This window comes from Sandarakinorhabdus sp. AAP62, assembly GCF_000331225.1.
GTDB lineage: Bacteria > Pseudomonadota > Alphaproteobacteria > Sphingomonadales > Sphingomonadaceae > Sandarakinorhabdus.
Window position 1 is genome coordinate 113,375 of record NZ_ANFY01000010.1, and the last position, 47,583, is coordinate 160,957.

Consider the following 47,583-nt stretch of genomic DNA (forward strand, 5'->3'; position numbering starts at 1 on the left):
TGGACCTTGGGCGCGCGGGCGGCGACGAGCTTTTCCAGCGCCGGCCCCAGCGTCTTGCACGGGCCGCACCATTCTGCCCAGAAATCGACGAGCACAAGCGCCGTCTTCGACGCGTCGATCACGTCGCGGCGGAAGGCTTCGATACTGGCCTTTTCGGCGGCCGGGTTGGGAATGCTGGCCAAGGGTGATGCTCCGGACTTTCTGGCTTTTGACCATATGGGGTGTGGAGGGCCGGTTTGCCAAGACGGCGGTTGCGCACAGGCTTCGATAGACCTTGCGGGAAAAAAGGGGCTTGCGCCGGCAAAGCGGCCGGTGCTAGACGCGCCCTCCTCAACGACCGGCGAGCGGGTGTAGCTCAGGGGTAGAGCGCAACCTTGCCAAGGTTGAAGTCGAGAGTTCGAATCTCTTCACCCGCTCCAGTCGTTGCCTGAAAAGGCGGTCCGCCCGGGCCGCCTTTTTCATTGCGGTGCCTCGCCGCGCGACCCATAAAGCCGCCATGCACAGCCACGCCCACAGCCATCCGCTGGGCGGCCATGATCATCATGGCCACGGCCATGCCCACGCGCCGCCGGATTTCGGCCGCGCCTTTGCCATCGGGGTGGTGCTCAATCTGGCCTATGTCGCCATCGAGACGCTGGCCGGGCTCTGGTATGATTCGATGGCGCTGCTGGCCGATGCCGGGCACAATCTGTCGGATGTTGCCGGCCTGCTGATTGCCTGGGGTGGCCTCACCCTGGCCCGCCGCGCGCCGAGCGCGCGCTACACCTGGGGGCTGCAGCGCTCCCCCATATTGGCGGCGCTGGCCAATGCGCTGATCCTGGTGGCGGCCTGCGGCGGCATCATCTTCGAATCAGTGCACCGATTGCTCGCTCCACTGCCGGTTTCGGGTGATGTGGTGATGCTGGTCGCGGCGGTTGGCGTTCTCGTGAACACCGGCACGGCGCTGCTGTTCATGCGCGGCCGAAAGGGGGATGTGAACGTGCGCGGCGCTTACTTGCACATGCTGGCCGATGCCGGGGTGTCGGCCGCAGTGGTGCTCGGCGGGCTGGTGATCCGCCAGACCGGCTGGGCCTGGGTCGATCCGCTGCTGGGCCTGGCCGTGGCGGCCGTGATCCTGCGCGGCACCTGGGGGCTACTTTCCGAATCGCTGGCGCTGGCGCTGGATGCGGTGCCGCCGGGCATCGAGCCGGCCGCAGTGAACGATTGGCTCAAGGGGCTGGACGGCGTGGCGGCGGTGCACGATCTCCACATCTGGCCGCAGGGTACCACCGGTGCCGTGCTCACCGCCCATCTGGTGATGCCGGCCGGCCACCCGGGTGACGAGGCGCTGGCCAATATCGCCCACGCCCTGCATCACCGGTTCCACATCGGCCACGCCACGTTGCAGGTTGAAACCGGCGCCGATCATTGCCGGCAGGCGCTCCCCGAAGGTTGCGGCGGCGGCCATCGGCACTGATGCAAAGGTGGGTGGCAGCAGCCGGCCGGCCGGAGTAGGAAATCCGTCATGCGCATCATCGACCATCACATCGCCGGATCGCCCGTGGCCGCCGGCAGCCGCACCAGCCCGGTGTATGATCCCAATTCAGGCCAGGTGCAGGCGGAAGTCCGCCTTGCCGGGGCCGGCCTGCTGGAACAGGCCGTCGCCGCCGCCCGCGCCGCGCAGCCGGCCTGGGCGGCCACCAACCCGCAGCGCCGCGCCCGGGTGATGTTCAACTTCAAGGAACTGGTCGAAGCCCGCATGGATGAACTGGCCCGCGTGCTCAGTTCCGAACATGGCAAGGTGCTGGCTGACAGTCGCGGTGACATCCAGCGCGGGCTGGAAGTGATCGAGTTCTGCTGTGGCATCCCGCATGTGCTGAAAGGCGAATATAGCCATGGCGCCGGCCCCGGCATCGACATCTGGGCTTTCCGCCAGCCGATCGGCATCGGTGCCGGCATCACCCCGTTCAATTTCCCGGCGATGATCCCGATGTGGATGGCCGGCGTTGCCATCGCCACCGGCAACGCCTTCATCCTGAAGCCATCTGAACGAGATCCCACCCTGCCGCACCTGCTGGGTGATATCTTCCGCGATGCTGGCCTGCCCGATGGCATCTTCAGCGTCGTCAATGGCGACAAGGAGATGGTGGACGCCATCATCGCGCACCCCGATATCGCGGCGATCAGCTTTGTCGGCTCATCGGACGTGGCCGAATATATCCACAGCCAAGGCTGCGCGCGCGGCAAGCGGGTGCAGGCCATGGGCGGGGCGAAGAACCACGCCATCGTGATGCCCGATGCCGATCTCGATCAGGTGGTGCGCGATCTGGCCGGCGCGGCCTTCGGTAGTGCCGGCGAACGCTGCATGGCGCTGCCCGTGGTGGTGCCGGTGGGTGAAGACACCGCCAACGCCTTGCGCGCCAAACTGTTGCCGGCCATCAGCAAGCTGCGCATCGGCATCAGCACGGACCCCGACGCCGATTATGGCCCGGTGGTGACGGCGGCCCACAAGGCGCGCATCGAAAGCTACATCCAGATGGGTGTCGATGAAGGCGCCGAACTGGTCGTCGATGGTCGCGGTTTCACGCTGCAGGGCCATGAAGGCGGCTTCTTCGTCGGGCCGACCCTGTTCGATCATGTGAAGCCGCACATGAAATCCTATCAGGACGAGATTTTCGGGCCCGTCTTGCAGATCATGCGTGCGCCGGATTTCGAAAGTGCGCTCGCCCTCCCCAGCCAGCATCAATATGGTAACGGCGTTGCCATCTTCACCCGCAACGGCCACGCTGCGCGGGAATTTGTGACGCGGGTGAATGTCGGCATGGTTGGCGTCAACGTGCCGATCCCGGTACCGGTGGCCTATCACAGCTTTGGCGGCTGGAAGCGTTCGGCCTTCGGCGACATCGGCCAACACGGCATGGAAGGCGTGCAGTTCTGGACCAAGCGCAAGACGGTCACCGGTCGCTGGCCGGATGGCGGCATGGATGGCGGCAGCGCCTTCGTCATCCCGACCATGGGGTGAAACATGGACACCGATGTCATCCTGAAACGCTTTGAGCAGCCCGATGAAGTGCGTGAATTCGCCAAGGGCCGCTTCGAGATCGTGCGGTTGGGCGGCATGACCATCGGTCGTGCCACCTATCAGCCGGGCTGGTGCTGGAAGGATGACGTGGGCGTGGCCACCGGTGCCACCTCCTGCCATGTCGAACATGTCGGCATGGTGATTTCCGGCTGCGCCACCGCCGCCATGGACGACGGCCGAATCGTCGAGATGAAGGCCGGCGACATCTTCCATGTGCCGCCTGGCCACGACAGTTGGGTGGTGGGCGACGAACCCTATGTCTCGCTGCACTTCCTTGGTGCCGATGATTATGCTGCCGCAAAGGACGCGACATGAGCTTTGAAACCATCCTTGTCGAACAACGCGGTGCTGTCACGCTGGTGCGGCTCAATCGCCCGCAGGCGCTGAATGCGCTGAACTCCCAGGTGCTGGCCGATCTGATCGCCGCCTTTGCCGCCTATGATGCCGATGCCTCGCAGCGCTGCCTGGTCATCACCGGCAGCGAAAAGGCCTTTGCGGCGGGTGCCGACATCAAGGAAATGAGCGGGCAGAGCTTTGCCGAGATGTATGGCGGCAATTTCTTCGCCGGCTACGATCATGTCACCGCCACCCGCAAGCCGTGGATCGCGGCGGTGTCGGGCTTTGCGCTCGGCGGCGGCTGCGAACTGGCAATGATGGCCGACATCATCATTGCAACGGAAAATGCGAAGTTCGGCCAGCCGGAAATCAAGCTGGGTGTGACGCCCGGAATGGGCGGATCGCAGCGCCTCGTGCGCGCCATCGGCAAGGCCAAGGCGATGGAAATGTGCCTGACCGGACGCATGATGGACGCGGCCGAAGCCGAACGTTCCGGCCTGGTGGCGCGCGTTGTGCCGACGGAAACGCTGCTCGATGAAGCGCTGAAGCTCGCCGAGACGATTGCGGGCATGGCCCCGCTGGCCAGCATCGCGGTGAAGGAAGAGATCGACGCCGCGTTCGAGATGAGCCTGAAGGAAGGCGTGCGTTTCGAGCGGAGGCTGTTCCACGGCCTGTTCGGCAGCGCCGATCAGAAGGAAGGCATGGCGGCGTTTGTCGAAAAGCGGCCCGGCAACTGGACGGGGCAATAGGCGTCTCCCCTCCCTGCAAGGGAGGGGCCGGGGGAGGGTTCTCCCCACATGCACCAATCGCAGGACCAGGCGGCACGGAGTTACCCTCCCCCAGCCCCTCCCTGCAAGCAGGGAGGGGAGCACAATGGCGATCATCGCCTTCATCGGGGTCGGCAACATGGGGGGCGGCATGGCCCTCAATCTGCTCAGGGCCGGCCATGAAATCTGGGCGTTCGACCTGTCGGCGCAAGCCCTCGCACGCGTCACGGCGGGCGGCGCGACGGCGGCCAGCAGCGCTGCCGATGCTGCAGCGGGTGCCGACGTCATCATTACCATGCTGCCGGCGGGCAGCCATGTCCGCGCTGCCTATGAAGGCGAATTGTTCGCCGCCGCCCAGCCGCATGCCGTGCTGATCGATTGTTCCACCATCGATGTCGCCACCGCCAAGGCCATGGGCGAAGCGGCTGCCCACAAGGGCCTGGCGATGGTGGATGCGCCGGTGTCGGGCGGCACGGCGGCGGCTGATGGCGGCACGCTCACCTTCATGGTCGGTGGGCCGGATGCGGCCTTTGCGCTGGCGCAGCCGGTATTGGAAAAAATGGGCAAGGCCGTGATCCACGCCGGCGGGCCGGGCATGGGCCAGGCCGCCAAGATCTGCAACAACATGATCCTGGGGGCCACCATGATCGCCACCGCCGAAGCCTTCGTGCTGGCCGAGAAGCTGGGGCTGGAGGCGCAGACCTTCTTCGATATCTCGTCCAAGGCCAGCGGCCAGTCGTGGAGCATGACCAGCTATTGCCCCGTCCCCGGCCCTGTCCCCACCTCGCCGGCCAACCGCGATTACCAGGGGGGCTTTGCCGCCGCCCTGATGCTCAAGGACCTGAAACTGGCGATGGAGGCCGCACAGGGCGCCGGTGCCAGTGTCCCGATGGGCGCCAGCGCCGAAAGCCTCTACCAGTTGCTGGTCAACAACGGCAGCGGCGGCGCCGATTTTTCGTCCATCATCAGGCTGCTGCGCGGCTGATCTGCCGCGTTGGCATTTCACCGCCATCCGCGCTATGCCGCGCCGCATCATGACGACGCCGCTGATCATCGCCCTGCCCAAGGGCCGCATCCTGAAAGAAGCGCTGCCGCTGCTGGCGCATATCGGTATCGTGCCGGAAGCGGATTTTTCGGACGAGAACAGCCGCAAGCTGACCTTTGCCACCAGCCGCGATGATGTGCGGGTGATCCGGGTGCGCAGTTTCGATGTGGCGACGTTCGTGGCCTTTGGCGCGGCGCAGCTTGGCATTGCCGGCAACGATGTGCTGATGGAGTTCGACTTCTCCGAAATCTATGCCCCCGTCGATCTCGGCATCGGCCACTGCCGCCTGTCTGTCGCGCAGCCGGCCGCGCTCGATCCCGATCTGTCGCGGCTGAGCCATGTGCGGGTGGCAACCAAATATCCCGGCCTCACCCGGCGGCACTTTGCGGCGCGCGGGCTGCAGGCCGAGGTGATCAAGCTGAATGGTGCGATGGAACTGGCGCCGCTGGTTGGTCTGTCCAGCCGCATCGTCGATCTGGTGTCCACCGGCAAGACGCTGGCCGAAAATGGCCTGGTGGAAGTGGAAGTGATCGCCAACATCACCAGCCGGCTGATCGCCAACCGCGCTGCCTTCAAGACGGACAGCCGGGTCGTCGCCATCATCGATGCCATGCGGGACCTCACGGAAAAGTCCGATGCCGCAGCGGCTTGATGCGAGCGATGACGGCTTTGCCGCGGCCTTTGTGGCGCTGGTCGATGCCAAGCGCGACGATGCCGCCGATGTGTCGGCCACAGTCTCTGCCATCATCGCGGCGGTGAAGGCGCGCGGCGATGCCGCCGTGGCCGAACTCACCGCCAAGTTTGATCGCGTCGATCTGGATGCGGCCGGCTGGGAGATTCCCGCCGCCGATCTTGATGCGGCGCTGGCGGGCCTCGCGCCCGAACTGCGCGCCGCTCTCGATCTCGCCGCCGCCCGCATCCGCGCCTTCCACGAACGGCAGAAGCCGCAAGGCAACGATGCGGTGGACGATGCCGGTGTGCGCACCGGTGTGCGCTGGTCGCCGGTCGATGCGGCGGGCCTTTATGTGCCGGGTGGGCGGGCCGCCTATCCCTCGTCGGTGTTGATGAACGCCATTCCCGCCGTGGTGGCTGGCGTGCGCGATCTGATCATGGTGACGCCTACCCCCGATGGCATCGTCAATCCGCTGGTGCTGGCCGCGGCGCGCGTGGCCGGCGTTTCCCGCGTGTTCCGCATCGGCGGCGCACAGGCGGTGGCGGCACTGGCGTTCGGCACGGCGCACATCCCCAGGGTCGATGTCATAACCGGCCCCGGCAACGCCTTCGTCGCCGAAGCCAAGCGCCAGCTTTATGGCGTGGTCGGCATCGACATGGTGGCCGGGCCGTCGGAAGTCGTCATCGTCTCCGACGGCCAGTCCAACCCCGACTGGATCGCCGCCGATCTGCTGGCCCAGGCCGAACATGATCCGGTGGCGCAATCCATCCTGATCACCACGTCGACCGCCGAAGCCGAGGCGGTGGAAGCCGCTGTTGCCCGTCAGCTGGAAACCCTGTCCACCGCCGCCGTGGCCGGGGCCTCATGGCGCGATTTCGGTGCCATCATCACCGTGCCCGATCTCGATGCCGCCCTGCCCTTGCTTGACCGCCTGGCTGCCGAACATGCCGAACTGATGGTCGATGATCCCGATGCGCTGTTCGACCGGATGCGCCACGCCGGATCGGTGTTCCTTGGCCGCCACACGCCGGAAGCGGCGGGCGACTATCTCGCCGGCCCCAATCACGTGCTGCCCACCGGGCGCCGGGCACGCTTTGCCTCTGGCCTGTCGGTGGTGGATTTCATGAAGCGCACGACCTTCCTCGATTGCGGCCCGCAGGGGCTGGCGGCCATTGGCCCCGCCGGTGCGGCGATTGCCGATGTCGAAGGCCTGGCCGCCCACGCCGCCTCGATCCGGCTGCGCCTGATCTAGCGCCCGTACACCGCCCGTTCGAAGGCGCGCAGCACTTCCAGCGTTGCCGGTTCGCCAAACGGCAGATGCTGCATGCACAGGATGGCGGCAATGTCGGATTCGGGGTCGATCCAGTAATAGCTGTTGGCAACGCCGGCCCAGGCCAGGCTGCCGGCGGCGCGGCCATCGGGGCCGGGCTCCGGGTTGATCAGGAAGCCAAGGCCCCAGCCGCAATCCATCATCGGGAACAGATCGAAATCGGTCGAGAATCCGGGCTGGTTGGTCGGCATGCGGCCGGCCGCCATGGTCACCTGGTTGCTGGCCATGTCGGTGACGGTTTCGGGGCGCAGGATGCGCGCGCCGTTCAGCTGGCCGCGATTGAGGATCATGCGGCAGAAGAGCAGATAATCGCGCGCCGAGGCGACCAGCCCGCCACCGGCGCCCTGATATTCGGCCTTGTCGCCGCCGCCGAAATGGATGGGGAAGGGCATCAGGCCGCCATCGGGCGTGCGCACGTGCAGCGGGACAAGCCGCGCCTTCACCGCATCATCGAAGCCAAATGTCGTATCCTTCATGCCCAGCGGCCCGGTGACATGGCGCGTCAGCCAGTCGCCCAGTTTCATGCCCGACGCGGCTTCCACCGCCAGCCCCACCCAATCGGTGGAGATGCCATAAATCCAGCGGGTGCCGGGATCGGCGAGCAACGGCGCCTTCAGGCTGGCCAGGCTGCCCGGCATGGCCGGATTGTGCAGGCGATATTGCGTCAGCTCGGCCGACATGAATTCATAGCCAAAGCCCGAGGTGTGGGTCAGCAACTGCCGGAGCGTGATCGGCCCGGCGGCCGGGCGGGTGACCGGCTTGCCCGCGTCGTCAAAGCCTTCCAGCACGTCCGGGTTGGCAAGTTGGGGGAGCAGCGTGCCGATATCATCATCAAGGTTGAGCCGGCCCTGTTCCACCAATTGCATGGCGGCGATACTGGCGATGGCCTTGGTCATCGAGGCGATCTGGAACAGATTGTCCTGGCTCAGCGGCGGGCCACCGGGGCCCTTGGTGCCGACGGCCACTTCGGCGAGCGTGCCGCTGCTGTTGCCCACCACGGCCACCGCGCCGGGAATGTTGGCGGCGGCCAGTGTGGTTTCGAGTGCAGTCTTGATCCGTTCGAGCATGGCAGCCTCTCCTTTACGGCCAAGCTTAGGGAAGATGCCCACCCCCGGCCCCTTCCGCTTTTGACAGATTTTCCGCATTTCGAGGGATGTCAGTGCGCCCTTTCGTCCATGCTCGGTGCGCACCCACAGCCCGTCGCGTTGCCATGATGACAGGCATTGCCCGTGTAGGACAGGCTCTGCAGCAGCGGGTCTGGTCTTGTTTTGCCGGGGCTCAATGCCGGAAATGGCGCATCCCGGTGAACACCATCGCCAGCCCGCGTTCGTCGGCGGCCGCGATCACGTCCTTGTCGCGGATGGAGCCGCCGGGCTGGATGATGGCGGTGGCGCCGGCCTCGGCCGCAGCGATCAGGCCATCGGCGAAGGGGAAGAAGGCATCGGAAGCGACGCAGGAACCGATGGTGCGCGGCTGGGCCCAGCCGGCGGCTTCGGCGGCGTCGATGGCCTTGCGCGCGGCGATGCGGGTGGAATCGAGCCGGCTCATCTGGCCGGCACCAACGCCCGCCGTCGCGCCGCCATTGGCATAAACGATGGCGTTGGATTTCACGTGCCGCGCCACGGTCCAGGCAAACATCAGGTCGGCCCATTCGGCTTCGGTCGGCGCGCGCTGGGTCACGACCTGGCAGCCGGCGCGCAGCACCGCGCCATTGTCGCGGCTCTGCACCAGCATGCCGCCCGAAATCGGTTTCAGCATCAGGCCAGGCCGGCGCGGATCGGGCAGTTCGGCGAGCAGCAGGCGCAGATTCTTCTTGGCGGCGAAGATCTTCAGCGCGTCATCATCGGCGCCCGGCGCGATCACCACTTCGGTGAAGATGCCGGTGATGGCCTCCGCCGTCGGGCCGTCGAGGGGCTGGTTGACCGCGATGATGCCGCCAAAGGCCGAGACCGGGTCACACTGGAACGCCTTTTCATAGGCATCGGCCAGCGTGCTGCCGGTGGCGACGCCGCAGGGATTGGCGTGCTTGATGATGGCGCAGGCCGGCCCGGCGTCGCGCCATTCGGCGATCAGATCGAGCGCGCCATCGGCATCGTTGAGATTATTGTAGCTCAGTTCCTTGCCCTGCACCTGGCGCGCGGCGGCGAGGCCATAGCTGCGGCCCTGCGGCAGGTAGAGCGCGGCCTGCTGGTGCGGGTTCTCGCCGTAACGCAGCGTTTCCTTCCGCGTCAGCGCCACCGGCAGCACGGCCGGGAACATTTCCTGCCTGTCGGCAAAGGCGAACCAGCTGGCGACGGCGGCATCATAGGCGGCCGTGTGGGCAAAGGCGGCGGCAGCGAGGCGGCGGCGCAGCGCCAGCGGGGTGGCGCCAGCGTTCGCATCCAGCGCGGCGATGAAGTCGTCATACTGATCGGGGCTGGTCAGGATGGCGACGAAATCATGGTTCTTGGCCGAAGATCGCACCATCGCCGGGCCACCGATGTCGATATTCTCGATGATCTCGTCCCGTGGCGCGCCCTTGGCGACGGTGGCGGCGAACGGATAGAGGTTGATCACCGCCAGATCGATGGCGCCGATGCCATTGTCCGCCATCGCCTGCACATGGTCTTCATTGTCGCGCAGCGCCAAGAGGCCGCCGTGCACGCGCGGATGCAGCGTCTTCACCCGGCCGTCCATCATCTCCGGGCTGCCGGTGAGCTCGGCGACATCCTTCACCGCGTGACCCAGCGCGCGCAGCGCCGTCGCCGTGCCACCGGTGGAGACCAGCTCCACGCCGCGCGCCACCAGCGCGGCAGCCAGCGGCTCCAGCCCGGCCTTGTCGGACACCGAAAGCAGGGCGCGGCGGATGGGGACGAGATCGGTCATGGCGAGCGGCTTTCCGGAACGGTGGACGATTGCGCGCCCGCCTAGCGCCTCAAGCCGCTATTTGCCAGCCCGCTTCAGGCTCCAGTGCACATCGGCGGCCATTTTCTGGGTGCCGCCGGAAACCACCAGTTGCTGGGTGCGCTGGATGGTGCCGGCGCCATCCACCCACACCGATGGTTCGATGGCCAGCCGGCCGGCACCGCCTTCCAGCCGCACCTTGAACGCCCAGATTCGGCCCGACGCGGTTTTCAGCAAGGCGCCCATGCCATCGGCGGTGGGGGTGGCCGAAACGCCGGGGCCAAGGTGAAAGCGCACATCGAAACTGCGTTCGGCGCGGCGGCGCAGCAGGCCGGCCGGCGCCGCCTCGATCAGATCCTCGCCAGCCAGTTCATTGCCATCGGCAGTGAGGAACAGGCGGCGGCGTACCAGCATGCCGAAGCGCCTGGCATAGCCATTGTGGCTGGTCTCGATCAGATGGCCTTCCACGCTGCTGCGCAGGGCCAGCGTCACTTCCTCCACCCCGGCGGCCAGCGTGCCATCATCGCGGATGCGGGTGCTGTTGGTGTCGGCAATTACCAGCGTCGAATGGGCCGCCGTGGTCGACAGGCCCGATGCCAGCGCCGGCGCCAGCGGCGCTTCCAGGCCGCGCACGCCGCCGCAATTGGTGATCAGCCGGTCGGGCCCGTCGCTCATTTCAAAGGCCAATGTGCCGGCATGGCCGCTGCTCGACAGGCGGGCCGATGGCGGCGGGCCGGCATCGATCACCACGACACTGCGCCCGGCCGAAAGGCGGTGATAGCCGCTCCAGCGCCCGCCGCGGCGGATTTCGGTGCCGGTCGCCGTCTTGCGCGACAGCCGCTCCAGCGCTTCGGGCGCGATCACCGCGCCGCCGTGCCAGGCGCCGATCTGGCCATCGCCCAGCATCAGCCCACGCAGGGCCGGGGCCAGCCGGGCCAGCGTGTCGGCAAACACCGGTGGCGCACGATTGCCCAGCGCCTCCGGCGCATTGGCGGTGAAGATCAGCAGATCGGCCAGCGCCAGCGCATCGACCGGCGCGCGGCTGGCGATGCCGCCATCGGGCAGCACCAGCACCGGCAGCAACTGGTTCAGACCGGCCAGCGCCGCACTGGCACGCACCTCGCCGCCGGGGATGAGCGTGCCGGCGGCATAAAGCCCGCACAGCGCCCGGGCCTGCGCCAGGCCCTCGGTGCCGCGCCGGGCGGCGCGATCAAGGTGGCGGGCCCAGGTCGCCATCGCCGACAGCACGGCCGAACGATAGATCTGGTTGGAGGAGGACAGGATCAGCGGCGCATGGCCCAGCGCCATCAGCAGCCGTGTGCCGGCGAGATCGGCGCGCCAGCCCAGCGCATCATATTCGCCAAAACTGGCCAGCCAGCGTTCGACCAGATTCTCCGCGGCGCGCTTCGCCGCCTCGCGGTCGGGCAGGATGGCCAGATCGCGCAGCCATTCCCAGCCATGCGCCCATTCCAGCCACTCCGGCGGCGGACCGGCTTCGCGGAACGTGATGTCCCGCGTCATCTGCGTGTGGCCGGCGTGGATCAGGCGGCCAGCGACAATGCGTTCGCCAATATGGGGATCGCCCGGCACCGGATCGGCGGGAGCCGCCAGCAGTTTCAGCGGGAACCGGCCGCGCAGGCGAAAGCGGTGCAGCGGCGTCGCATAGAGCCGACTGGTCAGCCCCTGGGCCAGTTTTTCCGTCAGCGACAGTCCGCGATCGCCGCCACCACGGCGCAGGCTGCCGTCCTCATCTTCCAGTTCAGGTTGCGGGGGCGGCTTTGCCATCAATGCCCCTTCAGGGCCGCGATATTGGCGGCATAATGCGCCGCGCCGCCCTTGAAGCTGGCGGTGCCGGCAACCAGCACATCGGCCCCGGCGGCCACCACGGTGGCGGCATTGCCGGCATCCACGCCGCCATCCACTTCCAGGTGAATGCTGCGCCCGCTGTCGTCGATCATGCGCCGCAGGCGTTCGATCTTCTTCAGCTGGCTGGTGATGAAGCTCTGCCCGCCGAAACCGGGGTTGACGCTCATCACCAGGATGAGGTCGATATCACCCAGCACTTCGGCGACAAGTTCGACCGGGCTGGCGGGATTGAGCGACACGCCGGCCTTCTTCCCCAATGCCTTGATGCGCTGGACGGTGCGGTGCAGGTGCGGGCCTGCTTCGGGGTGGACGGTCAATAGGTCGGCGCCGGCTTCGGCAAAGGCTTCCAGATACAGATCAACCGGGCTGATCATCAGATGCACGTCGAACGGCAGGCTGCTGTGCGGGCGCAGCGCCTTCACCACGGCGGGGCCAATGGTGATGTTGGGCACGAAATGCCCATCCATCACGTCGACATGGATCCAGTCTGCCCCGGCGGCGCTGATGGCGCGCACTTCTTCGCCCAAACGCGCGAAATCAGCCGAAAGGATCGACGGGGCAATGCGGACAGGCGGGCTCATGCCCCGTGCTTAGCAGGGCCGGCGCACCCGTGGTAGGGGGCGCACCGGCGCATCACCGCAGGCTTCTGTGGATTGATCGCGGCTCAGGCTTTGGCGCGCAGCAGCTTCGTCACCGTCTCGTCGAATTCGCGCTTCACCTTCTCGCTCAGCGCGCCCGTCGCCGGCCCGGCCCAGCCCACATGCACTTCCTTCACCCGGCCATCGCGGCCGATGAAGATGGTGCTCGGCCACACTTTCACCGGGGCCAGATCGCCCAGCACCTTCTTGGTGTCCTCGGCGTTGGGCTGGCCGCCATAGACCATGGGATAGGGCAGCTTGTACCGCGTCCGGAAGCTGGTGATCTGGCGCATGGCACGGGCCTGATCGGTGCCATATTCGAACTGCAGACCAATGAATTCCAGCCCTTCTTTCTGCCGCCGCGCGGCATAGGGGCCAAGGAAAATGGCTTCGTCGTGGCAATTGGGGCACCAGGCACCGCCCAGCGTGATCACCACCACCTTGCCCTTGTAGCGGGCGTCATTCAGGCTGATCATCTGGCCTTCGGGCGTGGGCAGACGGAACGAGAGCTTCTCGCCGCCGGGCGCTTCGACCAGCACGGCGTTCATCGTCGCCTGCTTTTCCTTCCTGGCTTCCCACGGATTGCCGGTGGGCCGGCTGGTGGCTGCGAACGACGCGCCCTTCAGCGTGTCGCCGGCCAGCGTGCCCTGCCACAGGCTGGTGAAGCTGCCATCGAAGGTGGAAAGCTTGAGCTGATTGCCGTTCAGTTCGCCCGACAGATAGCGCATGTCGCCGGTGGGCAGCTGCACCGTGCCCGATACCTGGGAACCCACCTGCTTCAGCAGCACCAGCCCCTTCACCTTGTTGTCGCCATAGGTGAGGTTCCAGCGGCCGGTCACATTGCCGGCTGGCTTCACCGCGCCGGGGCTGAAGCGCCAGGCACCGCGCTGGGCGCGGGCCGGCAGGGTCACGGTGCCGGTGGCGCGCAACACGGTGGCGGTGCCGGAAAGCGTGTCGTTGCCGGCGGCCTTCAGCTCCAGCCGGCTGTTGTAACTGGGGAAGATCAGCGTGATGCTGTCCGCGCTCACCTGCACCTGTTCGACCTTCAGCCGTTCCGGCGCGTTGACCAGCCACGCTTGTGGCCCGGTCTTGCCTTCGCGCACGTCCAGCGTGAACGGCAGCGGCCCGCCGGGGTGGCCATCAAAGCTGACGCGCCATTGGCCATAAAGGCCGGCGGCAAGCGCTTGCGAAGCGGTGAGGCCGGCGATCAGGCCGGCGGCGAACAGGGTGCGAAATTTTGCCATCATGATCCCCCTCAAACTATTTTGGCCGGTTTTGCTCAACCCCGGCTTTTCTTGTCCTTGCCAAAGTTGGGCTTTCTAACGTGCATCGCGTTCGGCTGCCTGCGCGCGCGCCACATCGGCGGCCTGCAGCACCGCCCAGGCTGCCTGCACGGCGCGGAATCGCTCCGCGGCTTCCGGGCTGGTGCCGGCCACATCGGGGTGGCTGGCCTTGGCCGCCGTGCGCCACGCCGCCTTGATCACCTCGGCGCTGGCGTCGGCGTCCAGCCCCAGCACTTTCAACGCATCCAGTTCGGCGCGGCTGCGGCTGCCATCGCCTTCGCCGCCCCATTCCCAGTGGCTGGCGCGGCGATAGTTGCGCTGCCGGTCTTCGGATGCGGCGCGGGCGGCAGCTTCTTCCGGCGTCAGCCCGCGGAAATAATCCCAGCCGGCATTATATTCGGCGGCATGCGCCTGGCAGAACATCCAGCGTTCCGGGCTGTTGGGGGCCTTTGGGGCAGGGCGATCGCCCACGTTGGTGCAGCCATCGCGGTCGCACAGGCGCACGGTGGTGGCGGCGCGTTCAGCGCCATAATCCCGCCAGCGCGGGAACCCCCAATCATCGTTGCGCCGCTGTTTTGGCACCGGGTCGCTGCTCCTCAAACCTTGCTTCTATGCCATCCCGGCCCGGCTTGCGAGTCTGGACGGCGTGTCGGCAAATGGGCAATGCATGTGGCAGATGCTCGATCTGTTGACCACGCGGCGCTTTGGCCCCCTGTTTGCCACGCAGTTTCTGGGCGCGTTCAACGACAATCTGTTCCGCACGGCGTTGGTGTTCATCGTGGCCTATGATGTGGCGGCGGCCGATCCGAAACGGGCGGCGCTGCTGGCTTCGGCGGCGGCCGGCCTGTTCATCCTGCCCTATTTCCTGTTCTCCGGCGTCGCCGGTTCGCTGTCCGACGCGCGCGACAAGGCGGCGATCTGCCGGCTGGTGAAACTGTCCGAAATCGCCTTCATGGCGCTGGGCTGGGCGGCGCTGTGGCTGGGATCACTGCCGCTGGCGCTCGCTGTGGTGTTCCTGATGGGCTGCCATTCCACGCTGTTCGGGCCGGTGAAATATGCCATCCTGCCCCAGCATCTGAAAGCCGAAGAGCTGCTCGCCGGCACCGGCATGGTGGAGGCGGCAACCTTCGTGGCCATCCTGCTCGGCCAGGTTGCCGGTGGCCTGTTGGCAACACGGGCGGTGGGCCCGGTGGCGCTGGCCATTGCCGCCCTGGGCTGGCTTGCATCGCGCTCCATCCCGCCGGCGCCGCCCGAGCCTGATCGCCTGATCAACTGGAACCCGATTTCCAGCAGCCGTGCGGCCCTGGGCCATGCCTTTGCCAATCGCCGGCTGCTGATCGCCACGCTGGCGATCTCGTGGTTCTGGGCGCTGGGCGCGGTCTACACCAGCCAGTTCGTGCCGCTGGCCAGGAACGACATGGGCGCAACCGAGGAAGTTGCCACGATTTTCCTGGCGGCTTTTTCGGTGGGAATCGCGGCAGGGTCGGTGGCTGTCGGTCGCTGGCTCAAGGGCCGCATCTCCACGCGGCTGTGCGCCGCCGCCGGGCTGGCGATGGCGCTGGCGGGCCTTGATCTGTGGTTTGCCATCCCGGCCGCAGGCGCTGCCCCCAAGGATGTCGCCAGCTTCTTTGCCGCTGCCGCCGGCTGGCGCGTGCTGGCCGATCTCACGGCGCTGGCGCTGGCGGGCGGGGTGTTCTCGGTGCCGCTCTATGCCGTGCTGCAAACCGCTGGTGAAGCAGGCGCACGGGCCAGCGCCATCGCGGCCAACAACATCATCAACAGCCTGTTCCAGGTATCGGCCGTGCTGGCGGCAGGCGCGGCGGTGGGGGCCGGGCTGGGCGTACCGCTGGTGCTGATGCTGTCCGGGCTTACGGTGCTGCTGCTGCTGCCGGCGCTGCACCGGCTGGACCGGGCATAGCAGCGATCCACTTGCGGATCAGGTCCACGCCTTCATCATGGGCCAGCGCCCGGCCAAATTGCGGCATCATGATGCCAGGTTCCGAGGCGGTCATGCGGTGCAGCAGGATGGATTTTTCGGGCTGGCCGGGCAGGATAGAAAATTCATGCCCGCCCGAACCGCGACCGGCGGCGACTGGCCGTTTCAGCACGCCCAGATGCGCCGGCATGGTTTCTTCGGGGACAAGATAAAGGCCGGAGTTGGAGGCAAAGCCGCCTCGACTGTGGCAGTGGCCGCAGTTGACGGCGAGATAGGCGCGGGCGCGGGCGTCGATCGGTTCGGCTGCATCATCCCACTTGGCCAGCCTTGGCCAGCCGGCGGCGGGCAGCCCGGTCAGCCGGCCCGATGCGGCCCAGGTCATCAGCTGGTTGGTGCCATGGCCGCCATTCAGATTGCCCGCTGTCGGTCCGATCGGCGTGATCGCCTCGCCGTCCTGGTGGCAGGTCTTGCACTGGTTCTGGTTGGGCACGGCATAATCAATGGCCTGGGCGCGGCCCGCCTTGTTGATGAACTGCACCGGCACCTTCACGCCAGCGCGCTTCAGCACCGCGCCGCCGTCCTGCTCGACATAGCTCAAGGCCACCCAGCCGGCCGGACGGTGGATCAACAGGCGCGTCTCGATGGCGCGCAGGTTCTTGGTGGGCTGGCGCAAATCAGCCGGGAAGGCGAAGCGCTTGACCAGCACGGTCCCGACCGGGAAGGCCAGCGCGCCCGACGCGCGATATTCGGCCCTGGTGCCCGGCGGCAGCCAGGCAAAGCGGAATTTTTCCGCGTGATCCGAAAACAGCGGCGTGTTGAGCGTATAAGGCTGCACTCCCGGCGCGGGCCGACCGGCGGCATCGAACAGGCCATAATCAGCCAGCTTCGGGGCGTCTGTCGCCATCAGCAGATCGCTGCGCACGCCGGGCGCAGGCGCTGCCCCCAGCAACAGCAGCGCCGCCCAGATTCGTCTCACTTGGCGCGCGCCTCCAGGGCGGCCGGCAGCACGATCGCCGCGCGATCGGCGGTCAGCCTGGTCGCTGCCAGCGGCGCCGGCCTGGCCTGGGCCGCCGGCGTGCCTTGCAGGCCAAGGTTCAGGGTGATGCCCGGCGCGTCGCTGGCGATGCCGCCGTCGGCGGATTTCTCGCCGCCGCCCGGCACATTATAGCGGGTGACGCCATCCCACATCACCGGCGGCAGCGTGCCGCCCACCGCTGCGGCGATCTCCTTGCCGCCAGCAAAGCTGGGGGATTTGCCATTGTTCATGAAGTGATTGCCGGCAATGGCAACGGCCCGTGGCAGCGGATTGTAGGCCTTGTCGGTGAAGGCCTGGGTATAGGCGACGACCATCACGGCGCTGCCGTTGTTGCCCATGACATGATTGCCCGTCACCATCACGTTGGCGTTGGCCATTACCATGATGCCGGTGCCCGATGGCACGCCCGCCACGATATTGCCGGGCGCGGCAAAATTGACATGATTGTTGTCGATCACCTGGTTGTTCACCAGCTTCACGTTGCGACCGCCCTGTTGCGGCAGATCGGGCAGATCGAACACCAGGATGCCGCCGGCATTGTTGGTGGCGGTGTTGCCCACCACATCGGCATCATAGCTGTTCTCGATCTCGATGCCGGCAACGTTCATTTCAGCGCGGCTGTTCCGCACGATGATGTTCTGCGACTGGCCAACATAGATGCCGGCGTCGGACGCGCCCTTCACCACCGAGCGGTCGATCAGCACGTTCTTCGAGGAAACCGGATACAGGCCATAGGCGCCGTTGGTGGATTTCGGCCCGCCGGTCCATTCCACCCGCAGGTTGACCAGCGCGATACCGTCGCTGCCCTTGGATTTCACCCCGTTGCCGGCGGCGTTTTCGATGCCCAGATCGCGCACCACCACATTGTCCGACGTGATCAACAGGCCCTCACCGGCGACTTTCTGGGCGGTGAAATCCAATATGGTCTTGTCTGGCCCGTCGCCCTTCACGGTCACGCCATCGACATCCAGTGACAGGCCATCGGCGAGCGCATAGCGCCCGGCGGCGATATGCACCGTGTCACCCGGCTGCGCTTCGATCAGCGCCGTCTGCAACTTTTCCTGCGCGTTGCCGCCCGGCCCGACATGGATCATCTTGGCCTGCGCCAGGCTGGAGCCGCCCAGCAATGCTGCAATCAGAAGCGCCGTGCGCATGTGAAGATCCTTCCCCGGTCTTGTCGTTGTGCCTGACTTTCCGCCCTTCTGCCTTGCCACTCAACCCCTGAATTCGTCCGGTTAACGCCCATTTATCGCATTGGTCGCGGGGCTTTGGTATCGATGCAACCATGCACGCACCGATTCCCGCCTTGCAGATCCATGGCCTTGCCAAGGCCTTCGAAGGCTTTCAGGCGGTCAATGGCCTCGATCTCGTGGTGCCGGCTGGCCAGATCTATGCCTTGCTTGGCCCCAATGGCGCCGGCAAGACGACGACGCTGCGCATGGTCACCGGGCTGGCCCGGCCCGACGCCGGGGAGATCAGCGTGTTCGGGGTGGATGCGCTGGCCGATCCGATCGCCGCGAAGCGCCTGATTGCCTGGCTTCCCGACGAGCCGTTGCTGTACGACAAGCTGACGCCGATCGAATATCTCGCCTTCATTGCCGGCCTGTGGAACGTGCCGGCCGCCGAGGCGGAACCGCGCGCCGAAGCCTTGCTGCAGCGCCTGACCCTGTGGGACAAGCGCGACATCCGCTGCGAAGGCTTCTCGCGCGGCATGAAGCAGAAACTGGCGCTGGCCGGCGCGTTGATCCACGAACCGCGCCTGCTCATCCTCGATGAACCGTTGACCGGGCTTGATGCCGCAGCCGCCCGTTCGGTGAAGGATATCCTGCTGGAACAGGTCGCGGCCGGCGGCACGGTGATCCTGACGACGCACATCCTGGAAGTGGCCGAACGGATTGCCCAGCGCATCGGCATCATCCGCGCTGGCCGGATGGTGGCCGAAGGCAGCATGGCGGAGCTGTCCGCAGGCCGGGCCGAGGGCACCACACTCGAACAATTGTTCCTGGAACTGGCGGAGGCGCCAGTCGCCGCATGACCGCGTTGGCCCAAGTGTTATCTGCGCCGGGCAGCCTGCCTTGGCTGGTGCTGCACGATGTGCGCGTGAAGGCGCGTGGCCGGCAGGGCCGTTGGGGCCGCATGATCGCCATCGCGCTGCTGGCCGCGCTGCCGGTTCTGGGTGGCGCGGTCCTGGCGTGGCGGGTGCGCGGCGGGGCCGATCTGCCGCAGGCTGCACTGGGCCTGGTCGGCGCCGTGCTGCTGGGCATGATGCTGGTGATGATCAGTTCGGCCTATGCGCATGTGCTGCGGCTGGGGCGTGATCGCGGCGAGCTGGAGTTGCTGCTCACTGCCCCGCTGCCGGTCACACGGGTGGTCGCAGCCCGGGTCGCGGGCGTGCAGGCGGTGGTGGCGCTGCCCTTCCTGATTCTCACCGGGCCGTTCTTCCTGTTTTCCGCGCTGTTCGGCCATGTCGGTTGGCTGGCCGGGCCGCTGGTGGTGATCGCCAATGCGCTGGTGGCCACGGCGCTGGCGCTCAGCATCGCCACCTTGCTCGACCGCCTGCTGGGCCAGGCGCGGGCGAAGCTGGTGGCGCAGGCCATGGGCGTGTGCCTGGCTGGCGGCGTGTTTGCCCTGGGCCAGGCGCCGAACTTCGCCCCCAGATGGTTCGATGCGCAACTGGCCTTCTTTTCGCAGCGTCCGCCGGCCCCGCTCGATTGGCCGGCGCAGGCGGTGTTTGGCCAGCCCCTGCAACTGATCGCCGTGCTGGCCCTGGCGCTGGCGGCGACACAATGTTCGGCCTGGCTGGCCGCCGGCCGGATGGAAGCGGCGCCGGTCGATCCCATGGCGGCCAATGCCCCGGCCGCCCCCCGCCGCCGCGGCGCGGTGCGCTTTGGCGGCAGCGCCTTTGCCGCCCTGTTCGGCAAGGAATTGAAACTGCTGGGCCGTGATCCCGAGCTCATCTCGCAGATCGGCCAGCAACTGGTGTTCATGGTGCCGATCCTGGCGCTGATCTTCACCGATGGCCAGGTCACGCCGGCGCGGCTGGCGGCCGCAGGCGTATTCCTGGCCGGGGCCTTGTCGTCGTCGCTGGCGTGGCTGGTGCTGTGCGCGGAAGACGCACCCGATCTGATCGCGGCCGCGCCGCTGCGCCCCGGCATGGCGATCCGGGCCAAGCTGGCCGCTGCCCTCACCCCGCCGCTGCTGATGGTGTCGGCACTGGCGTTGCTGGTGCTTCCGAAATCGCCGCTCGCCGTGGCGGTGATGCTGCCGATGGCGCTGGTCGCCGGGTTGGCCAGTGCGGCCATGCAGGCCTGGACCCAGCCGCCGGCGCGCCGCAGCGCCTTTCGCAAGCGCTATCGCAGTTCGCTGCTGATGGCCGTCGGCGAGTTCGTGCTGCTCGGCAGCCTGGCCGGCGCCACCCGTCTGCTGCTGGCGGGCAGCTGGTGGACGTTGGCCGCGCTGGCGGTGCCTGCAGTGATGCTGGCCGGGGTGTGGTGGTTCAGGTTGAAGCCGGCTGAATAGGTTTTCAGCGCGGCAGCGCGGCGGCGGCCCGTGCCCGCGCTTCGATCGCGGCCCAATCGGTTTCACCGCGTCCCGCGATCCAGCTGCCACCCACGCAGACCACGCTGGGTTCCGCCAGCCACTGGCCGGCGGTTTCGGGCGTGATGCCCCCGGTGGGGCAGAAACGGACATGGCCAAAGGGCGCCGCCAGCGCGCGCAGCAGCGGCAGGCCACCCGATGCCACCGCCGGGAAGAATTTCAGCCGGTTGAAGCCCATTTCCTGGGCACGGATGATATCGCTGGCGCTGGCCACGCCGGGCAGGAACGGCACACCGCTGGTGCGCGCCGCCGATCCCAGCGCCGCCGTGATGCCGGGTGACACGACGAAACGGGCGCCTGCCACCAGCGCAGCCGAAAGGTCTCCGGCCGATATCACCGTGCCGGCGCCCACGATGGCGCCCGGCACCTTGGCCATTTCGGTGATCACGTCCAGCGCCACCGGGGTGCGCAGCGTCACTTCCAGGATCGGCAGGCCGCCAGCCACCAGCGCTTCGGCCAGCGGCCGGGCGTGGGCAACATCGTCCACCACCAGCACCGGGATCACCGGTGCCATGGTCATGATGCTGTCGAGATCCATCATCGCTGTTTCCTGCCAAACGCGGCAGCAGCACCGAACAGGCCGGGCTGCGGGTGGGTGATCAGCTTGACAGGCAAGTTGCGCATCAGCGTCTCGAACCGGCCTTTTGCCGCAAAGCGGCCGGCAAAGCCAGAGCGGGGCAGATGATCGGCCAGTCGGGCCCCCAGGCCGCCGCCGATCACCACGCCGCCGGCCCCGTGGGCCAGTGCGATGTTGCCGGCGAATGTGCCCAGCGCCAGGCAGAAGCGATCGAGCGCGGCCGCCGCCAGACTGTCTTCACCGCTCATTGCCAGTGTCCACAGCGTCTTGTCGTCCATCGGCTGGATGGCGCGGTCTTCCAGAGCGGCCAGCGCGGCGTAAATGTCGGCAAGGCCGGGCCCCGAGATCACCCGTTCCGCCGATACCCGGACAAAGCGCTTGCGGAAATGCGCCAGGATCGCGTCTTCCAGGCTGTCCACCGGGGAAAAGTCGCCGTGGCTGCCTTCGGTGGGCAGCACCTGCCAATCCGGCCCGCCCCGCTTGACCAGCAGGCCGACGCCAAGCCCGGTGCCGGGGCCGAGCACGGAGATGGTGCCCACGTCGGGCAACGGCACATCGGGCCCGCAGACATGCTGGAACTGATCGGCCCCGCAGGTGCCCACGGCATAGGCCACGGCTTCGAAATCATTGACCAGCACATGGGCATCAACGCCCAGCTTCTCGTTGATCAGCGCCGGGCGGATGATCCAGGGATTGTTGGTCAGCTTCAGTTCCTCGCCCACCACCGGGCCGGCCACGGCCAGCGCGGCGGCGCGGGGCAGGGGCCGGCCGATTGTGGCGCCGAAATTTTCCCACGCCATCTGCAGCGAGGCATGTTCGGCGCAGCGCATCACCACCGGTTCATCCAGCGCCACCACATTGCCGGCCCCATCCAGCCGGGCCAGCGCGAAACGGGCGTGGGTGCCGCCGATATCGGCTGCGACAAGCTCAGTCATGCCAGCTCCTTGCATCACGTTCGATCAGCGCGATGGCGGCAGCCGGCCCCCAGTTGCCGGCGGAATAGGGCTTCACCGCCATGCCGGTCTCCTGCCAGCCGGCGCGGATCGCGTCGATCCAGGTCCATTGCGCCTCCACCTCGTCGCGGCGCACGAACAGGGTCTGCCGGCCTTCCACCAGGTCCAGCATCAGCCGTTCATAGGCGATGCGGCGGCGCACATCGGCAAAGGCGTTGGTCATGCCGATATCCAGCGGTACGGCGCGCAGTTTCAGCCCATCACGGTCCAGCCCCGGCACCTTGGCCATCATCGTCAGGCCCACATTCTCATCGGGCTGGATCGAGATGATCAGCTTGTTGGCCTGCAGCGCGGCATCGCCGAACATCGAATGCGGCACGCCACGGAACTGCACGATAATCTCGCTCAGCCGCTGCGGCATGCGTTTGCCGGTGCGCAGATAGAAAGGCACGCCCTTCCAGCGCCAATTGTCGACATGGGCCTTCAGCGCCACAAAAGTCTCGGTGTCGGACGGGCGGCCCAGTTCATCCAGATAGGCCGGCACCGGCTGACCCAGGATGGCGCCGGCGCCATATTGGCCGCGCACGCTGTGGCTTTCGACATCACGGGCAGTGATCGGCCGCAATGATCGCAGCACCTTCACCTTTTCATCGCGCACGGCCGCCGGATCGAGCCGGGCCGGCGGTTCCATGGCAACCAGTGCCAGCAACTGCAGCATGTGGTTCTGCACCATGTCGCGCAGCGCGCCCATGCCGTCATAATAATCGGCGCGGCCTTCCAGCCCGACGGTTTCGCCCACGCTGATCTGCACATGATCGATGCCGGCGGCATTCCACAGCGGTTCGAGCAGCACATTGCCAAAGCGCAGCGCCAGCAGATTCTGGACGGTTTCCTTGCCCAGATAATGATCGATGCGGAAAATCTGGCTTTCCGGGTAAGCCGCTGCCACGGCGTCGTTGATCGCCCGGCTGCTGGCCAGATCATGGCCAAGAGGCTTTTCCAGCGCCAGCCGCGCGCCGTCGCAGGCCAAACCGGCACCGGCCAGGCCAGCAATGGTCGATCCGAACAGGCTGGGCGCGGTCGACAGGAAGATCGCCAGCCGGCAGGGGTCGCCGACTTCGGCAGCCAGCGCGGCAAAGCCATCGGCCCTGGTGGCGTCCAGCGGCACATAGGCCAGCCGATCGAGGAAGCTGGCAACGGCGGCGGCGGGACGGCGGTCCGGCTCGATGAACTGTTCCAGGGCCTTGGCGGCCATCTCGCGGAACGCGCCACTGTCCAGCGCCGAACGCGCCGTTCCAATGATGCGCAGATCAGGGTGGAGCAGGCCATCGCCGTGCAGCCCGAACAGCGACGGAATCAGCATGCGCCGCGACAGATCGCCCGTTGCACCAAACAGAAGCAGGGAAGTCGCGGCGGTCATCGGCATTACTCAAACAGGAATGTGAACGTTAACGCAAGTCTGGCGGCCCAGCTGGCCTCATTGTGGCCGGTGCCGGGGAAATAACGGCTAACGAAATCCGTGTCGCGGCGCCAGCCTGCGTTCACGACGGCCGAATCGGCCACGGTCTGGAATGTGGCATAATGCTGATCCAGCCCCTGATCGCCATGATCGAACCAGAGGCGGCGGCCGGCCGGAGGCCCCAGTCGCGCGCCGATCCAGTCAGCGATGGCGGTCTGGATGGCAGGCACTTCGCCGGCCTGCGGCTCCGGCTGCGGGGCGAGGACGGGCCAATGGGTGGACAGGCAACCGGCGGCACGAAACAGATCCGGCCGCTGCATCAGTGCGTTCAGCGAGGCAAGGCCGCCCATGGAGGAGCCAGCGATCACCGCCTTGCCCGGCGCCACCCCGTGCTGCGCGCGCAGCAGCGGCAGCACCGTATCGGCGAGCAGCGCCACATAGGCATCTGATCGCGACGGCCCGCCACCAGCAAGGTTGAAGCGCGCCGCCAACGGCCCCGGCAGCCGCGCCATCAGATCGGCCGGGACATAATCGCCCCAGCGTTGCGCGCCCGTGTTCCACACGCCGGCCACGATCATTGGCGGCAGCGTGCCGGCAGCCATGCCGGCCATGATGGTTTCCGCCACGCCCCAGGTGACGCCGCCATAGGCGGAGGCGGGCGCGAACAGATTCTGGCCGTCGTGCATCAGCAGCAGCGGCAGTGGCCTGGCCCCACGGACATTGGCTTCCGCATCGGGCGGCACCCACACATCGACATGGCGCGGCTGCAATCCCGGCCCGGCCACATTGGCATGCCGGGTGAACTGGATGGATTCCCGGGCCAATGTCGGCGCGGCCAGCAATGTTGTGCTGCCGGCGATCAGGGCGCGCCGGTTGATCACCTGATCGGTTCGAACCGCGCCGCCGCGCCGCCACCGCCGGCTGCCAGCCGCACGCTCAGCCGATCATTGCTGGTGACGATCCGCGTTTCCACCGCCAGATCATGCGGGTTGGCATCGGCGCCATCGCCGTCCCGCCACAGGGTGAGGCGATAACGCTGGCCGGGGGTGAGGAAGGACAGCGCCACATCAACGGGCACGGCCTGCTTGCCGCCGGCCGCACCCAGCCACCAATCCTGGCCACTGCGGCGCTGGCGGGCGGTGACGACATGGCTGCCGGGTTCACCGGCCAGCGTGATCGATTCCTGCCAGTCCACCGGCACGGCGCGGATGAAATCCATCGCCGCCCCGGGCGCCTTGGCATAGTTTTCCGGCAGATCGGCGACCATCTGCAGCGGCGAGTAGATGGTGACATAAAGCGCCAGCTGCTTGGCCAGCGTCGAGGGGATTTTCTGCCCGCGCCCCTGCAGCGACACGATGCCTGGCGTATAATCCATCGGTCCGGCCAGCAGCCGGGTGAAGGCCAAAGTCGCCTCATGCTCCGGACCATTGTCGGGATTGCCCCAGGCGTTGAACTCCATCCCGCGCGCGCCTTCGCGGCTCACCCAATTGGGCCAGGTGCGGCGCAGGCCGGTGTCCTTGATCGGCTCGTGGGAATTGATGCTGATGCGGTGCGCGGCAGCGGCCTCCAGCACCTTCACATGGTGGCGGGCGCTGGCCTGGCCTTCGTGCCATTCATAGGTCAGGGCGCGCGGCTGGCCGTTCATGTCGGTGCCGGGGGTATTGGCCGCCACCTGCAGCCCGCCGGCATCGGCGACATAGCCGGTCTTCACCATCGTCACGCCATTCTGCTGGTAATAGGCCATGCCCGCGCCCAGCTGCGCCTCGTAATTGGCGAGATTGCCGCTGGTTTCGTGGTGGCCAATCAGGCCGACGCGCTTCTTCTTCGCGTGGGCCGCGATGGCGACCATATCGAAATCGGGCGTGGGTTCGGCAAACCGGAAATCCCAGCCATTGGCAAACCAATCGCCATCCCAGCCCTTGTTCCAGCCTTCGATCAGCAGGCCGCACAGGCCGTTGGCCGCCGCCCAGTCGATCATCTTCAGCGCATTGGCCGTCGTTGCGCCGTGCTTCGCACCCGTCGCCCAGCTTTCGGTATCGAGGTGCATCGACCACCAGATGCCGGCATATTTGCAAGGGCGAACCCACGACACATCACCCAGCTTGTTGGGCGCGTTCAAATTCAGGATCAGGCTGCTGTTCGCCAGCGCCGGTGCGCTGTCACCGATCATCACCACCCGCCATGGCGTTGCGAACGGCGCGGCCACCACCACCGCCGGGCCACTGGCCGACGGGGTGAGCGCGGCGCGGAACATGCCGCCCCCCGCCGGCTGCAGGTTCATGCCGGCATAATCAATGAGGGCAGCTTCGTGGATGGACAGCCAGGTGCCGCCGGCGGTCTTCATGGTCATCGGAGTCTGGGCGAGGCCGACTTCGGTGATGCCGGTGGCGCGATAGAGATATTCCTCGCGATTCCATTCCAGCGCCGGAATCCACCAGGCACGGCCACCGGTTGCGCCGGCAATGCGGAATTCGGTCAGCTCGGCAACGATGCGCACGTTTTTCAGATTCGGCTGTTCGGGGAAAGCGTAGCGCAGGGCGATGCCGTCATCCGAAACGCGCAGCACCAGATCGAAGCGGCGTTTCAGCACGCTGGTCTCGGCGATGTGCAGTATCAGCTGGTTGTGCCGGTCCCGCACCTTCGCCCGCTCACCCCAGGGCTGATCCCAGGTCGTGTCGGCGCTGCTGTGGGCTTCGCCGGTGATCGCCAGCTTGCGGTCCAGCTTGGGTGCATCAGCCAGGATGAAGCCCAGCGGCGACGGCGCGATCAGCGGCTGGCCATCGCGACTGGCCTGCCAGTAAAGCCGGCCATCGCCATCACCGCTGACACTCACGCGGGTGCGGCCATCAGGCGATTGCACGATGGGCTCGGCCAGCACGGGGAGCGCCAGCAGCAGGGCCAGCAGGGACAGGATCAGGCGCATCGGGCGATCAGTCCGGAATAGGCCGGCAGCAGGCTCGGCGTCGCGCCGCCATGCTGGGCAAGGATGGTGCAGGCTGGCAGGTCGACGGCACAGGGCTCGGCTCCCAGGTTGAAGGCGCACACCAGCCGCTGTCCGGCCCAGCTGCGGCACAGCACCAGCGTATTGCCTTGCGCCACCGCCACTTCGACATTGCCATGGCGCAGCGCTGGCTGGCTGCGGCGCAGTGCCATCAGCATCTGCGTCCAGTGCAGCATCGAGCCCGGATCGTCGCGCTGCACATCCACAGCGCGGGCCGCGTGATCGGCGCCCAGCGGCAGCCAGGGCTTGCCAGTGGAGAAACCGGCGCCTGGCGCGGCGGCCACCCACGGCATTGGCGTGCGGGCGCCGTCGCGGCCCAGCGTCAGCGGCCAGTTGGCGATGGCTTCCGGGTCCTGCAGATCGTCAAAGCCGATCTCGGCCTGGGTCAGCCCCAGTTCCTCGCCATAATAGAGGAAGATATTGCCGCGCAGCGCGACCAGCAGCAGCATGATCAGCCGGGCATAATCATCATGGTCGTGGCCGCCGTGCCAGCGACTGGCGGCGCGTGGTGCGTCGTGGTTGGAAAAGGCCCAGCTCGGCCAGCCCGTGCCCGGCGTATCCGGCCATTCGGCCAGCGCATCGGCAACGGTGCGCGCATCCAGCTGTTCGGCATAGAGGAAGTTGAAGCCGTAGGCGCTGTTCAGACGGCGGTTGCCGGCGGTGAACTCGTGCATTTCGGCAATGGCATTGTCGCCGCCCACCTCGGCCACGGTGAAGCGATCGGGATAGAGGTTCATCACGCCCGCCACCCGTTCCAGGAACAGCGGAATATCGGGATGGGACATGTTGTGGATGCGGTTCTGGAAATCGAAGGGCCGCGTGCGCTTGTGGTTGCCGCTGGCCGGCGGATTGTCGCGCAATTGCGGATCATGCATGGCGAAATTGATGGCATCGATGCGGAAGCCATCAACCCCGCGCTCCAGCCAGAACCGCGCCACGCCCAATATGGCTTCCTGCACTGCGGGGTTGTGCAGGTTGAGATCGGGCTGGCTGGTCAGGAAATTGTGCAGATAATATTGCTGGCGGCGGGCATCCCAGGTCCAGGCCGGGCCGCCGAACACCGATTGCCAGTTGGAAGGCGGGGTGCCGTCGGGCTTGGGATCGGCCCAAACATACCAATCGGCCTTGTCATTGCGGCGGTTCTGGCGGCTTTCCCCGAACCAGGCGTGCTGATCCGAGGTATGGCTCCACACCTGGTCGATGATGATCCTGAGCCCCAGCGCATGGGCGCGTGCCACCAATGCATCGAAATCATCAAGCGTGCCAAAGATCGGATCGACGCCGCGATAATCGGACACGTCATAGCCGAAATCCTGCATCGGCGAGGTGAAGAAGGGCGACAGCCAGATCGCATCGACATTCAGCGCCGCGACATGATCCAGCCGCTGGGTGATGCCCTTCAGGTCGCCGATCCCGTCGCCATTGCTGTCGAGGAAACTGCGCGGGTAAATCTGGTAGATGCTGGCGCCATGCCACCAAGGCAGGGCGGCGACGCTATCGGCTTGGGTCGACGGCTGGACGGCATCAGGCATCATTGCGGGCCTTCTTCGGTGCTGCACACGGCCACGCCGAGTGGGGGCAGGGTGATCGCCAGCGTGCCGGGGGCGGCGGCGCTGGCCGGGCAGCTGCCGTAACGGCTGGCCCAGCGGCTGGCGGCGGGATCGATCATCACGTTGGCCGCCAAGGGTGCGGCGCTGGTGTTCATCACCACCAGCGTCTCGCCGGGCTGGCCGGGGATGCGGCGGGCAAAGGCGAACAGGCCGGGCGCGTCACCGGCGGCGCGGACTTCGGTCAGGCCGTGGCGCAGCCGTGGATCGCCGCGGCGCACCGCGATCATCGCCTTCAGCGCGCGATAGAAGGGGTGGGCGGGATCATAGCTGTCCACATCATGGCCGGCGCTGGTGCCCAGCCGCATCATGGCGCGATAGTCCGGCACCTGGCTGGCAAACAGGGGCTGGCGGGCGAGCTGATCATTGCCGGTGCCGACAAAGCCCTGCTCATCGCCGGCATACAGCGTCGGCACCCCGCGCGCGAACAGCAGCAGCGCATGGGCGAGCAGGGTGCGCTGGCCCAGTTCGGCCGTGCTGATCTGCGGGTTGGCGCGGCGCACGAACCAGGCAAAACGGCCGCCATCATGATTGCTGATGAAGCTGGCGTTGCGGCCGGCGGTGGCCGCGCCGCCGGGATAGAGCACATCATCGGCAAACAGCCGTGCCAGCACCGAGGTGGGCGCCTGCCCGGCGATGGCCTCCATCGCGGCATTCTTCAGGGCGAAATCCAGCACATTGTCCATGCCGGTGTTGATGCTGTTGCGCGCCAGCCGGCCGACATCCACCTCGTCGATCGATACTTCGCCGAAAATGTGGAAATTCGGGATGCCCGCCGCCCTGGCGCGCGCCATGATCCCCGGCACGAAGCGTTGCCAGAATTCCGGGTTCACATGCTGGGCAGTGTCGACGCGATAGCCGTCGATGCCGAGCCGGTCGATCCAGTCGCCATAGATCTGGATCATGCCGTCCAACACGCGCGGATGTTCGGTCGCCAGATCATCCAGGCTGACGAAATCGCCGGACTGGCTGGATTCGCCCCGGTAAACCGTCTCGCCGCGATTATGGTAATGGATCGGATCATTGAGCCAGGCCGGCGTCTTGCTGCGCTCCTCGCCGGCCGGGATGAACGGCGTGTAGGCGAAATCCGGCCGGGTCAGCTTCGCCCAATTCTCTGCAGTCGTGTCCTTTTCGCCGGCAAAGCCCGCGTTGATCGGGGTACCATTCACGCCGCCCTTGCGGCTGAACGGATAGTCGGCGCGGCTGCGGTAGGGGCAGGGCTGGCCCACGCATTCGCGATACTGAATCACGTCGGCAGTGTGGTTGGTAACGATGTCGAGATAGACTTTCAGCCCCCGCGCATGGGCCGCATCAACCAGCCGTTTCAGATCGTCATTGCTGCCCAGATGCGGATCGACGCTGGTGAAATCGGTGATCCAGTACCCATGATAGCCCGCCGATTCCTGGCCCGGCCCGCCCTGCACCGGCTTGTTCCGGAACACCGGCGCCAGCCAGATCGCAGTGGCGCCCAGGCCCTGGATATAGTCCAGCTTCTGCAGCACCCCGGCCAGATCGCCGCCGTTGAAGAAGGCCTTTGACGTGGGATCAAACCCGGTCTGCAGGCGGCCGCCCACCAGCCCGCCGCGATCATTCTTCACGTCACCATTGGCGAAACGGTCGGGCAGCAGGAAATAGATCACCTCGTCCTGCGGCGGCCGCGCGCGCACGGCAGCCAGCGTCGCGGGATCTGCGACGGGCGCCGGTGCCGCCGCCAGGGATGTGGCGGCCAGCAGGCCAAACAGGGCAGCAGCAACACGCATCAGGCGGCCTTTCGCGGGGCGGGGCAGTGGCGGGCAAGGAAATCGGCGTGGCCGGGCAGCGCCGTCACGGCGCCGCTGATGGCACGATCAATGAGGCCCAGGAAGCCGCCAAGATCGCCCGCCGACAATCCGTCAGCCAACGGATGGTGTGTGGCCGGCGTCAGGCCCTGGCCGATCATCACCTGGCTCCAGGCGAGGTCGGTGAACAATTCGTCGTGATCGCGGCGGATGCGCCCGGTGGCGGCAAACAGCGCCATGCGCTCCGCCAGTTCCGGCGGAACGGCCATGGCAGCGGCGGCGCGCCAGAACGGATCGGGGCGCTGGTTGGCCTTGTAGTGCAGGATGATGAAATCGCGGATCCATTCCATCTCGCGCGCCGCCTCGCGATTGGCTTCGGCGGCCAGCACCGCCATGCCGGCAGGTTCGCCGGGCAACAGGCCCAGCAGCCGGGCGATGCCGGACTGGATGAGGTGGATGGAGGTTGATTCCAGCGGCTCCAGAAAGCCCGCCGCCAGCCCGAGCGCATAGCAGTTGCCGATCCACACCCTGTCCCGCCGGCCCGCCTGGAATGCCAGGGTGCGCGGTTCCGCCAGCGGCTCGCCATCCAGATTGCGCATCAGGATGGCGGTGGCCTCGTCCTCGCTCATGTGCGCGCTGGAAAACACATGGCCGTTGCCGATGCGGTGCTGCAGCGGGATGCGCCACTGCCAGCCGGCCGGCCGCGCCGTGGCGCGTGTGTAGGGCGTGAAATCGCCACCATTGGCGCACGGCACCGCCACCGCCCGGTCACACGGCAGCCAGTGCGACCAGTCGTGCCAGCCACTGCCCAGCGCCTCGCCGATCAGCAGGCTGCGAAACCCGCTGCAATCGACGAACAGATCGCCAGCGATCCGGCGGCCATCGTCCAGCACAAGGGTGGTGATCGTCTCGCCTTCCCGCTCCACCCGGGCGATGCGGCCTTCCACCCGCACCACCCCGCGCGCTTCGGCACGGCGGCGCAGATAGGCGGCATAAAGCCCGGCATCGAAATGATAGGCCCACACCAGCGGCGGCAAGGTGGCATCGCCAGCAAGGCGGTCGAATCGATGGGCGCGCGCGGCGCGTTCGTTCAGGCTGTAATGGCCAAAGTCCCGGGCTTGTCCCTCGGCACGGGCACGCGCCCACCAATGGTGAAATGGCACCAGGCCCAGTGCGCGGCCAACTTCACCGAAATTGTGCATGTAACGCTGGCCGGGCTGCCACCAATCGACAAACTCGATGCCCAGCTTGAAGCTGCCCTGGGTCGCAGCCAGGAACTCATTCTCGTCGATCCCCAGCCCGGCATTGAACAGCCGGATCTGCGGGATGGTCGCCTCGCCCACGCCCACCGTGCCGATGGCATCGGATTCCACCAGCGTGATCTGCCAGCCGCGTTCGAGAAAGCGCGTGGCCGCGGCTGCCGTCATCCAGCCGGCGGTGCCGCCACCGGCGATGACAAGCTGGCGAAGAGGGGCAGGTGACATGAAATTTGCTCCGCCAGAAGGTGGCTGGCGGCAGGATGGTCCCGCCGCCAGCCGCGTTCAAGCCGGATCAGTACCGCCAGTTGAAACCGAGCAGGAAGCGCCGACCGAAATTCTGATAGTCGATGATTTCCTGCGGACGACCGGGGTTGAACGTGACGAACGGCTCGTTGGTCAGGTTCTGGGCCTGGGCCAGCAGGGTCAGCCCCTTCAGGCTGCCGCCCTGGATTTCATAGCTGATCTGGGTATCGAGGATCAGCTCGCCATCAGCCCGGCGGCGCTGGTTGCCGCCGCCAAAGCCGCGCAGTTCGCCCAGGAACGAAGACCGGGTGCGCATCGAGGCACGCGCCGAGAAGCCGCCCTTTTCATAATAGCCGGTCAGGTTGGTGACCCAACGCGAATAGCCGGGCAGATCATCCGGGCTGGCCCCCGGCGACGGTGCGACCTTGCTCTTGGTCCAGGCCGCCGAGCCGTTGATGCCAAAGCCATCGAGTGCCGGCGTCAGCACGCTGAACGGCAGCTGGCCCGACAGTTCGGCACCATAAAGCTGCCCGCCGTTGCCGTTGATCCACTGGGTGACAAAGCCCTGACGGGTCAGCGGTTCGGGCACCCCGGCCGGCAGCGGGAAGCCAGCGAAGTTGAACGGCTGCGCCACTTCGAAGATGTAGCTCTTCAGATCCTTGTAGTAGCCGGCCAGCGCGATGTAGCCCTTGCCGCCGAAGTATTTTTCCACCGAAAGGTCGATGGCATTGGCGCGCCACGGCCGCAGCTGCGCGTTGCCGCCGCTGCCGCCCCACGGGGTCACGCCCGGGGTCTGGCCCAGCTGCGGATTGAAGTTGAAGTTCACGGCGGCGCGCATGTCGTCGAGCCGCGGACGGGCGAGCTGGCGGGCCACGCCAAGGCGCACCACCCAGTCTTCGGGCAGACGCAGCGACAGGTTGGCCGAAGGCAGCACGTCCGTATATTTGGCGCCATCGGTTCGCAGCGAGGAAATCACGCTGGTGCCATTGCCGCTGGAGACCAGCGCGGTCGAGCTTTGATCGACATGCACGACCTGCAGGCCGATGTTGCCGGTCAATTTGGCATCACCGATGTCGGCGTTGATCTTGCCCATCACCCAGCCGGTGTAGACCTTCTCGCGCACCGTCCAGCCCTTGGTGTTCACATCGGCATTGGGGTTGCGCACGAGATTGTAGATGCCGCTGTTGAGCAGGGCCAACGGATCATAGCTGATCATCGGGCCAAGGCCGAGGAAGGTCAGGTTGGTCGGGGCCAGCCGCAGATCGGTTGGCACGGCGACGCTGGTCAGGCCGTCCGTGTTGCCCTTCAGGCCCAGGAAGAATTCGTCGGGCGTCAGCTGCTTTTCACGGTTGGTGAAGTTGGCACCGGCCTGGATGGCGCTGATCGGGCCGTCCAGCTTGCGTTCCACCTGGGCGCGGAAGGCATAGAGTTCGTCGGAGACCTGGCGATCATTGTAATAGCCGTCCTGGCCATTGATGATCGGCTGGCCGCCGGGGTTGGCAACATCGCCGCCCCAACCCTGCGGGCTGGTCAGGCGGATCTGGTTATAGTCACCATAATTCAGGGTCGGCCGGAACGTGGCGCCCCGGTCGGTCATGGTGAAGCCCAGATTGTCGGTGGCGCCCACGGCATTGCGGCCGGTGCCGGCATAGGTTTCCAGCACCAGTTCCGACCGGTCGATGCGGCTGTAGCTGACATCACCGATCAGCTGCCAATCATCATTTTCCCACTTCAGGTTGATGCCGCCCGAATAGAGATCGGCGTCCTTCTTGTTGAGATCGTTGCGGACAACGCCCTTGACGCCGTTGAAGGTGCCGCCGGTGACCAGGCCATCGGCGGTCTGGAAACCGGGCTGCAGCTGGGCAGCGGACCAGAACAGCGGCAGCTCGATGCCGCGCAGCACCTGGTCTTCCTTGAACTTGCTGTAATAGCCGTCAAAGGCGATGGTCAGGTCTTCAGCCGGCTTGAATTCGAGGGCGCCGGTGACGCCGGTGCGCTGCAGGCGCACGCTGTCCACATAGGATTTGGAACCACCGATGACCACGTTCGAGGCGTTGGCATTGGGATAGCCCCAGGCGTTGAAGCGCTCGGTCTGGGTCGGGCTGTCGATATGGCTGATGCCCAGCAGCACGCCCACCTTGCCGTCGGCGAACTGGTCGACATAAAGCGCGCTGCCGCGCCAGCCGAACTGCTTGGAATCGGTGTTGAGCCGGCCATTGTCGGTATATTCATAGCGCGCGCCAACCGAGATCACCTGCTTGCCGTAAGACAGCGGGCGGATGGTCTGCAGATCGACGGTGCCCGAAAGGCCCTGCGCCACCAGGCTGGCGTCTGGCGTCTTGTAGACCAGCACCTGGTTGATGACTTCGGCCGGATACTGGTCGAATTCGACCGAGCGGTTGTCGCCGTTGGTGACCTGTTCGCGGCCATTCAGGAGCGTGGACGAGAAGTCCGGCGCGAAGCCGCGAATGGAGATGACCTGCGAACGCCCGTTCAGGCGCTGCGTGGTCAGGCCGGGCAGGCGGGCGATGGCATCGGCAATCGAGTTGTCGGGCAGGCGGCCGATGTCTTCGGCGCTCACCGATTCGATGATCCGGTCGCTGTTCAGCTTGTTGTCGAGCGCTGCCTGCAACGAACGGCGATAACCGGTGACGACGATGGTTTCGGCATCGGCGTCAACCTCGGCGGTGGCCGTCTGTTGCGGCGCAGCGGTTTGCGCCAGCGCCGGACCGGCAAGAAGCAGCAACGGGCTGGCTGTGCCAACCAGAAGTGCGGAGCGAGCATTCATTCGCATGACAATCCCCCAAAATATGGCCGCCTCGCCTTTGTTTGTTCCCCGGTCGGGGGGCGGCAGTGTGGCGGGCCATTTGTGACGGATGGGACACGGACGGTGCAATATGGCCGCAGCCACGGACATACGTATTCACGTGTCATAATTGTCACGCTATCGTCTCGCGCAGGCACATCAGCGCCAGACAAACCGGCCGTGTGCGAATGGGGAGCAGCAAAAGCGCAATGCGGCGCGTCACGTCTTTTGACATTGCGGCCCTTGCCGGCGTCTCGCAGCCAACGGTTTCGCGAGCCTTGTCGGGCAATGCCTCGGTCTCTGCCGATACCCGCGCCCGCGTCTTTGCCGCCGCCGAAGCGCTCAACTACAAGGTCGACAAGAACGCTTCGAACCTGCGCCGCCAGGCCACCCGCACGCTGGCCCTGCTGTTCTTTGAAGACCCGGCGCCCGGCGAGACGCAGATCAATCCCTTCTTCCTGTCGATGCTGGGTTCGATCACCAAGGCCTGCGCTGCCAATGGTTATGACCTGCTGATCAGTTTCCAGCAGCTTTCCGGCAACTGGCACATGGATTACGAGGATGCGCGCAAGGCCGATGGGCTGATCCTGCTGGGCTATGGCAATTATCTCGAATATCTGCCGCGCCTTGAAAAGCTGGTGGAGCAGGGCACGCATTTCGTGCGCTGGGGCAGTCTGCGGCCCGGTCTGCTGGGCACCACCATCGGCAGCGACAATCTGGGGGGCGGTTTCGCGGCCACACGTCACCTGATCGAGCGCGGCCGCCGCCGCATCGCCTTCATCGGCACGGCCAACGAGGGTGCGCCGGAATTTCTCGACCGCAGCGAAGGCTGGCGGCAGGCGCTGGCCGAAGCCGGGCTGGCCGCTGATCCCGCCCTGATGCGCGCTGGCCACAGCAGCGAGGACGATGGCTATGTCGCCACCCGCAGCCTGGTCCTGGCCGATGCGGCCTTTGATGCGATCTTCTGCGCCAGCGATCTGATTGCGCTGGGCGCCATGCGGGCATTGGCCGATGCCGGCCGCCGCGTGCCGCTTGATGTGGCGGTGGTCGGCTTTGATGATCAGCCGGCGGCCAGCCTGACCAGCCCGCCGCTCACCACTGTCGCCCAGGATGCCCGCCAGGCTGGCGAAACGCTGGTGAACACCCTGCTGGCCCTGCTGCGCGACGAAACGCCGGTGCCGCAGGCGCTACCCGTGCGGCTGGTGGTACGCGGATCGAGCTAAGCTGCGCAGTACCGCGCGATAAAGGCGGCATGGCTGGGCATTTCTGCCGCCGCCTCGCGCATCACCCGCGCCAGCCCGCTCAGCAGGCGCGGCGCATCCACCTGTGCGGCGCGGCTGTCCACCAGCGGGTCATAACGATCGGGCAGGTTGCACTGGCCGATGTGCACGGCAAGCCAGCTGGCGTTGAGGAACAGCTCCGGCCCGTCGGACACCAGCCGCGCGAAACGGCGGAAATGCTCCATCTTGTGCTGAAGGCTGTCGGGGATCGGCATCGCCGCGCACTGCCGCCACATCGGTTCATCGCGGCTGTTCAGATGATAGTGCAGGATCAGGAAATCGCGGATTCGTTCCCACTCGGTGGCCGTCACCTTGTTGAACTCGTCGCGCACCAGCGCGTCCATGCCGCGCGTTGGCCACAGCGCCAGCAGCCGCATGATCCCCGATTGCACCAGGTGCAGCGAGGTCGATTCCAGCGGCTCCATGAAGCCCGCCGCCAGCCCGATGGCGACGACATTGTGTGACCAGGCCTGCGCGCGCCGGCCGGTGGTGAAGCGAAGCAGCCGCGGATCGGCCAGCGCCGGGCCATCGAGGTTGGCCAGCAATAGCGCAGCCGCCTCGTCCTCACCCATGAAGGCCGATGAAAACACATGGCCATTGCCGATGCGATGTTGCAGCGGAATGCGCCACTGCCAGCCAGCGCCGTGCGCGGTGGAGCGCGTGTAGGGCGTGAACCCCTCGCCGTCCGTCCCGTTCGCATGGCCGCACGGCACCGCCAGCGCCCGATCACAGGGCAGCCAGTGGGTCCAGTCGATGAACGGCGTTGCCAGCGTTTCGGCAATCAGCAGGCCGCGGAAGCCGGAGCAATCGATCCAGAATTCGGCCTCCACCTGTCGGCCATCGGCCAGCGTGATGTGGGTGATGTTGCCGCTCTCGCCATCCCGCGCCACGCCGGTGATGCGGCCTTCGTGGCGGGTGACGCCCAGCCCTTCCGCCAGCCGCCGCAATGCCTGCGCATAGAGGCCGGCATCGAAATGATAGGCGTAATCGAAGGTGGATTGCACCAGCCGGCGATCCTGCGCCGGCGGGGCAAAGCGATTGGCCTTGGCTGCCACCCACGCCATCGAAAAATCATCCAGCGGCGTCTGATCGCCCGCCAGGCGCTGTTTCAGCCACCAATGGTGCATCGGCACGGAATCGAAATCGGCGCCATAGGTGCCGAACGGGTGGAAATAGCGATGGCCGGCCCGGCCCCAGCCGACGAATTCGATGCCGAGCTTGAAACTGCCTTGCGTCGCCTTCACGAATTCGGCCTCGTTCAGGCCCAGCAGCTGGTTGAACAGCTTGATCGGCGGGATGGTCGCCTCGCCCACGCCCACCGTTCCGATCTCTTCGGATTCGACCAGCGCGATCTCCACCCCGGCCGGCAATTGGCGGGCCAGCGCGGCGGCCGTCATCCAGCCGGCAGAACCGCCGCCAACGATGCACACGCGCCGCACATTGTCGTCCCTCACGCTTCCACCCCCACCGGAATCACGTGGCCGGTACGCGGCAACAGGCTCTTCAGCAGCGGCCCGGTCATGATCGTCGTTACCACCGCCATCACCACCAGCATGGTGAAGACATTGGGCGGGATGACACCAAGATCACGCCCGATATTGAGCACGATCAGCTCCATCAGCGCGCGGGTGTTCATCAGGCTACCCAGCACCGCGCTCTCCGCCGGCGTGTAACCGCTCAGCCGTGCCGCGCCATAGACGGGGATGATCTTGGCGAGGATGGCCATCGCGAGGATGATCGCCAGCCAGCCCAGATCAGCGAGGCCCAGCCCGAGCAGATTGGTGCGCAGGCCGGTATAGGTGAAGAACACCGGCAGGAAGAACACCAGCACGAAGCCGCCGACCTGGCCCTTCCATGCGCTGACGAACGTCGGGTGGCGGTGCATGATCAGCCCGCCGAGGAAGCCGCCGAAGATGGCGAAGATGCCGAGCTTGTAGGTGCAGATGGCGAGCCCGAAGGTCATCGCCAGCATGGCGGCCATCAGCGTGGGATCAAGCCGGCCGCCGCCGGGCGGGAAGGCTGCCACCAGCCGGCCGGCCAGCGGCGCCAGCACGACCCGCGCGATGATCAGCAGCATGGCGATGCCGGCCAGTTGCAACGCCAGCCCTTCGCCCGAGAACCGTGCCGCCGCCAGCGCCGAAATGGACGCCAGCAGCACCCAGCCCGCCACGTCGTTCACGGCAGCGGCCGCGATCGCCACCACGCCCACCGGCCTGTCGGTCAGCCCGAACTGGGCGAGGATGCGGCCCAGGATCGGCAGTGCCGTGATCGCCAGCGCATTGCCGAAGAACAGGGCATAGAGCAGCGGATCGATCCCGGGCGCGAGGCTGGGCGCGGTGATCCAGCCCAGCACCAATCCGCCACCCAGCGGCACCAGCACCGAGGCGGCGGCAATCAGCAGCGCGCCCTTGCGGTGCTGGGGCGTCTGCAAATGGCCGAATTCGAATTCCATGCCGATCTGGAACATCAGCAGGGTCAGCCCGATCTGGCTGATGATGGTGATGGCCGGGGCCGGCGTGGCGCCGAACAGCGAGATCGACAGTGCCGGTGCCAGCGCGCCGAGCAGCGAGGGCCCCAGCATCAGGCCGGCGACAATCTCCCCCACCGCGCCCGGCTGGCCCAGCCGGCGGGCGACGATATTGAGGCTGCGGGCGGCGCCGATCATGATGATCAGCTGCACCAGCACGCTGAACAACAGATCTTCCCCGGCGTGAACGCTGCTTGTCATGCGGCTGGCATAGCGTCGCTGTGCCGGTCAGGCAAAGCGCCACACAATCGCAGCCGTGGCGATCAGCAGGGCAATGGCCTGATAGCGATAATTGGCCCACAGGGGCGTGTGCGCCAGCGCGGCGGTTTCGGCATCGAAGAAACCGCGATTCCACAACAGGCCGTCGGTCTTTTCCGGCGGCGGCGGCGGCGCGGTGAGCGAGCCCACCACCATCGCCAGCGCCGAGCCGGCCAGCAGGATGGGCGCCACATGCAGGAAATGGATCTGCACGCTGCCGGTGACGTTGATGGCGAAGAACAGGCCCAGCCCGATCATCAGCCCGGCAGAAATGGCCCAGCTTGCCCCCCGCGCATTGGCGCGCGGCCAGAACAGGCCGATCAGGAACACCGCGACGATCGGCGGCGCGGTGTAGCTCAGCGCGCCTTGCAGATATTGCCAGACACTGCCGAAGCGCTCGATCTGCGGCGCAACGACAACCGCGACAGCCAGGAATATCAATGTCGCCAGCCGGCCGGTGAGCACGAGCTTCTTGCCATCCAGATCCGGATTCCAGTGGCGGGCGAAATCCATGGTGAACAAGGTGGCCGCCGAATTGAAGGTGGAGGCCGTGGCCGACATGATCGCCGCGAGGAAACCTGCCACCACCAGCCCGAGCAGGCCATTGGGCAACAGATCGAACATCAAGGTAGGATAGACGAGATCGGGCGTCTTCAGCGCCGGATAGAGCAGGATGGCGCAGGTGCCGGGGAGCACCATCAGCCACAGCACCGGCAGTTTCAGCAGGCCGGCGAACAGGCTGCCCCAGCGGCCATGATCGATGTTGCGGGCAGACAGGACGCGCTGCACCATGAACTGGTTGGTGCACCAGAAATAGAAGCCCAATATGGGCACGCCGGTAATCAGGCCGGTCCACGGCACCGAGGCATCATCGATCGGGCGGATCAGCGACAGCTTGGTGGCGGGCACGGCGGCGATGATGTTGCTCCAGCCGCCAACCGCATCGAACGCGGCGAACGACAGCACGACCGCCGCGCCGAGCAGGATCACCGCCTGCAGCACTTCGGTATAGAGCACCGCCTTCAGCCCACCGACGATGGTGTAGATACCGGCCAGCACCGCCAGCGCCATGATCATCTGCCACAGCGGCACGCCGGGAAAAATGAGGGAGAGCATGAGCGCCCCGCCATAGAGGGTGGCGGCCTTGTCCACGAACACCGACAGGAAGATGGTGAGGGCCGAGAAATAGGCGCGCGTTCCCCGGCTGAAGCGGCGTTCGAGGAACTCCGGCATCGTGTAGACCTGCGCGCGCAGGATGAACGGCAGGAAGAAGATGCAGAAGAACACCAGGATGACACTGGCCATCCACTCGTAGTTGTAGACTGCGATGCCGTTGGCATAGGCGGCGCCAGCCAGGCCGATGAGCGTGGCCGAGGAGATGTTGGAGGCGAGCAGCGACAGGCCGATGACGGGCCACGAACTGTCCCGGCTGGCGAGGAAGAAATCAGTGCCGCTCGCCTGCCGGCGCCCGGCCCACAGCCCCAGCCCAATCACCACCAGCGCATAAAGGCCGATCACCGCCCAATCGATGCCGGCCAAGCCGCGCGCAAAAACATCTCCAGCCATTATGGCCCATCCCCTTTTCCCTTGGGTGCCATGGCAGGGCGAGGCGGGCAATGGCGCGGCGGCACGTATTCGTATGCAAAGCGAGAGGTGGCGCGGCGGCGGCTTGCCCCTAGGATGCCGCCCATGAGCCCATTTCCCGTAGCCCTGATCGGTGCCGGCTGTTCCGGCTTCACCACCGCCAAGCGCCTGCGCGACGAAGGCATCGCCTTTGACTGGTTCGAAGCGTCGGACCGGATCGGCGGCAACTGGGCCTATAACAACCCCAACGGCATGAGCAGCGCCTACCAGTCGCTGCACATCGACACCTCGAAATGGCGGCTGCAGTTCGCGGAATATCCGGTGCCGGCCGACTGGCCGGATTTCCCGCACCACAGCCTGATCGCGCAATATTTCAACGATTATGTCGATCATTTCGGCCTGCGCCCCCTGGTGCAGTTCGAAACGCCGGTGACCAGGGTGGCGCGGCGGATGGACGGTACCTGGGATGTGACCACCAGGAATGGCACCCAAATCTATCGCGCCGTCGTTGTGGCCAATGGCCACCACTGGAGCCCGAACCGCCCGGTGTGGGAGGGCGAGTTCAACGGCGCCATCATCCACGCGCATGATTATCGCACGCCGTTCGAACCGCTGAACCTGATCGGCAAGCGGGTGATGGTGGTGGGCCTTGGCAACAGCGCCGTCGATATCGCCTCGGAACTGGGCCAGCGCAGCATCACGGAAAAATGCGTCGTCTCCACCCGGCGCGGTGTGTGGGTGCTGCCCAAATATTTCAACGGCGTGCCGGCCGACAAGCAGGCGGCGCCGCCGTGGCTGCCGCTGCCGCTGGCGCGCTGGATCGGCCGCCGCAAGGTGAAGAGCCTGGTGGGCAACATGGAAGATTATGGCCTGCCCACGCCCGATCACGAACCGCTGGACGCCCACCCGACGGTGAGCGGCGAGTTCCTGACCCGGGTGGGCAGCGGCGACATCGCGGTGAAGCCGGCCATCGCCCGGCTGGATGGTGACGGCGTGGTGTTCACCGATGGCAGCCGCGAAGTGCTGGACGCGATCATCTGCGCCACCGGCTACAATATCGAATTCCCGTTCCTCAGCGCCGAAGACGCGCGCGTAACCGACAATCACATCCCGCTCTACAAGCGCATGGTGCAGGCCGATCCGGCGCTGCACGGCCTGTGGTTCATGGGGCTGGCGCAGACGCTGCCGACGCTGGTCAATTTGGCCGAACAGCAGTCAAAGCTGCTGGCCGCCTATCTGGCTGGCCGCTATGCGCTGCCGTCGCCACAGGAGATGGCGCACACCATCGTGGCCGAGGAAAAACGCTACCAGGGCCATTATTACGCCAGCCGCCGCCACACGATGCAGGTGAATTTCGAACCTTATGTGGCCGATCTCGCCGCCGAAATCAGGCGGGGGGCGAAACGGGCGCCGCGTCTGGCGGCGTGAGCGGCGCACGGCCGAGCAGGATGAAGCGGCCCCACAAGGACAGCGCCGAAACCGCGCTGGCCAGGATGATCGCCCAGATCAGGCCATCGACACCGCCGCCGCTCTTCACGCCCAACCAGTACGCCAGCGGCATCATCACCACCACATAGGAAAAGACGTGGATCACCGCCGGCGCCCGGATGTCGGACCGGGCGCGCAGCGATTGCGCCGCCACCACCTGCAAGCCATCGGCCACGAAGAACAGGCTGGACAACACCATGGCGCTGGCGATGCCGGTGATGACGGCAGCTTCGCGCGAGTAAGCTGTGGCAATCGCATCGGGGAACAGCCACACGCCCACCGACACGACCAGCAGCGCGGCCGTCGTCACGCCAAAGCCCTGGCCCGCCGATGCCAGCATGGCGCGGGCGTCGCGCGCGCCATAGGCCCGGCCGACCAGCACGCTGGTCGCCACCGAAAGGCCCAGTGGTACCATGAACACCAGCGCCGCCACGTTGATCACCACCGCCCAGATCGCCACGGCCGTGGCGCTGATCCAGCCGGCAAAGATCGCCATCGCCGAAAAGGCCAGGCTTTCGATGAAATAGCTCACCGCCGCGCCATAGCCGACCGCGCGCATCGCCTTGGCCGCGCGGGGATCGTGCGGCGCCGGGGCATAGACGCCCAGTTCGCGCGCCCGGCGCCAGCGCAGGATGACCACGGCCAGCACCGCCAACAGGAACAGCCGGCTGGCAAAGGTCGCCCAGGCGCTGGCGGCGGCACCGCTCACGCCGAAGACATTGCTGCCCGGCACCAGCCAAAGATTCACCGCCAGATTGACGATATTGGCCGCCCACATCGCCACCATGCCGGGAATGGCGCGGCCATGGGCTTCCAGCCAGAACAGCCCGGCATCGGCGACAATGATCGGCACCAGCGAAACCGCCTGCACCTGCAGCACCAGCGTCGCGCCTTCGGCCAGGCCCGGCGCCATGTCGAACGCCACCAGCATCGGCCCGCCGGCGACGAACAGGAACAGCGCGCAGGCCAGCGAAATCCACGTGGCATAGGCCAGCCCGCGCCGCAGGATCGCCCCGGTATCGGCCTCGCGGCCTTCGCCGATGGCCTGGCTGGTCATCACCTGCACGCCCGACAGCAGGCCCAGCGCCGTGGTCAGCACCACGCCGGTCACCGCCCAGCCCAGCGCATGATAGCTCAGCTCCCGCGCGCTGTAGCGGCCGACCACGATCGTATCGACCAGTCCCATCGCCATGATGCCCAGCCGCGACGCCACCACCGGCGCTGCCAGTTTCAGCAGCACCGGCAGGCCGTGGCCTGTCGTCTCGTCATTCGGGGCCGTCGCGGCCGTCATGCATCCTGTCCTCGGGCGGAAAAAAGCCGCTCCGGATACAGGGGACGCGGGATTCGGGCAATCAGCGTTTGCGGGCAGGCTGCCTGGGCGGCGTCGCGTCCGGCTTGGCGGCCATGATGGGCGCCGGCGTCAGGCGGCAGCCGCGGGCCTTCATCACGCCCTTGATGTAGCTGCGCCGCAGCTGCCCGGCGAGCCGCGCGGCATTGGCCTGGCGGGCGGCCTTGTTGGCGCCGGTCAACTGCCGGATCACGCCCTGGCCGGGAATCAGGCTGCCGGTGATGCCCTCGGCACTGTCGAACAATTGTTCCACCGGGCTGCGGCCCTTCTTGCCGGCCAGTGCCGGATCATCGACATCCGGGCCCACCAGCCTGGTCATGCGATTGACCTCGGCATTGAGCTGGCGGCAGTTGCGCAGCGATTTCACGGCATAGGGATCGGCCATGATCGCCGCCAGTTCCGGCGCGATCTTGGGTTTCACCACATTGAGGTCGCGCAGCGGCCGGGTCGCGGCGCGGCCCAGGGCGTCGTCCACCCCGCCCTTGTCGGGCCCCAGCACCTTTTCGGCTCCGCTGTTGCTGGGCGGCGGCGGTGGTTCGGGCGCCGCCTGAGCCATCAGCAGCACCAGCAGGGCAGTCGCAGCGTTCATGGCTGCAGGTTGGACCGGCCAGCGTTGGCCCGCAAGCCTCGCCAAGCCCCGATGGCCGTGGTCAACCCTTGCCCATCAGGCGCAGCACTTCGGTGCGGCTGCTGTGATCGTTGCGGAATGTGCCCATCATGCGGCTGGTGGTCATCACGACACCGGGCGTCATCACGCCGCGCGCCGACATGCAGGCGTGCGTTGCCTCGATCACCACGGCAACGCCAACGGGATCAAGATGCTGCTGGATGCAATCGGCAACTTCGGCGGTCAGCCGTTCCTGCACCTGCAGGCGGCGGGCAAATCCGTGCAGCACGCGCGCCAGCTTGGAAATGCCCACCACCCGGTTGCGCGGCAGATAGGCGATGCTGCCCTTGCCGATGATCGGCGCCATGTGATGTTCGCAGTGTGACTGGAACGGGATGTCGCGCAGGATCACGATCTCGTCATAACCGCCCACCTCGGCAAAGGTGCGCGACAGGTGCAGGCCGGGATCTTCGGCATAGCCCTTGGTATATTCACGCCACGCCTTGGCGACGCGCTTGGGCGTGTCGAGCAGACCTTCGCGGGTCGGATCATCACCGGTCCAGCGGATCAGGGTGCGGATCGCGTCTTCGGCTTCGGCCTGCGGAATGGTGATGAAATCGGCCGGCGCCGGCGCGTCCATCGGGCTGTCGTCGTCATAGATCGTCATCGGGGAAACTCCAGCTCGAGAACGGCGCCGTCATGGCCTCCGCCTGGCCCGCTGCGGCCAATGGGAACAACAGGATGCGCGGCCTAGGCCCATCGGGCCGTGCCGGCAATCGTCCCATTGTCGCAGCAGCGACTGCAGGTCGCGGCAGGAAATTTCCAGTGACTTAAAGTTCAGCTGGCCTGCTTGGCGCGGCTGGCGCGCTTGCGCTCGTGCGGATCGAGGTGAATCTTGCGCAGGCGGATGTGATTGGGCGTCACCTCCACCAGCTCGTCCTCGTCGATGTAGGCGATGGCCTGTTCCAGCGTCAGCTTCTTGGGCGGGGACAGCTGAATCGCATCATCCTTGCCGCTGGCGCGGAAGTTGGTGAGCGCCTTGGACTTCAGCGGGTTCACCTCAAGGTCTTCCTCGCGGGCGTTCTCGCCGATCACCATGCCCTGGTACACCGATTCGCCCGGGCCAATCATCAGCACGCCGCGCGGTTGCAGATAGCCCAACGCATAGGTGACGGCTTCGCCGCTTTCGGTGGAGATCAGCACGCCGTTGGCGCGGCCCGAAATCTGGCCCTTGTAGGGGCCATATTTTTCGAACAGCCGGTTCATGATGCCGGTGCCGCGGGTATCGGACAGGAATTCGCCGTGATAGCCGATCAGGCCGCGCGACGGCGCCGAGAAGGTGAGGCGGGTCTTGCCGCCGCCGCTCGGGCGCATGTCGGTCATCTCCGCCTTGCGCATCGCCATCTTCTCGACAACCGTGCCGGAATAGGCCTCGTCCACGTCGATGACGACGGTTTCATAGGGCTCGGTGCGCTTGCCGGCCTCGTCGGTGCCGAAGATCACGCGCGGGCGCGAAATCGACAGTTCGAACCCTTCGCGGCGCATCGTTTCGATCAGCACGCCCAGCTGCAATTCGCCGCGGCCGGCCACTTCAAACGCGTCTTTCGACGGCAGTTCGGTGATGCGGATCGCCACATTGCCTTCGGCTTCGCGGGCCAGGCGATCGGCGATCATGCGGCTTGTCACCTTGCTGCCGTCCTTGCCGGCATAGGGGCTGTCATTCACGCTGAACGTCATCGACAGGGTCGGCGGATCGATCGGCTGGGCGGCCAGGGCCTCGGTCACGCTCTGCTCGGCGATGGTATCGGCCACGGTGGCCTTGGTCAGGCCGGCCAGCGCGATGATGTCTCCGGCCACGGCTTGATCGACGGCAACGCGCTCGAGGCCGCGGAAGGCAAAGATCTTCGATGCACGGCCGACTTCGGCCACCGTGCCGCCGGGGTTCAGGGCATGGATCGGGCTGTTGACCTTCAGCGTACCCGACATGATGCGCCCCGTCAGGATTCGGCCCAGGAAATTGTCACGGTCCAGCAGCGAAACCAGCATGCGGAACGGGGCTTCCGGATCGCCGCTGGGCGGCGGCACATGATCGGCAATCTTCTGGAACAACGGCTTCAGGTCGCCGGAACGCACATCGTCGGTCGGCCCGGCATAACCGCCACGGCCGGAGGCATAAAGCACCGGGAAATCGAGCTGGTCGTCATTGGCTTCCAGCGTCACGAACAGATCGAACACTTCATCCAGCACTTCGGAGGCGCGCGCATCCGGACGGTCGATCTTGTTGACGACGACAATCGGTCGCAGGCCCAGCGCCAGCGCCTTGCCGCACACGAATTTGGTCTGCGGCATCGGGCCTTCCGCGGCATCAACCAGCAGAATCACGCCATCGACCATGGAAAGGATGCGCTCAACCTCGCCGCCGAAATCGGCGTGGCCGGGGGTGTCGACGATGTTGATGTGATAAGGGTTGCCATCGGCATCCGCCCACTCGATGCTGGTGCACTTGGCCAGGATGGTGATCCCGCGTTCCTTTTCCAGGTCGTTGGAATCCATGGCGCGTTCGGCCACGCGCTGGTTGTCGCGGAAGGTGCCCGACTGGCGGAAAAGCTGATCGACCAGGGTGGTCTTGCCATGGTCGACGTGCGCGATGATCGCGATGTTGCGGGTGGACATGCGGGGCTTCCGGATCAATGGGGCGGGGGTAATGCGGGCAAGATCGCCATGCTTGCGCCGGCAATATCGGCTGCGCCCATAGGCCAAGCCCGGCCCAAGGGCAAGCACAGGGTCTGCCCGTGCTCGTGGCCCCTGCTGCTGCAGTGCCGCATTTCGTGCAAGGCCGGCCCGCAAATGATTGACTTCAGGGAATGACAATGGGCATGTCGCAGCCAAAGCGGGAGGTCGCCCGGATGGTCGAGGACGAACAGGGAAAAGCTGCATTCGCAGACGGCATTGGCCGCGGCCTGACCGTGGGTGCCTTGCTGGCCGAAGCCCGCGCCGCGGCCGGGCGGGATCTGGCCGATCTGGCGCGCGAAACGCGGGTGCCGCTGCGGCACCTGATGGCCATCGAAGCCGATGATCATGAAGCGCTGCCGGCGCTGCCCTATGCCATGGGCTTTGTGAAGACCTTTGCGCGCAGTGTTGGCCTGAACCCGGAAGCCGTGGGCGCGCAGTTCCGCGCCGAAACCCGGCTGACGCCGCATGTGCCGACGCCGCCCAGCCTTGAGCCCATGGACGAGGCGCGGCTGCCGTCGCGCGGGCTGGCCTTCGCCGGCGCCGCCGTGCTGGTGCTGGTGGTTGGCGGGCTCGGCCTTTATGGCAGCGGCGTGCTGGATCCGGCGCCCAGCGCGCCCCCGGTTGCCGCCTCCCCGGACGCCGCCCCCCCGAACGCCGCCTCGCAGGCCGACAAGGCGCCTGCCGACGTGGCTGCGGCCCCACCGACCGCCGCGCCGGCCGCTGCAGCGCCTGCCGCCATCCCGACAGTCGGCGCCGTGGTGCTGACCGCGCGCGAGGATGTGTGGGTGAAAATCTACAGCCGCACCACCGGCCGCCGCGCCTTTCAGGGCCTGATGGTGGCCGGCAGCATTTATAATGTGCCGGGAGACCAGGGCCCGCTGGTGCTGCGTGCCGGCCGCGCCGGGGTGATCGACGTGACGGTGGCGGGCGTGAAGCTGCCGTCGCTCGGCGGCCCGGTGGAGACGATCGACGGGGTCGTGCTGACCGCGCCGGCCCTGGCCGAGCGTTTTGGCGCCGCCACCCCCGTTCAGGCTCCGGAAAGTCAGGCTGGGGCAAGTCGGGCCGCGCCATCACCTGCCACGCGCTGAGTTCCCGGAGCCCGATCGTGACCCGTTTGCTGCCCGCCCTCCCCGCCCTGCTTGCCTTCGCTGTCCTGCTGCCCGCGCCGCTGGCGGCCCAGGCGGTGGATGTCGGCAAGCTCGATCGCCGGGTCGGCACGCTCGAATCCGAGATGCGGGCCGTGCAGAGGAAGGTGTTCCCTGGCGGAAACGGACGCTTTTTCGAGCCCGAGATTCCGGCCCAGGCCGCCGCGCCTGCCCCGGCTCCGGAAACGCCGCCCGCCACCACGCCGATCGTCGATCTCACCGCGCGGGTCGACGCGCTGGAAGGCCAGCTGAAAACCATGACCGGCCAGATCGAGGCCATGGAATATAAATTGCGCCAGCTGGAAGACGGCCAGCGCCGGCTGAAGGGTGACACGGAATTTCGCCTGAACGCGCTGGAAAATCCCGGTGGCGCCGCTCCGCCGGCCGATGGCGCCGCGCCGGCGGTGGTGCCGCCCGGCACGGCTGCGGTGCCGGGCAAGCCGCCGGCAACGGTGGCGGCCCCCGCGCCGGCCAAGCCT

Annotated in this window: 39 protein-coding genes and 1 tRNA gene (1 of these 40 running past the window's edge); 15 read left to right on the top strand and 25 right to left on the bottom strand. The window is 66.7% G+C overall.

Translation table 11 applies throughout. The annotated features are described in order from the left end of the window. On the bottom strand, nucleotides 1–182 hold the beginning of the coding sequence (gene trxA / locus D619_RS0111305; protein ID WP_017668706.1) for a thioredoxin. The gene continues 724 nt to the left of window position 1, outside the view; only the first 182 of its 906 coding nucleotides appear in the window; its start codon is at nucleotides 180–182; the stop codon falls past the left edge of the window. A gap of 162 nt (nucleotides 183–344) precedes the next feature. On the opposite strand from trxA, the gene D619_RS0111310 reads away from it, so the two are divergent. The 8 genes from D619_RS0111310 to hisD all read left to right on the top strand — a co-directional run bounded on the left by D619_RS0111310 (nucleotide 345) and on the right by hisD (nucleotide 7,134). Next, nucleotides 345–419, top strand: a tRNA-Gly gene (locus D619_RS0111310). 77 nt (nucleotides 420–496) lie between these two features. Continuing rightward, nucleotides 497–1,456 (top strand): cation diffusion facilitator family transporter, encoded by a 960-nt coding sequence (locus D619_RS0111315; protein WP_017668707.1) that lies wholly within the window; start codon nucleotides 497–499, stop codon nucleotides 1,454–1,456. Nucleotides 1,457–1,504: 48 nt separating this feature from the next. Further along, nucleotides 1,505–3,001, top strand: a complete 1,497-nt coding sequence (locus D619_RS0111320; protein WP_017668708.1) for a CoA-acylating methylmalonate-semialdehyde dehydrogenase — start codon at nucleotides 1,505–1,507, stop codon at nucleotides 2,999–3,001. Nucleotides 3,002–3,004: 3 nt separating this feature from the next. Then, nucleotides 3,005–3,376 carry a cupin domain-containing protein gene (locus tag D619_RS0111325; protein WP_017668709.1) on the top strand — a complete coding sequence of 124 codons (372 nt, stop codon included), beginning with the start codon at nucleotides 3,005–3,007 and terminating at the stop codon, nucleotides 3,374–3,376. Then, entirely contained in the window at nucleotides 3,373–4,146 is a 774-nt protein-coding gene (locus D619_RS0111330) for an enoyl-CoA hydratase (RefSeq protein ID WP_017668710.1), read from the top strand. Before D619_RS0111325 ends, D619_RS0111330 begins: the two co-directional genes overlap by 4 nt. After that, complete coding sequence (gene mmsB, locus D619_RS0111335; RefSeq protein ID WP_279379374.1) at nucleotides 4,109–5,149, top strand: 3-hydroxyisobutyrate dehydrogenase; 1,041 nt, start codon at nucleotides 4,109–4,111, stop codon at nucleotides 5,147–5,149. The genes D619_RS0111330 and mmsB overlap by 38 nt, the downstream gene beginning before the upstream one ends. Before the next feature lie 49 nt (nucleotides 5,150–5,198). Beyond that, a complete protein-coding gene (gene hisG, locus D619_RS0111340; protein WP_026090977.1) occupies nucleotides 5,199–5,861 on the top strand; it encodes an ATP phosphoribosyltransferase in 663 nt (220 codons plus the stop codon). Further along, nucleotides 5,845–7,134: a histidinol dehydrogenase gene (hisD, locus tag D619_RS0111345; RefSeq protein WP_017668713.1), complete on the top strand. Its 1,290-nt coding sequence runs from the start codon at nucleotides 5,845–5,847 to the stop codon at nucleotides 7,132–7,134. The genes hisG and hisD overlap by 17 nt, the downstream gene beginning before the upstream one ends. On the opposite strand, the gene D619_RS0111350 is transcribed toward hisD, so the two are convergent. The 6 genes from D619_RS0111350 to D619_RS0111375 form a co-directional block, all read right to left on the bottom strand. Further along, nucleotides 7,131–8,279, bottom strand: coding sequence for a serine hydrolase domain-containing protein (locus D619_RS0111350; RefSeq protein ID WP_017668714.1), 1,149 nt, complete (start codon nucleotides 8,277–8,279; stop codon nucleotides 7,131–7,133). The genes hisD and D619_RS0111350 overlap by 4 nt on opposite strands. 211 nt (nucleotides 8,280–8,490) lie before the next feature. Continuing rightward, nucleotides 8,491–10,077 (bottom strand): bifunctional phosphoribosylaminoimidazolecarboxamide formyltransferase/IMP cyclohydrolase, encoded by a 1,587-nt coding sequence (gene purH / locus D619_RS0111355; protein WP_017668715.1) that lies wholly within the window; start codon nucleotides 10,075–10,077, stop codon nucleotides 8,491–8,493. 57 nt (nucleotides 10,078–10,134) lie between these two features. After that, the gene (locus D619_RS0111360; protein WP_017668716.1) at nucleotides 10,135–11,880 is read right to left on the bottom strand and encodes a heparinase II/III family protein; all 1,746 of its coding nucleotides are present in this window, start codon (nucleotides 11,878–11,880) and stop codon (nucleotides 10,135–10,137) included. Then, nucleotides 11,880–12,542 (bottom strand): ribulose-phosphate 3-epimerase, encoded by a 663-nt coding sequence (rpe, locus tag D619_RS0111365; protein WP_020480473.1) that lies wholly within the window; start codon nucleotides 12,540–12,542, stop codon nucleotides 11,880–11,882. The genes D619_RS0111360 and rpe overlap by 1 nt, the downstream gene beginning before the upstream one ends. Nucleotides 12,543–12,625: 83 nt before the next feature. After that, nucleotides 12,626–13,846, bottom strand: a complete 1,221-nt coding sequence (locus tag D619_RS0111370) for a TlpA disulfide reductase family protein (RefSeq protein ID WP_017668718.1) — start codon at nucleotides 13,844–13,846, stop codon at nucleotides 12,626–12,628. Between the two features lie 72 nt (nucleotides 13,847–13,918). Beyond that, nucleotides 13,919–14,464, bottom strand: coding sequence for a J domain-containing protein (locus tag D619_RS0111375; RefSeq protein WP_017668719.1), 546 nt, complete (start codon nucleotides 14,462–14,464; stop codon nucleotides 13,919–13,921). An 85-nt stretch (nucleotides 14,465–14,549) separates the two neighbouring features. On the opposite strand from D619_RS0111375, the gene D619_RS0111380 reads away from it, so the two are divergent. After that, nucleotides 14,550–15,800 carry an MFS transporter gene (locus D619_RS0111380; RefSeq protein WP_017668720.1) on the top strand — a complete coding sequence of 417 codons (1,251 nt, stop codon included), beginning with the start codon at nucleotides 14,550–14,552 and terminating at the stop codon, nucleotides 15,798–15,800. On the opposite strand, the gene D619_RS0111385 is transcribed toward D619_RS0111380, so the two are convergent. Together D619_RS0111385 and D619_RS0111390 are read right to left on the bottom strand one after the other, a co-directional pair. Further along, nucleotides 15,751–16,794: an SO2930 family diheme c-type cytochrome gene (locus tag D619_RS0111385; RefSeq protein WP_017668721.1), complete on the bottom strand. Its 1,044-nt coding sequence runs from the start codon at nucleotides 16,792–16,794 to the stop codon at nucleotides 15,751–15,753. The genes D619_RS0111380 and D619_RS0111385 overlap by 50 nt on opposite strands. Further along, nucleotides 16,791–18,008, bottom strand: a complete 1,218-nt coding sequence (locus tag D619_RS0111390; RefSeq protein WP_017668722.1) for a parallel beta-helix domain-containing protein — start codon at nucleotides 18,006–18,008, stop codon at nucleotides 16,791–16,793. Before D619_RS0111390 ends, D619_RS0111385 begins: the two co-directional genes overlap by 4 nt. Nucleotides 18,009–18,139: 131 nt before the next feature. Here D619_RS0111390 and D619_RS0111395 point away from each other — a divergent pair, with 131 nt between their 5' ends. Next, nucleotides 18,140–18,889, top strand: a complete 750-nt coding sequence (locus D619_RS0111395) for an ABC transporter ATP-binding protein (RefSeq protein WP_017668723.1) — start codon at nucleotides 18,140–18,142, stop codon at nucleotides 18,887–18,889. Next, entirely contained in the window at nucleotides 18,886–20,373 is a 1,488-nt protein-coding gene (locus D619_RS0111400) for an ABC transporter permease (RefSeq protein WP_017668724.1), read from the top strand. Before D619_RS0111395 ends, D619_RS0111400 begins: the two co-directional genes overlap by 4 nt. A 4-nt stretch (nucleotides 20,374–20,377) precedes the next feature. On the opposite strand, the gene eda is transcribed toward D619_RS0111400, so the two are convergent. The 9 genes from eda to D619_RS0111445 all read right to left on the bottom strand — a co-directional run bounded on the left by eda (nucleotide 20,378) and on the right by D619_RS0111445 (nucleotide 34,074). After that, nucleotides 20,378–20,989 carry a bifunctional 4-hydroxy-2-oxoglutarate aldolase/2-dehydro-3-deoxy-phosphogluconate aldolase gene (eda, locus tag D619_RS0111405; protein WP_017668725.1) on the bottom strand — a complete coding sequence of 204 codons (612 nt, stop codon included), beginning with the start codon at nucleotides 20,987–20,989 and terminating at the stop codon, nucleotides 20,378–20,380. Beyond that, entirely contained in the window at nucleotides 20,989–21,963 is a 975-nt protein-coding gene (gene glk / locus D619_RS0111410) for a glucokinase (RefSeq protein ID WP_017668726.1), read from the bottom strand. Before glk ends, eda begins: the two co-directional genes overlap by 1 nt. Then, nucleotides 21,956–23,401: a glucose-6-phosphate dehydrogenase gene (gene zwf, locus D619_RS0111415; protein ID WP_152417424.1), complete on the bottom strand. Its 1,446-nt coding sequence runs from the start codon at nucleotides 23,399–23,401 to the stop codon at nucleotides 21,956–21,958. The genes glk and zwf overlap by 8 nt, the downstream gene beginning before the upstream one ends. A gap of 5 nt (nucleotides 23,402–23,406) precedes the next feature. After that, on the bottom strand, nucleotides 23,407–24,321 hold the full coding sequence (locus tag D619_RS0111420; RefSeq protein ID WP_017668728.1) for an alpha/beta hydrolase-fold protein: 915 nt from the start codon (nucleotides 24,319–24,321) through the stop codon (nucleotides 23,407–23,409). Beyond that, nucleotides 24,318–26,363 (bottom strand): glycoside hydrolase family 97 protein, encoded by a 2,046-nt coding sequence (locus tag D619_RS0111425; protein ID WP_017668729.1) that lies wholly within the window; start codon nucleotides 26,361–26,363, stop codon nucleotides 24,318–24,320. The genes D619_RS0111420 and D619_RS0111425 overlap by 4 nt, the downstream gene beginning before the upstream one ends. Further along, nucleotides 26,354–27,976 (bottom strand): alpha-amylase family glycosyl hydrolase, encoded by a 1,623-nt coding sequence (locus D619_RS0111430; RefSeq protein WP_017668730.1) that lies wholly within the window; start codon nucleotides 27,974–27,976, stop codon nucleotides 26,354–26,356. The genes D619_RS0111425 and D619_RS0111430 overlap by 10 nt, the downstream gene beginning before the upstream one ends. Then, nucleotides 27,973–29,808 (bottom strand): alpha-amylase family glycosyl hydrolase, encoded by a 1,836-nt coding sequence (locus D619_RS0111435; protein WP_017668731.1) that lies wholly within the window; start codon nucleotides 29,806–29,808, stop codon nucleotides 27,973–27,975. The genes D619_RS0111430 and D619_RS0111435 overlap by 4 nt, the downstream gene beginning before the upstream one ends. Further along, nucleotides 29,808–31,310 (bottom strand): tryptophan halogenase family protein, encoded by a 1,503-nt coding sequence (locus tag D619_RS0111440; RefSeq protein ID WP_026090982.1) that lies wholly within the window; start codon nucleotides 31,308–31,310, stop codon nucleotides 29,808–29,810. Before D619_RS0111440 ends, D619_RS0111435 begins: the two co-directional genes overlap by 1 nt. A gap of 67 nt (nucleotides 31,311–31,377) precedes the next feature. Further along, complete coding sequence (locus D619_RS0111445) at nucleotides 31,378–34,074, bottom strand: TonB-dependent receptor (RefSeq protein ID WP_033373503.1); 2,697 nt, start codon at nucleotides 34,072–34,074, stop codon at nucleotides 31,378–31,380. Between the two features lie 269 nt (nucleotides 34,075–34,343). Here D619_RS0111445 and D619_RS0111450 point away from each other — a divergent pair, with 269 nt between their 5' ends. After that, on the top strand, nucleotides 34,344–35,357 hold the full coding sequence (locus D619_RS0111450) for a LacI family DNA-binding transcriptional regulator (protein ID WP_033373459.1): 1,014 nt from the start codon (nucleotides 34,344–34,346) through the stop codon (nucleotides 35,355–35,357). On the opposite strand, the gene D619_RS0111455 is transcribed toward D619_RS0111450, so the two are convergent. From D619_RS0111455 to D619_RS0111465, 3 genes are read right to left on the bottom strand one after another with little or no spacing between them, the layout of a single operon-like run. Next, nucleotides 35,354–36,868 carry a tryptophan halogenase family protein gene (locus D619_RS0111455; RefSeq protein WP_017668735.1) on the bottom strand — a complete coding sequence of 505 codons (1,515 nt, stop codon included), beginning with the start codon at nucleotides 36,866–36,868 and terminating at the stop codon, nucleotides 35,354–35,356. The two genes, D619_RS0111450 and D619_RS0111455, sit on opposite strands and share 4 nt — an antisense overlap. Further along, entirely contained in the window at nucleotides 36,865–38,142 is a 1,278-nt protein-coding gene (locus tag D619_RS0111460) for a cation:proton antiporter (RefSeq protein WP_017668736.1), read from the bottom strand. Before D619_RS0111460 ends, D619_RS0111455 begins: the two co-directional genes overlap by 4 nt. 27 nt (nucleotides 38,143–38,169) lie before the next feature. After that, nucleotides 38,170–39,765: a sodium:solute symporter gene (locus D619_RS0111465; RefSeq protein WP_017668737.1), complete on the bottom strand. Its 1,596-nt coding sequence runs from the start codon at nucleotides 39,763–39,765 to the stop codon at nucleotides 38,170–38,172. A 123-nt stretch (nucleotides 39,766–39,888) separates the two neighbouring features. Here D619_RS0111465 and D619_RS0111470 point away from each other — a divergent pair, with 123 nt between their 5' ends. After that, on the top strand, nucleotides 39,889–41,211 hold the full coding sequence (locus D619_RS0111470) for an NAD(P)-binding domain-containing protein (RefSeq protein WP_017668738.1): 1,323 nt from the start codon (nucleotides 39,889–39,891) through the stop codon (nucleotides 41,209–41,211). Here D619_RS0111470 and D619_RS0111475 read toward each other — a convergent pair. The 4 genes from D619_RS0111475 to typA all read right to left on the bottom strand — a co-directional run bounded on the left by D619_RS0111475 (nucleotide 41,171) and on the right by typA (nucleotide 45,899). After that, nucleotides 41,171–42,562, bottom strand: a complete 1,392-nt coding sequence (locus tag D619_RS0111475; RefSeq protein ID WP_017668739.1) for an MATE family efflux transporter — start codon at nucleotides 42,560–42,562, stop codon at nucleotides 41,171–41,173. The genes D619_RS0111470 and D619_RS0111475 overlap by 41 nt on opposite strands. 61 nt (nucleotides 42,563–42,623) lie before the next feature. Continuing rightward, the gene (locus D619_RS16430) at nucleotides 42,624–43,208 is read right to left on the bottom strand and encodes a hypothetical protein (protein WP_017668740.1); all 585 of its coding nucleotides are present in this window, start codon (nucleotides 43,206–43,208) and stop codon (nucleotides 42,624–42,626) included. Between the two features lie 61 nt (nucleotides 43,209–43,269). Continuing rightward, nucleotides 43,270–43,866: a GTP cyclohydrolase I FolE gene (gene folE / locus D619_RS0111485; protein ID WP_152417429.1), complete on the bottom strand. Its 597-nt coding sequence runs from the start codon at nucleotides 43,864–43,866 to the stop codon at nucleotides 43,270–43,272. Between the two features lie 197 nt (nucleotides 43,867–44,063). Then, the gene (typA, locus tag D619_RS0111490) at nucleotides 44,064–45,899 is read right to left on the bottom strand and encodes a translational GTPase TypA (protein WP_026090986.1); all 1,836 of its coding nucleotides are present in this window, start codon (nucleotides 45,897–45,899) and stop codon (nucleotides 44,064–44,066) included. Between the two features lie 203 nt (nucleotides 45,900–46,102). Here typA and D619_RS17365 point away from each other — a divergent pair, with 203 nt between their 5' ends. Both D619_RS17365 and D619_RS16440 read left to right on the top strand, forming a co-directional pair. Then, a complete protein-coding gene (locus tag D619_RS17365; RefSeq protein WP_193743304.1) occupies nucleotides 46,103–47,047 on the top strand; it encodes a helix-turn-helix domain-containing protein in 945 nt (314 codons plus the stop codon). Nucleotides 47,048–47,064: 17 nt separating this feature from the next. Beyond that, on the top strand, nucleotides 47,065–47,583 hold a 519-nt coding region (locus D619_RS16440), incomplete at its 3' end, for a YbgF trimerization domain-containing protein (RefSeq protein ID WP_020480475.1).

What these genes read in the sequence shown, in the direction of transcription:
- D619_RS0111315 (WP_017668707.1), top strand. Translation starts at nt 497, where the DNA reads ATGCACAGCCACGCCCACAGCCATCCGCTGGGCGGCCATGATCATCAT.
- D619_RS0111320 (WP_017668708.1), top strand. Translation starts at nt 1,505, where the DNA reads ATGCGCATCATCGACCATCACATCGCCGGATCGCCCGTGGCCGCCGGC.
- D619_RS0111325 (WP_017668709.1), top strand. Translation starts at nt 3,005, where the DNA reads ATGGACACCGATGTCATCCTGAAACGCTTTGAGCAGCCCGATGAAGTG.
- D619_RS0111330 (WP_017668710.1), top strand. Translation starts at nt 3,373, where the DNA reads ATGAGCTTTGAAACCATCCTTGTCGAACAACGCGGTGCTGTCACGCTG.
- hisG (WP_026090977.1), top strand. Translation starts at nt 5,199, where the DNA reads ATGACGACGCCGCTGATCATCGCCCTGCCCAAGGGCCGCATCCTGAAA.
- hisD (WP_017668713.1), top strand. Translation starts at nt 5,845, where the DNA reads ATGCCGCAGCGGCTTGATGCGAGCGATGACGGCTTTGCCGCGGCCTTT.
- D619_RS0111350 (WP_017668714.1), bottom strand. Translation starts at nt 8,279, where the DNA reads ATGCTCGAACGGATCAAGACTGCACTCGAAACCACACTGGCCGCCGCC.
- purH (WP_017668715.1), bottom strand. Translation starts at nt 10,077, where the DNA reads ATGACCGATCTCGTCCCCATCCGCCGCGCCCTGCTTTCGGTGTCCGAC.
- D619_RS0111360 (WP_017668716.1), bottom strand. Translation starts at nt 11,880, where the DNA reads ATGGCAAAGCCGCCCCCGCAACCTGAACTGGAAGATGAGGACGGCAGC.
- rpe (WP_020480473.1), bottom strand. Translation starts at nt 12,542, where the DNA reads ATGAGCCCGCCTGTCCGCATTGCCCCGTCGATCCTTTCGGCTGATTTC.
- D619_RS0111370 (WP_017668718.1), bottom strand. Translation starts at nt 13,846, where the DNA reads ATGATGGCAAAATTTCGCACCCTGTTCGCCGCCGGCCTGATCGCCGGC.
- D619_RS0111380 (WP_017668720.1), top strand. Translation starts at nt 14,550, where the DNA reads ATGTGGCAGATGCTCGATCTGTTGACCACGCGGCGCTTTGGCCCCCTG.
- D619_RS0111390 (WP_017668722.1), bottom strand. Translation starts at nt 18,008, where the DNA reads ATGCGCACGGCGCTTCTGATTGCAGCATTGCTGGGCGGCTCCAGCCTG.
- D619_RS0111395 (WP_017668723.1), top strand. Translation starts at nt 18,140, where the DNA reads ATGCACGCACCGATTCCCGCCTTGCAGATCCATGGCCTTGCCAAGGCC.
- D619_RS0111400 (WP_017668724.1), top strand. Translation starts at nt 18,886, where the DNA reads ATGACCGCGTTGGCCCAAGTGTTATCTGCGCCGGGCAGCCTGCCTTGG.
- eda (WP_017668725.1), bottom strand. Translation starts at nt 20,989, where the DNA reads ATGGATCTCGACAGCATCATGACCATGGCACCGGTGATCCCGGTGCTG.
- glk (WP_017668726.1), bottom strand. Translation starts at nt 21,963, where the DNA reads ATGACTGAGCTTGTCGCAGCCGATATCGGCGGCACCCACGCCCGTTTC.
- zwf (WP_152417424.1), bottom strand. Translation starts at nt 23,401, where the DNA reads ATGACCGCCGCGACTTCCCTGCTTCTGTTTGGTGCAACGGGCGATCTG.
- D619_RS0111425 (WP_017668729.1), bottom strand. Translation starts at nt 26,363, where the DNA reads ATGCGCCTGATCCTGTCCCTGCTGGCCCTGCTGCTGGCGCTCCCCGTG.
- D619_RS0111430 (WP_017668730.1), bottom strand. Translation starts at nt 27,976, where the DNA reads ATGATGCCTGATGCCGTCCAGCCGTCGACCCAAGCCGATAGCGTCGCC.
- D619_RS0111435 (WP_017668731.1), bottom strand. Translation starts at nt 29,808, where the DNA reads ATGCGTGTTGCTGCTGCCCTGTTTGGCCTGCTGGCCGCCACATCCCTG.
- D619_RS0111440 (WP_026090982.1), bottom strand. Translation starts at nt 31,310, where the DNA reads ATGTCACCTGCCCCTCTTCGCCAGCTTGTCATCGCCGGTGGCGGCACC.
- D619_RS0111450 (WP_033373459.1), top strand. Translation starts at nt 34,344, where the DNA reads ATGCGGCGCGTCACGTCTTTTGACATTGCGGCCCTTGCCGGCGTCTCG.
- D619_RS0111460 (WP_017668736.1), bottom strand. Translation starts at nt 38,142, where the DNA reads ATGACAAGCAGCGTTCACGCCGGGGAAGATCTGTTGTTCAGCGTGCTG.
- D619_RS0111465 (WP_017668737.1), bottom strand. Translation starts at nt 39,765, where the DNA reads ATGGCTGGAGATGTTTTTGCGCGCGGCTTGGCCGGCATCGATTGGGCG.
- D619_RS0111470 (WP_017668738.1), top strand. Translation starts at nt 39,889, where the DNA reads ATGAGCCCATTTCCCGTAGCCCTGATCGGTGCCGGCTGTTCCGGCTTC.
- D619_RS0111475 (WP_017668739.1), bottom strand. Translation starts at nt 42,562, where the DNA reads ATGACGGCCGCGACGGCCCCGAATGACGAGACGACAGGCCACGGCCTG.
- D619_RS16430 (WP_017668740.1), bottom strand. Translation starts at nt 43,208, where the DNA reads ATGAACGCTGCGACTGCCCTGCTGGTGCTGCTGATGGCTCAGGCGGCG.
- folE (WP_152417429.1), bottom strand. Translation starts at nt 43,866, where the DNA reads ATGGACGCGCCGGCGCCGGCCGATTTCATCACCATTCCGCAGGCCGAA.
- typA (WP_026090986.1), bottom strand. Translation starts at nt 45,899, where the DNA reads ATGTCCACCCGCAACATCGCGATCATCGCGCACGTCGACCATGGCAAG.
- D619_RS17365 (WP_193743304.1), top strand. Translation starts at nt 46,103, where the DNA reads ATGTCGCAGCCAAAGCGGGAGGTCGCCCGGATGGTCGAGGACGAACAG.